Genomic DNA, 54,519 nt, shown 5'->3' on the forward strand with positions numbered 1-54,519 from the left:
GCGATCAAGGTAGCCCTGCCGGGCAACCGCCTCGGCGACATCTCGGCGGCGATCGGCGCGGTGGCGGCGGAGTACGGCTACCCGGTCAACCTGGAGTTCGGCGGCCACGGCATCGGCCGCACGATGCACGAGGACCTGCACATCCCCAACGACGGCCGCCCGGGCCGCGGCTGGAAGCTGCGCCCCGGCCTGACGATCGCCATCGAGCCCTGGTTCGCCCGCGGCACGAACAAGATCATCTACGACGAGGACGGCTGGACGATCCGCTCGGCGGACGGCTCCCGCACGGCCCACTCGGAACACACGGTGGCGATCACCGAGGACGCCCCCCTGGTCCTCACCCACCGCCCCCGCCACCTCGCGAAGACAGAACAGACACCGGCCACGCGCTGAGCTCCCGCGCGGGGTGGCGGCCTGCCACGCACTGAGCCCCCCCCCACCCAGACCGGGAGCCCCACCTCCCGAAATCTCCACCCGCTACACTGTCGGCGGTGGCACGGGCCAGCCCACGCCGCCAATGAACTGCCGGAAGCCCTCAACCAGCTCTCCGACAGCTCCCCGCCTTCGTAGCTCAGGGGATAGAGCACCGCTCTCCTAAAGCGGGTGTCGCAGGTTCGAATCCTGCCGGGGGCACACTGCCTGACCAGGCAAAACAGGGTAAGAAAGCCCCCTCGGAGATCACTCCGAGGGGGCTTTTTTGCGTTCCGGGGGACAGACGGGGGACAAGCCTCCTAGGCGGCTCCGGATGCGCCTTCGCGGGGGACAGAGGACACGAGTCGCAGGTGTCCGCGCTGACGACCAGAGCTGACGGCCGATTCCTCCCGCGTTGGTTCCGAGACGGACACCGGCTGCGGCTGCGGCTGCGGCTGCGGCTGCGGCTGCGCAACTGTCGGGCGTTCCTGAGCGGCTGGGGCCTCCGCCGCGACCCGAGACTCTGCAACGGCCGGGGCTTCCGTGGCGGGTGTGGTGGACGACGCGGGGTCGGCTGGCTTGGGGATGGCGTTGCGGCGGGGCACGAGGTCGACGGGGGCGTTGGCGGCGGCCTGTTCGAACTGCGGCATGAGCGAGGTGTAGGTGTCGGCGGTGAGTTGGTAGCTGCTGTGGCCGAGCAGAGCCTGAATGGCCTTCATGGACAGGCCGGCGGCGAGGCTGAGGGAGGCCGCGCAGTGGCGGAGGTCGTGGAGTCGGATCGGCGGGAGGCCGAGGCGGGCGATGAAGCGGTCGAAGGATTGGGAGACGTTCTTGGGGTGGTGGGGTCGGCCGTCGGGTTGGGTGAAGACCTTGCCGGAGTCGACGTACGGGTGGTCGTACGCCTTTAGTTCGTGTCGGCGCTCCGGAGTGGCCTGCTGCCACTGGCGGTGCTTTGCCTCCCATTCGGCTCGCTGGGCCTTCTGGACGTCGCGCCAGGCGACGAGGAGGGCGAAGGTGGCGTGGTCGAGAGTGACGGCCCGTCTACCGGCGCGGCTCTTGGGGGTGTCTTCCCAGACGGCGTTGGAGGAGTCGGTGACGAGTTGCTCGGAGAGGTTGGCGACGCCCTTGGTCATGTCGAGTTCGGTCCAGGGCAGTCCTGTTGCCTCTCCGCGGCGTGGCGCGCGGAACACCATGAGGTGCCACATGACGTAGTGGATGTGGGTGACGGCTGCGTCGAGGAACTCGCCGGTCTGCTCGGGGGTCCAGACCATGACCGGGCTGGGCTTCTCGCCGGTCTCGCGCCAGCGGGCTACGCGTTCGTCGGTCCACACGAGCGGTTCTGGCTGCTCGTACTTAGGGATGACGACGAGCTTGGCCCAGTTCTGCGTGATCAGCTTTTCGGTGACGGCATCGGAAAGGGCGGCGGAGAGGCAGTCGAGGTACTTCTTCTGGGTACCGGGACCGGTGTCTTGGCGTGGCAGGGTGCGGGCTTCTTTGAGGGCGTCGCGGGCCTGGTGCCATGCCTGGCGGAGCTCTGGCGGTCGCGGGGTGGGAGCTTGGCGCCAAGCTTTGTGGGCGGCGTCGCAGATGGCCTTGGCTTGCTGGGCGGCAAGGCGGTTGGCTTCCTTGACCTTGTTGAACTCCCATATCCGCTTGAACATCTCCTGGATGTGGCGGTCGCGGAGCTCGCGCATAGTCAGGTGCCCGAGGGCAGGTTTGAAGATGCGCTCAATGAAGTCGCGGTAATCGCTGCGGGTTCGGCGCTTGAGGTCGACGCGCTTCTCGTGCCAGCGGTCGAGGTACTGGGCGACGGTCTCCTTGGAGTCGATGTCGATGCCGCCGGTGGCTTCGTCCCAGAGCTTCTGCGCCGCTTCCTCAGCCTTCTTGGAGCTCTCGAAGCCTCCCTTGCGTGGGCGCCTGCGTTCGCCTCCAGGGCCATCGGGAAGATTGATGTAGTAGTACCAGGAGCCGTGGTCCCATCGCTTCAGCTTCGGGCAGTCGGCGCCGAGTTCGCGGACCTTGGGGGTGCCGTTCCTGTCGAGGACGGGCTGCCCCTGGTCGTCGAGTTTGGGTTCGGTGCACTTGCATCGGCGGTAGGTGCTGCCCTTGAACACGCGTGGTCCCCTGGTTTGTGCCGGGTTGTCCTTACGCGTCCTGATCTTGCTGTAGCCAAGGAGACGTTTCCTTGGACGCCGTATGCTTCCGGTCAGGTGGCGCGGGGTTGAGGGATGTGACCACCTTTGTCCTCTTCTTTGGCTGCTCCTGGTGTGCCGGTGCGCGCGCAAGGCGGGATGTCTGTCACGGAGTTGCGGTCGCTGCCGGCCGCGGTGAGCGTGGCGACGGCTGCGCGCGCGTTGGGTATCGGCGCGGACAAGGCGTACGAGTTGATCAAGGCGGATGCTTTCCCAGCGAAGCTGATTCCCTTGGGGCGCACACAGAAGGTCGCGACGGTCTCGTTGTGGGAGACGCTGGGGCTGCCGTAGGGCGTTGCGGAGCGGGCCCGTGATGCCCGAGCCGGATGCCCCGGGTGCGCTTCGGTCTCTCCGTGCGGGGCACTTGGGAGTGCGGGCCAGCCAGCGGAGGTTCCACTTCTGGGCGCCCGGTTTGGGTGATGTGTCTCACGACTGGCCGGTGACGCGTGGCTTTGACGTGCGCAAACGACTTTGTCACCTTCTATCCGGGAGCCAATTGTCTACACCTCTTACACGGTGAAGCTATCGTGACCTATTACCGGGCTAAGGGGTCGCTATTGGGCAGGCGATCGGCTCGTAATCGGATGGAGACGCATGGCACGGCTGACTGGCTACCTGAGCCGCCACGGGGGGCTTCACCCCCAGGAGGCGGCAGGTCTGCGCAAAGCCGCCTCGATGCTGCTCGACCTGCAGAGCAGAGCCGAGGCATGCCGGTTCATCAACGCGCAGGGGCATCGCACCACGCACGGCAACGAGTGGGCGCCTGAGGTCTTGGTGCGCGTGTTGAGCAACCCGCGCATGGCGGGACTGGATGATGACAGCGAGCACATCGAGGGCTTCGGCGAGACGGTTCTGACGCCGGACGAATATCGGCGCCTGCTCTCTCTGTTCGCCGAGCAGGCGGAACAACAGCCTCCAGCACGCGAGGCGTTCGACTACCTGCTCACCGAGGGGCTGTCGGAGTGCGGCCTGTGCGACTGGAACATGGTGGGCACGCGGGTGACGAGCGGAGGCGACCCGGCCTACCGCTGTCCTCCGCCTCGCGCCGGCCAAGCATCGTGCGGCCGAGTCCGGATCAATGCCGACCGGCTCGAAGACCCGGTGGCTGAGGAAGTACTCGCCGAGCTGCTCCGGCCCGGCACCCAGGAACGGGTGGCGCGCCTGCTGGCCGATCTGCGTGAGGAAGCTGAGCGACTGAAGGTACACGTCGAGGGGGCAGAGCAGCGTTTCGCAGAGTTGCGCGAGATGCGCGACGTGCTGGTGCCCTCGGCGTACGAGGCCGCGGAGAAGGCGACCCGGCAGGACATGCGTGATGCGCGGAGTCGTCTGCGCTATCTGGAACAACTGATTGACGTTCCGATCGCGGATGTTTCGGACTTGGCCGCGTGGTGGACGTCGGCGCCTCGAAACTGGCAGCGGGCCTTGGTCGGCGTGCTGATCGTCAAGGTGCGCGTCCTCGCATCGGGACGCGGCAGGCACCGCGACCCCAAGGCCCGGCTGCGGATCGAGTGGCGCTAGGCCCCTCAGCCCGGTAAGACCTCTGCACCTGCACACGCCCAGGCGAGCTCCTGACGTTTCGCCAGAGCACGGTGGAGTGGCCCGCAGGGTCACCGAAGCCCTCCTTCGGCGCGTCTCGGCCCCGCGCCCAAGCCTTGTGGAGCAGCCCGGCACCAGCTTGTTCCGGCTCACCTCGGCGGGACCTCCACTTCCAATGCGCCGCCGATTTATCATGCTCTGTCATTCTTTCTAGTTTTAATGGATCTTTTCAGTGCCTTCCTCTGCCCTCCAGCAGCTGTCCGCCACGACATGGGCGTGGATCAACGACCGGTCGGGCTGGGGGTTCAGTAACTCCGGTGTGATCGCAAGCGACGGCCAAGTCCTCTTGGTCGACACGCAGTACACGCTTGAGGCGACGCGCAGTCTGCTGAGTGCCGTCACCGCGGCCCTGCCGGGCTCGGAGATTTCCACAGTCGTGAACACACACGCCAACGGGGATCACACCTGGGGCAATCAGCTCGTTGAGGGCGCGCAGATCATCACGTCGGAGCGTTCGGCCCGCCATGCTTGCAGCGAGCTGAGGCCCGAGCATCTGACTGCCCTGTGCGCCATCGGGGATACGACAGCATTGGGCGCATACGTCGCCGCCCACTTCGGGCACTTCGACTTCAGCGGCATTCACGTCACTGAGCCCACCCGCACCTTCACAGGGCGGGAGGAACTCAAGGTCGGAACGGCTCTGGTGGAGCTGCTGGACCTTGGGGCCGGGCACAGCGCAGGCGACGTTGCGGTGTACGTGCCGCAAGAGCGCGTGGTCTTCGCCGGGGATGCGCTGTTCTCGCAGGCACACATGGTCGTGTGGTCGATGTCGTTGAGAGGCTGCATCCGCGCCTGCCAGGCGCTGCTAGACACCGGCGCCGATGTGTTCGTACCTGGACACGGGCCACTGCTGGGCCGTGCCGGAGTCGTGGAGATCCGCGACCAGTTGGAGCAAGTGGAGACTTCGGCAACGCAGTACGCGGAGCAGGGCGTGCCCCTGGCCGACGCGGCCCGCCTGGTCTACGCGGGCCACGTCGGCAACTGGACGCATCCGGAGCGCCTGTTCACCCAAGTCGCGGCCGCCTACGCCGCGTCCGGCGCGGCCGAAATGCCTTCGAGCATGCTTGAGTTGGCGGGCGGAATGGCCTCTCTGGCGAGGTAGTCGTCACTGGTCGGCCGGATGACCATGACACGGATGGTGTCGCGCATCCGCCCCAACATGACGAACTCGACCTCGATCTCTTCGTCACGCAAGGGCAGGTACAACCGCCGCCTGTCGCCGTCCGGGTGCGTGATGGCGGTGACGTCCTCTTCCAGAATGCGGCGCGCGTCCTTGCTGCCAGATTTGATGCGCTCGATCACCTGAGCCAGGCGTTGGTTCTCAGGGTCGGCCCGCGCGGCAATGCGCAGCTGCGACGCCATGGGCTTGGCCCAGTCCTCTTCCCAGTTGATCAACTGGATACGCGCCTCGGGGAAAGCGAGGCACCACTCCATGATGTTCAACCCGGGGTAGAGGAAAGGGAATTCACGGCCTGCCGCCTCGTTGAAGACGCGGACATCCCAGTTGTTGCTGTCGAAGGTGTACGCCGGCACGGACAGACTCATAACGATGTCCCTCAGAGCCGGGTCGACGCTACTGGCGTCAGGCCGAGGACGGGGCGTGGGCGCACGGCTGGTCACCTCAAGGAAGAGGTGGGTGCGCTGATGCTCATTCAAGCCGAGGACGCGCACCAGGCATTCGAGGAACTCCTCGCTGTACGCCTCTGGTACGCCTCGTTCAAGTTTGGAGTACCAGCCCTCCGAAACCTGAGCAAGGATTGCCACCTGTGCCTGCGTGAGGCCCTTTCGGCGAGGAGTTCCGAACGCCGCCGTGAACCCGGCCACAGCCCTCGGATCGCGCGCTTTGCGCCACGCGCGCAGCATGCGCGCACTTTGCGGCAGATGCGCCATGAAAGTACAGCCCCCAAAGGTAAAGATGCAGAAAAGATTTACGAGACCTTAACGCCTCTTCAGGGACAACGAGACATCACTCAAGGTGTCCCGCATGCCACCCATGGCAGACAAATCCGGACAAGAGATTGCCCGAGGATACCAAAACCCGTCGTGCCGCTACCGGTTCCCCTACTCCCAGTACCCGCAGAATCGTTATGAACGTTCTCATTTTCGGGCAAGGTTGATCTTCATGCCGCTCGGGAGCCCCGCTCCCCGCCCTCACTCAACGTGGACGTCACCCCCGGAGCGCGCGCCGCGGCACGATTCGCACGACCTTGAACCGAGAGGTGTTTCCCTCATGAGCCGAAGCGTCTTCGTCACCGGCGGCAACCGAGGTATCGGCCTGGCCGTGGCCCAGTCGCTGGCGAAGCGCGGCGATCGGGTCGCCGTCACCTACCGGTCGGGACAGCCCCCCGCCGGCCTGCTGGGAGTGCCGTGCGATATCACCGACCCTGAACAGGTAGAGACAGCGTTCGAGAAGATAGAAGCCGAACACGGGCCGGTGGAGGTGCTCGTGGCGAACGCAGGCATCACGCGCGACAAGCTGCTGATACGCATGACCGAGGACGACTTCACCAGCGTCCTGGACACCAACCTGACGGCCGCCTACCGGGTGGCCAAGCGCGCCAGCCGGAGCATGCTGCGCGCCCGTTGGGGCCGGATGGTATTCATCTCCTCCACAGTCGCTCTGCACGGCGAGGCAGGCCAGTCCAACTACGCGGCGGCCAAGGCAGGACTGATCGGCTTCGCACGCAGCATCGCCCGCGAGTACGGCTCGCGCGGCATCACTTCCAACGTGGTGACACCGGGGCTCACCGAGACCGACATGAGTGCTGCGCTGCCCGCGGAGCGAATCGCAGCGATGCACGAGCAGATCCCGCTCGGCCGCTCAGCGCGACCGGAGGAGATCGCAGCCGCGGTGAGCTTCCTCGCCAGCGAGGAAGCCTCCTACATCACCGGCGCAGTCGTACCGGTGGACGGCGGCGGGGGAATGGGGCACTGACCCCAAACGGCGCCAGGTACAAGGGGGACGCGCCTAATACGCCGAGGGCCTGGCCTCGGAGCGGCGGCTGTCCGCAGAGACAGCCACTGCGCAGGAACCGGGCACTCCCCGGTCCTGGCGTTCCAAGGGGGCCAAGTGATTGACGAAGAGCGCATCAAGGCGCTCGCCAACCTGCCCAGCCCACGACGGGCGGGCTCCGAGACCGATACCACAGGGATCGTGCGCGTCCTCAGCGGCCTTCACGGCGAAGCCGCCGCGATCACGCAGCCGATCGCATGGACCAACGGCCTGTGTGCGGAGCATCCGTTGAAAGACGGTAACTCGCACACTCCCGTCGCGCCCGAACTGGCCGACCGGGTGTGCCGCATCTGCCCGATCCGCGCTGCCTGCCAGAGCGCCATCAGCGCAGCCATGCCCATGTCGGCACGCCGGTGGCGCAGTTGGGCGAACCGTAAAGACGGTTCAACCGAGCAGTAGACCGAGAACGCCTGTGGGTGCCGGAGACAGTCCGGCACCCACAGGGGTCATAGGGCTGAAGGGGCCAATACAGCCCAGAACATCGGCCACCGCATCCAGCCGCCTCTCGAAACGCTCGCGGACAGTGGTGACAACGCCTCGGCACCGCGCGGATGGGCGGCTGCCCGCTGTCTCACCGCGGCTCAAAGCATGCCGGGTCCCACCAGTAGTGCCGCCAATACCGGACGGGCCAGTCGCCCTCCACGAAGGTGACGCGCGCCTGAGCTATCTCGCCGCTCCGATGCTTCAGGCGCGTGTGGATCTCCGCCTCATCGCGCCGAGCCGTCCCGAGTAACATCCTCACCTTCTGTTTCTTGGCGGGCGCGGTGCAGGTTTGACCGTCACCGATAGGTGGCCACTGTCTATCAGTGAGGGTCCAGGAGGGGCCGAGCGGCCAACCATCGCATCGGGTCAGGCCCACCTGTCAGGGGTACAGGCTGGGCCGCCGGAGTCACGGAGGGCCGCTGGACCATGTGTTGCCCTAGCGGCAGCGGATGACGTCCTGCATGGTGTGCCCCTGGGTGCCGTTGGCCCACTGCACCTGCCAGCGGATGGCGCACTCTCTGGACCGCATTTCGTCTTCGGTCAGCTGGCGGGCGGTCAGCTCGACCGTCTTCTTCTCGCCCTTGGCGATCTGGCACCTGACCCTTGCTGGGCGGCCCCTGCCCGGCTCGGCCGTTCCACAGCCCGGGGTCGTCGATGAGATTCCATGGCCATCGAATGTGAGGCGCCCCTTGGCCTCGCCGTTGCTGGTCACGGTGACGGTGAAGGGAGTCTCGGCGTAGACGTCGCGACGCTTCGGTGTCGTCTCGACGGTGAAGGGCAGGTCCTTCCTCGGGCTGGTCAGGGTGAAGGTGCTTGTCACCGTGCCCTCGATGTGGGTTCCGCTGAGCGGTTCGTTGTTGTGGGCGTGCGCCGAAACGTCGGCGACCACCGTGTAGGTGCCGGGGCCGACATACGGAAGGGAGCGGTTCACCGTCCCGTCGGCGACCTGCTCACCGTTGCGGAGCATCTTCCACGTGCCGGACATGTCGCAGTGCTTCCATTTGCCGGTGAGGTTCCAGCAGTTGGATCCCGTGGCGATGGTCATGAACTGGCCTGCCTCGTCGACCTTCGCGCACAGTTTGACGTTGGCCTTGTTGGTGCGACCGCCGTCGAGCGTATGGATTCTGCCGCAGTGCTCTTCGGGTCCGGCCTGCGCTGCCGCCCGCTGAGAGACGGCCGGGGAGGCGGTGGCGGTCTGTGTGGTGGGCAGGCCACAGAGCGCGGTGGCCACGGTCAGGGCAGTCAGGAAGGTCCGTCGCATGCCTGGGATACCTCGCATCGCAAAGCAGAAGGGGTGAACGGATCCGCAGTCTGGACCGTGCGGCGCCCCCCGACGCCGAGTTCTCCGTCCGCGCCGCTCCACTTCACCTGATCAGCCCGGGTGAAAACGGACTGTCCCAGAGCTGCTGGAATCGTTGGCCAACTCATGTTGAGCGTCACAGCTGTTGCGACCGACATCGAGTGACAACCGTGGCCAGGTATCACTGACGGGCACCCATGACCTGAGGCTTAGCGGCAAAAGCTGGCCACCCACCGGTGACGGTCACAGCAGGAACCCGAAGCCGTCGGGCTCGCACTGCCGCGGAGCTATGGTCGTGCCGAACTCATGGACGAAGCCCTGGGCGTGAGCCGACCGGAGGGCCCCTCGTCCCCGCAGGTCAGAGCCCTGATGCTGCGTGACTGAGGTCACTCCTGGGTGCGTTGCCGGGAGTGGACACCCCCCTCATAAAGAGTAGAATTTAGGTACACGGTGAGGGCAAGAAACCTCACCACCTACTCCAAGGAGCATCCCGTGCAGCGCGTCCTCAAGATGAGCCAGGTCCACCGCAACCCGCGTCAGCCGCGCGAGTACTTCAACGAGGACGCGCTGAACGAGCTGGCCACGTCGATCGACAAGTACGGCCTCATGCAGGCCATCGAGGTCCGCCCCGACAACGAGAAGGGCGGCTACGAGATCGTCGCCGGAGAGCGCCGCTGGCGCGCACACCAGATCCTGGGCCGCACCAAGATCCGCGCCACGATCATCTCGGAGAAGGACGAGCTTCGGCGGTTCAAGCGGTCGATGTCGGAGAACGTGACCCGTGAGGACATGACGCCGTTCGAGGAGGCCCACGGCTACCAGCGGATCTTGGATGAAGAAGAGGGCGCGACCATCGAGTCCGTGGCCGCTGACTTCGCCAAGACCACCACGTACGTGAAGCTGCGCCTGGCACTGCTGGACCTGCGTATCGAGATTCAGGAACTGGTGCAGGACGGGAAGATCGGCACGCAGGCAGGCGTGCAGATCGCCGCGCTCAACCTCGCCAACCAGGGCTCGGTCCTTTCGAAGTTCGTACGCGGCGAGTTCGCCTCCGACAACGAGATCGTGCACTTCGCCTATGCAATGAAGCAGCAGCAGGACCAGGCGGTTCTGCTGGTCGTCGAGGAGATGACCGAGGAGCAGCGCACCGAGCGCGCCGCCGCGCAGAAGAAGACCCGGAGCACGCTCGACAAGATCGAGCAGGTTCGTGAGCTGCTGGACGAGATCGCCCGTACGAAGCCGATGAAGCTCGCGGAGACGCTGGAGACGCAGGTCGGCGCTCGCCTGGACCAGCTTGACCGGGTCGCGGAGTCGCTGACCAAGGCGCGGTTCCAGCTCAAGCAGGCCAAGGCGCACGCCGAGGCCCGCGAGCTGGTCACCGTCAATCCGGAGGCCGAGGCGGACGGCACCGCTGAGGACGTCAGTGCCGAGCGCGAGCTGGCTGCCGCCTGACCGTCACTCCACCCCGGGGGCGGGCGACAGCGCCCGCCCCCGGCTCTCACCACCAACAGCACTGCACCGGAAGGCCATTTCGTCATGCGCTTCAGCGCGCCCCTCACTCCCGCGCAGGCCGAGCTGCTCGGCAAGGACATCGGCACGATCGCCGCGATTGCCGCCCAAGCCCTCAACCATGCACACGGTGTGGATCCCGAACGCCTGCTGGCCACCTTCACCTCGTCCACCGCGTTGGACGTCACCGCGGGCCGTTACTTGAAGCACCTCGAGGACGGATTGCCGCGCGGAGAGGCCGCGAGCCGCGCAGCCACCGCCCTCGTACACGACTGGGCGGACGCGGCCCTCGAAGCCTCCTCGGACAGGAAGTTCCCCGCGTGAGTGCCGGACCGGAGTGGAGCGGCATGCAGCCCGCCGACTTCGACCTTGCCGCCGCACATCAGCTGCCCGTTCGCGCGCCGGTACGCGTGCCCGCACAGCCCGACAGATACGGCACCGAAGCCCTCTTCGGTGCCCCCGTCCACGAAAGCCGCCCCTCCCCCAGGCCCGCCATCCGGCCCGGCGACATCGAGGGCCAAGACGAGCTGTTCTGACCCTCCGGAAGGAACCCCACTCTGATGAAACTGTCCCTGGACACGCTGCTCAACGACGTCCGCAGCGCCCTGCACCGGCAGCACTTCTTGCCGTATGCGCCGCAGGCGAACCGGCAGGGCTGGCGCACGCAACCCACTCTGGTGGAGGGCATGGCCGCCGTGCTCCTGACCTGGCACACCCCGGAAGCTCATGAGCCTGATGAAGACCTGCGTCGGCTCGGGGAGGCATCCGAGTGCCTCCAGGTCCTGGAGCGCCTCCTCGAAGAGGACTTCATCATCGGGCGGCTCTACGCGGAGCCGGACGATCCCGGAGCCGGCCGGGTCTTGGTCGCGCTCCTCGTCTTCCCCGGCCGCGGTCGCGGAGAACTCTGACCTCTCCCCTTCGGAAAGGCACCTTCATGCCCATCTACCTGCCTGCCCCCGATCCTGAACGCCCCCGTGACGGCAAGGGATACAACCGGCTCAGCCTGAACGCGCACATCGGCTCAGGCGCCCCACAGTGCGCGCTGCTGCCCACCTCCTACCCGGCTCTTCTGGACAGCTACGACACGCGGCGCGCCCGGTGGGGAGGCTTCGGTTCCTGCACAAGGGCAGGGGCCTGCGAGAGCTGCCCCATCATGCGCCAGCCCCTGACGCCGTCGCTGGCGCCTGTGGTGCCGTTCAACGCGGAGAAGGTCCTCGCGCGCGTCGACACCACCTATCTCGACGGGCCCTCGTCCACCGCGACCCCGGTCACCCGCCTGTGGATGACTGATGACCCCGACGATCCGCACTACCGCGACAACAACGGGCAGATATGGGACTGGTTCAGACTGCGTCACGCCCGGGGCTGGGATCTGGGGCGCGCTCACCGTGACGGCATCGGGGAAGGCTTTTGGATGCACCGCACTCCCTACGCTCCGGCGCCGCACGTCGTGGTCCGCAGCAGGCAGCGCACTTCGTTCACCCGGCATGTCTTCGTGGTGGTGACGACGATCATGGCGTCTTTGACCTGTTACGGGCATTGCCGCCACAGTGACGACCTGCTGCTCAACACGATCGGCCATCAGGTCCCTGACGCCGCCGATGACGGGGCCCTGCGGGTGCGTCCTTGGACCCTGCGCTTGCCCAACTCCGATGTTGCCGGGCAGTATGTGGCGCTCGATTCTCATCGGGGTGCGTGCACGCTCGTTTTGCGTGAGGGGCAGGATGCCGTCTGTCGGCTGTCGTTCAGCGGATGCACCTGGACGGCGGCCCAGATCCAAGGTGCGGCGGCGGCGCTCCTGCGTCATGCGGTGGGTTGAGCCGTGGTCGCATACGTTCCCCCGCGCCCCTTCTACCTACCGGGCGAGCATCTTCCCAACACGAGGTCTGAGCCGTGGGGTTGCCGTGCCTGCCACACGGAGTGGCCCTGTGCTACGGCGAGCGCCTACCTGACGATGGGCAGGTGCCAGTGTGGGTCCCCGACCTACTGGGAGATTCGGTGTCCGCGCAGCTGGCACACCGGGCCGCTCTGCTACAGCCCAGCCGACAAGTTGCGAGCGCAGGCTGAGGAGATCCACCAGTACCACCAGGCGCATCCGCACTATCCGCCGTCGGGGCCGGCGAAGGTGCGGCGCAAGCGGCGTCAGCGGCCGCCGTTCCGGCATGTTCCCCGCGGCCCGGGCGATATCGGGCCGGGGACATGGCTGTGGGTGAAGCCGGGTGGCCTACACCCGGGGTGGGGGGACATCCACCGCCTGGCGATGCTGATCCGCCCGGACCGCGAGGTCTGTGACGTGTGGGTGCATGACGACGGCACCGTGCATCAGGTCAAGCCTCACTTGCTGCTTCTCGATCCGAGCCCGATGCGGGCTGCTGCCAACGCTGCGGACCGGGCTGCTGGAACGCCCCGACGGTGGCTTCGGTGGACTGTCGCCGAGCACCTGGCACACGGTGATCTTGCTGTCGGTGCAGCCTCGCAGGATCGGTCTGTTCAGCCGAGCCTGTTCGACTGCGATACAACTCGGCAGACCTGAGGGCCAGTTGTGGTGGTCGAGGTCACGTCGGGGAGCTGGACACCCTCATGGAAAAGAGTAGAATTTATACAAGACGGAAGGGTTCACCACGCCCAGGCGGACCCGGAGAGGGGAATCACGCTGACCGCCACGACCATCGTCGACGCCTACGAGGTGCTCGGCACCCTGGCGCCCGAGTGCGACCTGTGCGAGGGCTCCGGGACGATCACCTTCCTCCTCGGCCCCTACGAGCACTCCCGAGAGTGCGACCAGTGCCACGGCGCGGGCCGCTACCTCGCATGCCCGCACTGCACCGACGGCGTCGACCCTTCCGGCGACACCTGCCAGACCTGCGAGGGCTTCGCCGCGCTCGCTTGACCTCATATAGGTCACAACCCAACGGAGGAATCGCATCATGAATCTCGGAGATGGCCTCGTCTGTGAAGCCCTGACCAAGGGCCTGCACGCCAACCGGTGGTCCACAGCGCAACTGATCCACCTCGCCATCGTCCTGCCCGACGAGGCGGTCCAGCACTTCGAGCGCCCCACAGATGGCGGCCCGGACTCCTGGCGCGCCACGACGTTTGAGGACAGAGCGTCGGGCTTCACCTTCGACGAACCCATCACAGCCGAATGGGGCGTCACTCTCGACACCCTGGCCACCACGAACGAACGGACCACGTCATGACCTTCGACCAGCACACAGTCGTCACGCCTGCCAAGCCCACCCCCAGCGACAAGCTCAGGCCGTTCGGCCGCATCGTCAGCCACGCCGAGGCCCCGCTCGCCGGGGAGCGGATCAACATGGTCCTGTGGGACGGCGCGGCCAAACCGCTCGCGTACTACGACGACGAGCTCGCCATCGTCGACTGACCTTAAATAGGTCGCGATCGAAAGTCGTGTTAGGTTCGTTCACGTGATCGAGCCCAGGCACGGCCCGACCACCAACCCACTTCTGGACGGGCAGCGACCCCCCGCGCCCCGCCCGCCCAGAACGGCTCGTCCGATACGAGCCACCCCTCCGGCCGGGACCCGCCCCCAGCGGGTCCCGGCCCACCCATGGAGAACCAGAGATGCCTGCCACCCGCCACACCGAAACGCCCCCAGTCGCGCACGACGACCTGTACCTGGCTCACATCGCCGAACGGTATGGGCGCCCGCTGCACGAGATCCTCTGGGAGGAAACCCGGCGTCCCCTGCCCGAACTCCTCAAGGAACGCCACCGCCGCCCCCGGCTCTCGCCCACAGCCACGCCCCAGCGGAGCACGCCGCAGCCCGACCCGGACGCCGCTGCCCACCGCGCAGTCCTCCTTGAGGCCGACGCCCCTCGTCGCCGCCGGAGCACTCCGTGACCGAGGAACAGTTCCGTCGGCACGTCCGCAAGATTGCCGCCCTGCGCGGCTGGACCCTCACCTACCACACCCACAACTCGCAGCGCAGCGACGCCGGATGGCCCGACGAGGTCTACGGCCACCCCAAGGCCAAGCGCGTCATCTTCGCCGAGTTCAAGTCGGACACCGGGCGCATACGCCCCGCCCAACGCGACTGGCTCCACCACCTCCAGGCGTGCGGATTCGAAACCGCGCTGTGGCGACCCAAGGACCTCGACCGCATCGTCACTGTCCTGGCCCCCGACGGCCCCCGAGCCCAACTTCCCGACTCCTTCTGACCAAGGACCCGCATCGTGCACTACAGCTCCAAGCAGGACACCGCCATCCCGCCCATGCCCGGGGCGACTTGGTGTAGCTCCTGCGACAGCTGGTTCAACCCGATCACCAACACCTGTCGCTGCAACAACCGCTGACCACCAGCGAGAAGCCATGAATCCCGCTACCGACCATCAGGGCCACGCCCTCACACCGGGCCCGCTCCCCGGGCAGGCGCTCACCGAGATCGCCCGCCTGGCCAACGCGCTGTGCGAGCACCTCACCGACGATCAGTGGCGCCTTTCGGCCCGCATCCGGCAGCTCGCCGAATCCACCCTGCACCACGCCGGAGAACGCTAAATGCACGCCCGATTCCAGCCCCTCCCCGACAAGCGCCACCCGCACGAGGCATACGAGACGGCTGCGGCGCTGCGCGACCGGCCCCGCGAGTGGGCCCACGTCGACACGCACCCGAACAGCAACCGGGCCTCCAACCAGGCCCATCGCATCCGAACCGGCAAGCTCGCCGCGTTCCGCCCGGCCGGCGCATTCGAAGCCACGATCAGAAGCGACAGCGAGGACACCACCGACGTCTACGCCCGCTACATCGGAGCGCCCGCCGCACCGTGAACCTCAGCAGCCGCACAATGGCAGTCGACACGTACAAGAGCTTCGCGCAACTCGCCGCTCACGAAACTGAAGGAGTCGACTGGTCGCGCGAAGTGCGCCGCGTACCCGGCTCCGACCTGGCGCATCTGGCTGTACACGGGGGCGGTATCGAGGTCGGCACCACCGAGGTCGCGCACGCAGCGGCCGGTGACAGCCACAACTACTACTCGTTTCACGGGAAGAAGAAGGACTCGACGAATCGAGTCCTGCACATCACGTCATCCCGCTTCGATGAACCCCTGTGTGAGGCTCTTCAGGCTGACATGGCGCGCACCGTGTCGTGGCACGGCTTCCACAGCAGCGACAAGCTCACCGAAGTTGGCGGCCTGGACGAGCAGTTGGGGCTCTGGGTCACACGGTCGCTGCGGCGTGCGGGGTTCAGCGTGCAGGCGGCCTCACCGGACCGGGCCGGGCGCAATCCCCGCAACATCTGCAACCGTAACCTCGCAGGCCAAGGGCTCCAGTTGGAGCTGTCGACGGCGCAGCGGGCAGCATTCTTCCGAAACGGCGACACCAGCGCCGTCAACCGGAAGAACACGACCGTCGAGTTCGCCCAGTACGTCGAGGCGATCCAGCTCGCGTATCGCCGGTTGCATGCCTGACCGCCCTATGAGGGCGGCCGACTACCTCACGCGGGCATACGCCCCGGAATGTGCCCCGTCCATCTGCCCCGCTCGATGATCCCTCCCCACTCACCGCGCGGCGTCGCAACGGGCGGAGGCGCATCTGTGAACCCATTCGCCCACAGGGCGCCAGCTTGCACCTTCAAGCTCGGCTCGAAGGGCACCTGAAGTCCGTTCGACTCGGCGGGCGGGATTGAACGCCACCCCCAGAGCTCAGCGAAGAGGCTCCCCCCGAAGCGGACCTCGTTCCCTCGCCAGGCCACACACGCGCCCATCGTCTCGAAGTCCACCCACGGCGCCACCCAGCACGGCCACCGCTCATCCGCCGTGCCCTCGCCCCACACCTCGACAGCCGCGATGCTCGTACGGGTCGCGGCTGTGACCAGATCGCTGAGCGTCTGCGCATCCAGAGCTCCTGGCCCCAGGCCACTGATCTCCACATCCAGCGCAGTCCACTCCTGCGGATGCTCGTCATCTTCCATGTCGGCTTCCCCTTCGTGGGTAAGCCACTCCTGCTCCGTCTCCAGGCTGATCCTCACGTCCGTGAAGACCACGGGGCCACGGTCGATCAGGTGCAGGGACGAGTCCAACGGGGTCAGGCGGATCGTCGTACCGTGAAAGGTCACGCGTGCAGCTCCTTCATGAAGGCGGGGCTCCTCGTGCATACGCCCACGCCGGGAGCCCCGCAAGGGCGCCAGTCCAACTCGTCCGAATCCGCTGGCACTCCGGGTGGTCAGCAGGACCAGGGCCATCGCCTGATCACCTAGGCTCGATAACGGGCGTGGGGCTGGAGCCTCATGCCCACCGCCACCCGCATCCCGGCTTCGCTCGCGGATCTCGCCGTCACCATCGCCGAGTTGGCGCCGTACCACCGTAATCCGCGTACCGGTGACCTCGACTCGATCACCGAGTCCCTGTCCACACACGGGCAGTACAAGCCGATCGTCGTCAACCGCGGCACTCTGACGGGCCGCCCCAACGAGATCCTCGCCGGCAATCACACCTTCAAGGCGGCCAAGCAGCTTGGCTGGACCGAGATTGCGGTCACCTGGCTCGACGTCGACGACGACACGGCCGCGAAGATCGTCGTCGTCGACAACCGCACCTCCGACCTCGCCGGGTACGACACCCTGCTGCTGGCGGACATCCTCCAGGACCTCCCCGACCTGAAGGGCACCGGTTACGACCAGGACCAGCTGGATCAGCTCCTGGACGAGACCGCGCTGCCCGAGCCGATCGAGCTGCCCAGCGACGGCGCTGGCACCGGCGCGGCGGCCACCGTCGACTACCTCCAGTGGGGCTACCTCCAGTGGTCTTCCACGCGGGTGCGCATCACCCAGGCCGAGGTCGAACTCCTCGACGCCCTGTACAAGGCGTTCGTGGACCATCACGACTCCGACATGGGCTTCGGCTGGCACGTCCTCAACGACGAACACCGCGCCGAAGAAGGGGCTGCGGCGTGAAGAGCCTCGACGTCCGTTTCGATCCCGCCTATCCGCTGTCGAAGCTGCGGCCCGCGGACTACAACCCGCGGCGCCTGTCCGAGGACGCCTTCGTTCGGCTGCAGGCGTCGCTGCGCAGGCACGGTGTGGTCAAGCCTGTGATCCTCAACGCCGACGGGACCCTGGTCGCGGGCCACCAGCGAACCAAGGGGCTGAAGGCGGTCGGCCTGGACACGACCCCGGCGATGATCCTGCCGCAGAAGGTGCGGCTGCAGGACGAGATCAAGTTCAATCTCCTCCACAACCGGGTCGAGACCGAGTCGTCCGTCGTCTACGCAGAGCCGGGACCGATCGGACAGTGGTGCTGGATTCCGTGGCAGACCATCGAGGTCGAGGAGTCGAAGAACCTCCCCTTCCAGCAGGCGATCGGCTTCATGACCGCCGCCCACGGCCCGTGGGGCTCGGTCGTCATCGATGACCAGGGCCGCATCGTCCTCAACGCCGAGTACGCGGCCGTCGCCAAGTCCCAACGCTTCGACGTGCTCGCCTGGACGGTCGCCTCTTTCGATGCCGGGCATCTGGTTCAGGATCTGACGGGCGAGTACGGCGTGTACGACTGGTCCGGCCTGGAGGACCAGGCCCCGGTGTGGAACCAGCACATCGTGCAGCCCAACCGGCTGCGCGAGCACTCCTCCAAGGCAAAGGCCGACAAGGTCCGCTACAAGTCCGAGGTGTGGGAACGGCTCGTACTTCCGTGGCTCACCACCTCGGACCGCGTCGTGGACTTCGGCGCCGGCCACGGCGACTACGCCCGCCACCTGCGTACCAAGGGCTACCGCGTGCAGGACTACGAGCCGTACCGCACCCTCAAGGGCAAGTACTCCATCGACATCCGCACCATCGTCGGCCAACTCCGCGGCATCGAACGCGAACTCCGCGAGAACGGCCTGTACGAGGTCGTCGTCCTCGACTCGGTCATCAACGCCACCACGAGCCTGGACTACCAGCACTGGGTCCTCACCACTGTGAATGCCCTGTGCGCCGCCGACGGACAAGTCTGCATCGGGACCAGGAACTTGGACCGTGAGGTGGCGTACGAGAACTCCGACCACTCGATCAGCCGCGACTCCACCCGGCTCGCATTTCTGGACTCCGAGAACGTCGACATGCGGTTCGTGCGCGGCAAGTGGCAGCGCATCCGCTACCACACCCCCGAGTCGCTACGCGGACTCCTGTCCCGCTACTTCGAGGACGTGCAGATCAGCGACACCACCCGAGCCACCGTGAAGGCGACTTGCCGCAAGCCGCACCCCCTCCCCGACGCGGACTACGAGAAGGCATTTTCCGAGGAATTCAACATGCCCTACCCCAATGAATTCCGACACAACAAGCACGACGGAATATCGTCAATTTTGATAGAATTGACCAAGGAAAGGAATTCCGAACTAGAGGAGTGAGCAAGTGGAAATGGGGGCGGAATCAGGCCGCGTTCGCGTAGACATCGAAGCCCGCGACAGATACAGCATCATGTGGCTGGCCGGCATACGCGACATCGACCTGACCCAACACTGCCTGAAGACGTTCGCCGAATGCGACCGTCCCCACGTCAGCACCAAACTGCGATACCAAACGCTGCACCTACCACCCGAGAACCCGCCCGCAGCCTGGTACTTGTGCGCACTGCCGATCCCCTGGGACTGGTCCCGCAACGCACATCTCGCCTTCGAGTACGCACCCGGCGAGACCTGGGACGGCGAGGCACTCGTCCGCGGCCTCGGCGTACGGCTCAGCAACGCCCGCCCCATCACTGGCTGGGGCGAGCACTCCATCCCGCACGACGCTCCCAAGAGGAGCGCAAGACTTCATCGCACGTGCAGGAACTGGCAGTTCGCGTGGTGGCTGAGAATCAACCGGAGCCTCCCCGATGCCACATCCATCCCGCCACACAGCTCGATCGAGAGTGGGCCGGAACAGCTGACACTGCCCTGAGCCAGCTGGCTAAGGGCTGTCCCTCAGCGTGATCAGCCATGCCCCGCATAGCAGGGCACTGCGGCCTGGCAGATGTGATTGTGCGTGAGGACGGATACAGGCCGGTGTCCTCACGCACTCGCATCACTGGAGTTCCGGCTACACCAGTACGCACACAACTTCTGCCAATGCCAACGGGCCTTGGTGAAGGCAGACCAACGCGGATCGGGCAGGTCCCCGTCTAGATCCTCCAAGGCGATACGCACGGCGAGGTCAACCCACCGCGGGGAGTATGCCTCACCGATCACGGTACGGAGCTCCTCAGCGTCGGCCGGTTCGTCAGTCACCCAGCCCGTTGCCCGCAGTTCCGACAATGTCAGTGAGCGACTCAGCAGGATGGGCACCACGTAACGCACGAAGGCATGGCGCTTCCCTTCGTAACCGGATGGCTGCACGCTCGACGTGTCGCCGGCTCGCCGTAACTCGACGAGATACTCCAGCGCCCCCGGAGTGTGATGCGCGAACGTCAGACCCCGAGGCCCCGGAGAGTTCACCCCATCGTCCGCCTCAAAGGCAACCGAGATCCTCAGGTGCGGTGGCACTCGCCTGGGATCCTTCAGGCGTGCCAGAACCTTCTCGACCTCTTCATCGTCGATGAGAGGGCCTGTCTTGGTCCACACCGTGTCACGGTCAAGCGGCTCAAGCACGATCTCAGCCCAATACACATACCGTTGAGTCAGTTGCGACTGTACGGCGGCCAGTCGCTTGAGGTATTCCTTCTCAGAAATTCCCATATAAGGAAAGTCATTGGAAAACCGACTCAGGTCCACGGAGCCGGTGAGTGCGTAGGCTCGATGTAGGTCGCCGGCAAGGGACTGAAACTTTCGTGGCGGGATACGAAGGGCCGCCTCCAACGACCCGAGACGGCTGTTGCATCTCTGACAGAGCGCACCACGCACAAGATCAGTAGCGTGATCGTGGTCGACAGAACGCGCGACATGCCCGCAGATCACACAGTTCGGGTGTGCCGCGAGATAGGAGGCCCTGCCCCTCTCGGTCATTTCGCTATAGCGCAACTCACTTGCCTCTCATCGAAGTTGGGTTCCCCATCTACTGCTTCCTCCTCATGAGACGGAAGCGGCCCTGCGGATCCGCGTCAGCCCCTTCGACGCCCAGGAAGTTGTAGCAGGAGCCTCAGACAGCCAGGGCAGGGTGAGCATCCTGCCTGCCGATTCCGGGTCACGCTCTGCCACACCGCGCTATGCCCAGCGATGAAGCTCAGCACTAGGAATTCCCGGACCGGCGCTCCGGTGCGGGATCATGGAGAGCGGGCGCGGGGCCAGGGAGTTGTGTCATGGGCCGCCCCAACCGGGCCACACGGGCTGCCATCACCCAGCGCCGCGCCGACGCCATAGATCTGAAGCTCGCCGGGGTGGACTGGCTCACCATCGGCCGCAAGCTCGCCGCTGACCCGGCCATCAACTCCGACGGCATTGCCTACCCCCAGGGGTACGGCATCGACAAGTGCAAACGCGGCCAGGAACCCCCCACAGATAAGCGGCTGATCGAGCTCGCCTGCAAGGACGTCTCCAAAGCACTCGCCGAGCGCACTACGGCCCTCGATGAGAGCGCCGACGAGCTGCGCCAGCTCATGGTGGAGCGACTCGAGCGACTCTTCTTCGGCGTCTACCGGGCCGCGATCCGCAACGGCGACTACCAGGCCGTCGACCGCGCAGTACGCATCATCGAGCGCAGCAGCCGTCTCCTGGGTCTGGACCGGCCCGTGCGCACGGAGTTGTCCGGCCCGGACGGTGGCGCCGTCCAGGTCGAGACCGCGGGCTTGGAGGAGCTGGAGCGCCTGATCCACCTGGCTGGCGGCGAGGGTGGGGAGGGCTGAGGAAGCGGCGGTCCTCGACCTCTATCGGACGCTGCCCGCCCAGCGTCGCCGTGAGATAGCCGCCGCCTCCAGCCCTCAGCTCCGCGCTCGACTTCTCCGTATCGAGCGGGAATTGGCGATGGACCGTTCACCGGGCGCGATGGCCGCCGTGCTCACCGACGGGCGGGAGATGCAGGCCCCGCACCTGGGGCTGATCGACGCCGCCTTCGAGCAGGTCGCCGCAGGCAAGCCGACACGGCTGCTGCTGACCATGCCGCCCCGGCACGGCAAGAGCCGCCGCGCCGCCCGGTGGGCGCCGCTCTGGTACTTGCGGCGCCGTCCCGAGCACCGGGTGATGATCGCCTCCTACTCGTCCGACCTGGCTGACGATCACGGCCGATGGATTCGGGACGCGATCCTCAACTACCACCAGCAGCTCGGCATCAGCCTGCGGCCCGGCTCGTCCGCCGCCAACCGCTTCGACCTCACCGGCACCGAGGGCGGCGCGGTCATGGCCGGTGTCGGCGGCGGCCTCACCGGCAAGGGCGCGCACCTGGCGGTGGTCGATGACCCGATCAAGGACGCGGCCGAAGCGTCCTCCCCCACGATGCGGAAGCGGCTGTGGGAGTGGTGGCAGGCCGTTCTGCTGACCCGCATCGAACCCGGCGGCTCGGTCATCCTGATCCAGACCCGCTGGGACGAGGACGACCTCGCCGGCCGTGTTCTGGCCGATGAGGGCGACCGATGGACCGTCATCGACTTGCCCGCCCTCGCCCTGTCGGACGACGACGCCCTCGGCCGTTCGGTCGGCGCACCGCTGTGGCCCGAGCGGTATGACACCAACGCGCTCGCAGAGATCCGCCGCTCGGTGGGCGAACGGGTGTGGTGGTCGCTGTACATGCAGCAGCCGCGCCCGCAGGACGGCGGCGTGTGGCAGTGGCCCTGGATCACCAACAACCGTGTCACCGCTGCACAGTTCCGCGGCATCGACCTGACGCGGATCGTTGTCGCCATCGACCCCGCGGGCGGCGAGTCCGCCGTCGGCGACGAGACCGGGATCGTGGCTGCGGCACGCGACCGCGACGGCCACCTCTACGTCCTGGACGACCGCTCCGGCAATCGTGGCGCCGACGCGTGGGGCCGTGAAGCGTGTCTACTCGCCATCGAGCTGCGCGCTGACGCCATCGTGGTCGAATCGAACTTCGGCGGCGACATGAGCAGCCAGATCCTCCACCAGGCGTGGCAGGAGCTCGCCCGCGAGCAGCGCACCGAGAACATGCTTATGCCCGCCGTGCTGCCCGTGACCGCCAAGAGCGGCAAGCGGCTGCGGGCCGAGCCGATCGCCCAGCTCTACGAGCAGGGGCGGGTGCACCACGTCGGCGAGTGGCCCACGCTTGAGCAGCAGATGGTGACCTGGGTGGCCGGGATGGATTCGCCAGACCGTATGGACGCAGCCGTGCACGCACTGACACAGCTTGCCGACCCCCTGCAGGGCGGAGAGCTAAAAACGGCACCGTATGCGGACGGACGGCTTCACGGACGCCGTTAGTGGTCGAACTGCCCGTCAACCAGCTGATCTGCGTCAATAAGCGCCGCATGCTGCAAGCCTTGCTGCTAGCGAGTCGGCGCATCCTGTTCAGAGATCTAGCGATCCCCTTATGTAGCGAGAGAGGCGGCAAGACGCTTGGGCCCGATCCACCTGTCCAGACGCCATGGATCGTGTTGCTCACAAAAGACGGCCAGGTTGACCGGCGTTAGCGCACCGTTGATGTTCCGCGGTCCTGCGAAGAGTTCACTGTCCTCGATCTTCGCTGTGCATCCGTCCACGAATTCACATCGTCTGCGCGTGGCTACGGTACGCAGAACCCAAAGGGGCTGAGGCTGCGTCACTGGGCCAAGGGCTTGGTGATCGAATATCCCGGCAGACCACGGAATCGTGTCGTAGATGTTTGTGTATCTATTCTTGACAGAGTTGCACCACCCACAGGCGAGGCGCAGGTTTCCGATCGCCGTCCTTCCGCCTTCCACGACGGGAATGACGTGATCCACTTCGATGCAAAGCTGGCTGGCGCGCATGCCGCGAGGACGCGTGAAATCGACCAGGGGCGGCATGGGTGGCTCGTCAGGAGCGACTCCGAGGAACTTATCTCGCGCGTGATTCTCGAATAGGTACCCGCACAGGTAACACCGAGGTTCTGGTTGGCCCATAGCCCACAAGTCTTCACGCATGGCGACTCCGATCGCGGATCGCTTGCGCCTCCTCCTGGCGGCGACGAGCTGCCAGGCGAACTTCGTCAGCACGCGCGCGTACTTCTTCCGCTCGTCCGCGGGGACCTGCGGGCTGACGGCATTGAAGTACTCGAGTATGGGTGCGTGGAGGTGCCCGATGCTGAGTTCGCTGTCGAGCTCATACGGCGCAAGGTCCACCAAGCTCTCGATGAACCATCGTCCCCAGACCGTTGACAGGTCCCCGCGCAGGAGCCAGCCGTGGTTTCCGGACACGACCTCTGGAACCGTGTACTTCGAGAGAGTCTTGAGCGCCTCGTCGGACCAGTTACTGTCCAAGGCGTTTTTGATCTCGGCGAAAAACTCACCGACCTCTTGAGGCTGCATCACGCCCCAGCGGCGGGGTTGTACTCGCCCTCCTTGGGCAGCGACTCGGGATTCCTCCGGTAGTCGTACCAGAGTCGGCTCCAGGTCCTACGGATAAGGGGCGTGTCCTTCTTCTCGACGTTCCAAAGACGGTTGAAGTAACCGTCCTGGACCCCTTCGAGCCAGTCCGCCATGGTGGAGTCAACGTCCTCAATGCTGTTCAGTGTCCGCTTGTGCATGCGAAGAAACTCGAAGTAGTCAGCTGCGAGGATCGTGAGGCTGATCTTGTTGTACAGGTTGCTTTGCGTAGTGCCCCAGGCGTTCTTGGCCTGCGGGTCGTCAGCACCGAACCTGTCCCTGATGTTCGAGTAAAACCTGATGAAGACATCCCTCCAGGGCCCATCCGGCCTTGCCCACTCCTCGGCCTTCTCCTCGTGGGTATCGAAATCGGCGACAAGGGCGCTGTCGTCGAGGTGGTGCTTGCCCCAGACGCGTGCCCAGTCGGTCTTCTGTCCGTAGATCTTGCCGCCCGACAACTCACGGAAGATGCCCACGAGGCCCTTGAGGACTGGCCACTGCAGGAGGGCCCTGTTATCCCCTGCAATGCCCGTTTGTACGAAATTCTTGAACGGGCTCTCATCAGCACGGGTCAGATAGGCGATGGCCTGAGAATCATCGAGCTTGATACCGGCGTCCTTGAGCCGCTGCGCTACCGGGTCCAGCTCTTCCTTGCTCAAGCTCGTCGACACGATGGTTCCAAGCAAGGCCTTACCCATCGGCGTGGCCTTCTGATTCACGACGACAAACTGGAACACGTGCTCGCTCGGGCTGGGATCGAGCAAGAGGGAGACCGGAAGACGCCTCGCATGTTCCGCGATGAACGCCGCCTTCGCCTGCGCCGGGTCCTGGCCGTTCTCGGCAGCCTCAAGAAGAAATGCCTCTCCGTCCTGGCTCTCGGCGAGACTCGCCGCAGCAAGTACAGCGCCCTTCAGCCGGTGCTGACCGTCCACGAGCATGACCGGCTTGAGATAGCTGATCATCGCTTCCCGGTCGAACCCGAGGATCTTCTTGGGCTTCGCGTCTGCGTCTAGGGCTTCGAGGACTCTGATACGTCCCTTGAGTTCAGTGTAGAAGTCGATCAGGTGGGTTTCATCGGTCAACAGCACGCTCGCCGCGTCTGCGTCGTCACCGTTCCCACCCTCCTCCGCTGATGCCTCGGCGTCTTCGTCGTCCTCTTCTCCAACGGCGTCGAGGCCGTGCTCTTTGCGCGCCCTGTCTATGATCGAGGAGAGGCGTTCCTGGTCGAGCGTGGCTTCCTTGAGCTCCGGCATGCGGGACTCTAGGCGTACGACCACTCGGGACATGAGTTCCAGCAAGGACGTCTCGCTGAAGTCCTCACTCTCGATCATCAAAGTGCCGAACTCGGGCGTGTCAGGGAGTGGAGTGAACGTGACAGAGGTGTCGCTTTGGGGTGCGGCCAGGAGCGGGTTCTGCACGATGTTGCGCTCGTCGTGGTAGAAGCTCGACAGCTCCCGAATCCTTGTTGGGCTCTCCTGCCGCTGGAAACCGATGGTCTCTTCGTTGTCGAGACGGCTGCGCTGAGGCACCCCGACCCACTGGTCAATCTGCGTGGCCGGAGCGGCAAAGAAGACCAGAGGCTTGCCTGACGGAGTCTGCTGCGTGATGTGAGCGGGGTACTTATAGGTGATCGTCTTCGCGTTCACGCAGGGGCCTCCAGAGCACCGATCCAAGATGCCCCAACGCTACCTGGTGGGGGTAGTCGCCCGCCGCAGGTCTGCGATCTTCCGCTGGCACCAGGCCCTGACCTGCGGCGAAGCCGATCACGCACGTAATGTTGCAACTCGTGTGAGGGGATGGGCTGTTGAGCTGTCCCCTATGAGATGTAGGCGTTCCGCCAGCGGCTGTCGGTGGCACGTTCTACAGTCTTAAGAACCTGCTCATGCCGAAGTCGACCGTACGGCGACGCCGGCCAAAGGGAGAGCGGGTCACAACTGAGTGGGTCCGGCCCATAGCAGCCGGGCACCCGGGGAGGGGCTTCAATGCTCCAGCTCAGCGGCGTGCGCATCGACGTGATGTGCCGTCTGTACCAGAAGCACAAGCAGAGGGCCTGGGACGGCGAGTACCTCGACGTTCTCGACACCGCCCTTAACCTCACACTCGGCCACAAGCGTGCGGCTGAAGATCCCGATCTCCTGTGCCGCAACGTCATCAGCGACGCACGCCGCACGATCCGCCGGTCACAGGCAAACGCCCGCAAGGCTGCCGCATGCCGGCCGCTCGCTGACGCAGCCCGCCGCCGCGTATGCACCACGGCCACCGACGGCGCACGCAAGGCCGAGATGATCACGTACGACACCCCTGAAGCCCAGGCAGTCGTAGCCGAGACTCTGCAGGAACTCTCCGCCTTCGCATCAACCCTCGGCCCACACGGTCCGGGATGCCTTCAAGGGATGCTCGACATGGCGACCGTATCTGCGTCCGCGCAGCAGACAAGGGTCTCTGTCGCGACAGTCGAGCGAACCCGACGCGCCCTGCGCGCACAGGCCGAGAGACTGCTCTCGGACACAGTGTGAGCGCCCCCACCATCCAGATCGGCGAACCGTACAAAGGCAGCGCGAGCATTGCCTTCCGGTTCACCCGGGCCATTGTGCGCATGCAGATCCCGGTCGGCACCATCGGTGCATACCTGCTGCTGCGCCATGATGAGCAGCAGACGAACGCTCTGTACGTCGGACGTTCGGACACCTGCCTCCGGCGCCGCCTGACACGCCATCCGCTGATCGGTCGCGCCACCCACTACGTGTGCGCACCGGCCCGAGACCGCCACCAGGCTTACGCGATCGAATCCTTCTGGTACCACCGGTACGCCTCCGCGGAGGGCTCGGTCACGAACCAGATCCACCCTGCCAGCCCTGCGGGCACAGGCCGCCGCTGCCCCTTCTGCCCCGAGCAGGCCACTAAGCGGGCGCTGTTCCGCGCCCTGCCCCGTCCCCGCAATCCGTAGATCAGGAGCAAGCCATGACCAACAGCAACAGGGGCGCCATCCCCGTAGTCCTCTCCGGGCAGGCCCTGCTGAGCCTCCGCGAGTCCGGACACAACTTTCCCTCTGCCGTGGGTGAGGTGATCGACAACAGCATCGAAGCCCGCGCCAACAACATCAAGATCCTCACTGAAGAAGTGATGAAGGGGCGCAGGAAGGCCATCGACCAGATCGCCTTCATCGATGATGGCGAAGGTATGGATGACGACACCCTGCATCACTACCTACAGTTGGGCTTTTCGAAGCGGTTCATGTCCGAGAAGACCATCGGCAAGTTCGGTGTGGGGGCGAAACTCGCCAGCCTCAGTGTGGGAACGCGTATCCAAGCCTGGTCACGTACGGCCGGAAGTGATGCCATCAGGCACGTGTCCTTCGACCTCCTTGAGAGTGTCGATGCGGAGAAGCGCGGTGAGGCTGTCGGCATCGACCCGCCGGATGACGAACCCCTCCCCCCTCACCTCGAGGAGCACTTCCCTGAGGGCTCGGGAACGTTGGTTCTGTGGTCGAAGATCGACCGGGTCTCTGACGGCCACGGCCGCAGTACGCCAGACCATGTTCGAAACGAACTGAATAAGGAACTGTCGCGGATCTTCCGCGAGTTCCTCTGTGGCGGGATCAGCATCAGCGTCGACCAGCTGAGCCTCAAGCCGCACGATCCGACATACCTGCGGAAGGGCACGTGGGTGGACCACGTTCTCACCGAGGAGCTCTCCCGTGCCGGCGAGGTCACCCGCACGAATGGCGAGGACGTGCACTTCCACGGCCAGGTGTTCTTCAACGAGGAGGTGAAGGTCCAGGGGTCGGATCACAAGATCCGGGTCGTCATCACCCTGGCGCCGGTGGAGGTCTTGCGGCACAAGGGGGCCGGTGGAGATGCACTCGCCAAGAAGCTTCGGGTGCCTGGCAACAATGAAGAGGCTCAGATCAGCTTTATGCGACTTGATCGGGAGATCAGCTATGGCCGCGTGGCCAAACTGTTCCCTGGTTCAATCGAGACGCCGGACCGGTACATCGGCTTTGAGGTGCACTTCACGCCCGAGTTGGACCGGATGATGGGCGTCCGCAATGTGAAACGCGGAGCCGTGCCTGCTGACGAGCTCCGTAAGACTCTGGACAACATCGCCAAGAGCATCATCCCGAAGGTCCGCGAGGAGATCAAGCGTGTCTGGGGGGTCGAGGCTCGCAAGGACGCAGTGAAGTCCGGGGAGCACGCACCCATTGCACGCGCCGTCAAGAACGCAGAGCGGACGATGCCCAAGGGCCGTGTCAAGCAGGTTCCCACGCCGGTCCAACGGGACAGGGAGTACGACAACCTGGCGAAGGACGCCGGACGGAGCTCGACTGAAGAGGAGAAGGCTGCCTACGTACAGGAGATCAAGGACCTCCCGTTCGTGATCGAGACAGTCGACGTACCGGGCGATGATCTGTTCCAGCTCACTCATCTCGAAGACCAGACGATCATCCGGCTGAACCAGCGACACTACTTCTACCAGGAAATGTACGAACCGCTGCAGATACTGTCGAAGGACGGAGGCGCCAGCAGTGGCCCGGCGAACGTGTCGGCGACAGCAACCCGTGCGATCGAAGCAATCACACTGCTCCTCGTGGCGTACGCGAAGGCCGAGTCCATGCATGAGACGCCGATCGATCAGTACAAGGAACTGCGGAAGTGGTGGGGCAGCTTCACCGAGCAGTACCTGACCAAGATCAAGGACGTCCTATAAGGATCAGGTGACATCACGCCAGGAGCCCGGTGGAAGAGGAGTAGCCTCCTCTTCCACCGGGCTCCTGGCGTCAGGCGACGGCGAGCGACACAAAGTCGCTAATGCTCCTCAAGTCTGGTCGACCGTGGAGGAACCCGACACCGCGGTGGATGTGAACGAGGAGCGTGCGCGAGACGGCTTCGTCTGTGGGCTCTTCTCCATCAGCGATGCAACGCTGCTTTAGGAGGGCGAGGTAGGTATCGCCGTGCGCTCCCGCGAAGGTCTTCCAGGACATCTCGACGTTCGAGTCGGTGACGATCTCCTTCACCAGCGGAGTCGAGCCATCCCGCAGGGAAAGGGCGAGCGCCCACCGGCACAGCACGTTCCAATGGGTGATCCCTGTATGCCTCTTGAGCCAGACGAGCTGGTCCCGAGCGGTCTGGGAAAGGCGGATTGTCTCAAGCGACATGCTGGGCTCCCTCGGTCCACCAGTATCCGGATTCAACGGTGGTGGTGAGGTTCGTATCGTCGTGAACGAGTGTGTAGGTGTGGGCGAGGTAGGGCTTCAAGCGGTTGAACAGGTGCTCGTCGATCTCTTCGTCTGTGGACAGGAGGAGTACCTGCCGTCCTGCCTTGGGGAAGTAGCGGTCCACGAGGTGCTGGCGGTGCTTGCTGTCCAGTCGCCCGAGCGGGGTGTCGATGATGCTGGGCAAGCGGTTGACCGCGACCTGGGCCAAACCCCATAGCAGCGAGACAGCCAGGAGCTGCCGCTCGCCGGCACTCAGCCTGCCGGGGTCAATGGCTTCACCGTCCGAGTTGGTGAGCAAGAGGGTGAACTTGTCCGTGTCGATCTGAATATCCCGGACAAGTCCCTGCTTGCGCATGAGGGTGTTGAAGCTCCTGAGGACCGCAACTTCCACGTTCTCAGTGTGCTGGTTGAGGAGAGCTGCCCGGAGCTTCTCCAGGGTGCCGCGGCCCTTCTCCGAGTACTTGATGACTCGATCAAGCCAGTCTGAGCGCCACTCTGCTACTGCGCGATCTTTCTGTGCTCGATCCAGCTCCGCGGCGATCCGGTCACGGCGCGCTTCTGCCTCTGCGTGCAGACCTTCGCCACGGTGTACCTGTGCCTGAGCGACGGTGACTTTCTCCAAGGCCGCCTGGCGCTTGGCTACGAGGTCCTTGATGAGCACGTCGTCAGGGACGGCGGCGAACTGTCGATCCGCCGATTCCAAGGCCGCTGCCACGTCTGCGGCTTCCTTCAACAGTTCACGCGCCCGAGCAGTGTCACTGGCCAGAGCCTGGTCCAGAGCAGAGAGCTGCAGCAGCGCATCGTGCGGAAGCCCGAGGCTCTGCTTAAGGTCCGCTGCGGCCGCGCGCTTCTTTCGCTCGCTGGTCAACTTCCTCTTGAGGGCCTTACGTGCCTCTGCGGACAGCGAGTCCGTGAGCTGGTCGAGCAGCCAGTCGTCTCGCTGCTCCAGGACGTCGACGACCCGGGAGGCATCGTCTGCTTCCTTTTCAAGCCGTGCTTGCTCCTTCACCCCCACCAGCTGCTCCTCGAGCAGCAGAAGAGGGAGAGAACCTTCGGCGAGGGTAACGAGAGCCTTGTTTGTTGCCTTGGCCTGCTCTGCGATGCGATCGCGCTCGGCTTCCAGCTCCTTGCTGCGCTCGAACTCCTTACCGCCAGCCCGAGCGAAATCGTTCTCGACCTTGTGGAGATCGTACCTGCGGACGGCCAGCTCCGTCTTGAGTCCAGCAACCTGTTGGCCGACATCTTCGGCAGCCTGAGTGGCTTGCGCCAGCTCCTGCTCCTGCTCCCGGATCCTGTCGATGACCTCTTGGTTCTCCTCGGAAAGGCGCTGCCGGTTCTGGAGTGCCTTGAGGTCATTCCGGGTGCGCTCCATCGCGCTTACCCCGAGCAGGGACTGGATCGCGGATTCGATGACCTTTGCTGCACGCTCAGGGTCCGCGAGGGACTCAACCTTTTCACCATCGAAGAAGAAGAGAGATGCCACATCGATGGGAAGGATCGTCTCGACGTGATCTGCCCATCCGTCAGTAACGGTGCGACTAAACTCTCCATCGACGAGGACTGTGAGGACTTCCTTCACAGCCTTTCCGCTGACGTACCAGTTCCTGCTCACCCTGTATTCACGTTCTTTGTCCTCCACCTTGATGGAGAACTCCAGGGTGACCGAAGCGCCTTCGGCGATGTTGGCTTTCCGGTTGATGCACTGCTGAAGGTAGTCGAGATATGCGCGACTGCCGCGACCGCTGCAGTCTGCCTTGGGCCCGTACAGAACCAGTTGGATGGCGTCGAGCAGTGTCGTCTTGCCGCAACCGTTCAAGCCACCGATCAGGACGATCGGCTGCTCGGGCTCCGTGCGCAGTTCGAGTCGCTGTTCACCTTGGTATGCACCGAAGTCACGCAGGGTGATGTTATGCAGGAGCATTGTCGTTCGTCTTTTCGTCTAGCGGCAGGACCTGGGGCTCGGGCTCAGACTTGGGCTTGGGGACCGTCGCGGTGCCGCCTTGAAGAGCCTCTCGCTTACGTTTGGCGAATTCGGTTGCGTCCTGTTCGTCTTCGTAGAACCCCTTCTCAATCACCTTCTGGAGTGCCTCGAAGAGTCCAGTGCGACGAGTCTTGGTCCGGTACTCCCGCTCAACGGCGAGCAGTTCACGCACCATCGAAAAGTGGATTTCGTCATCGCCGCAGATTTCCCGCAGGAGTTCGATCTCGCCTGCACGGATGACGAGTTGTTCATCCAGTGGCTTACCGGGAAACTTTTCGCCGGTGGCCTCTTCGTAGATCCGAGGAAGAGAGTCCTCAACTTCGTGCTTCTTGAAGACCCAGAGCCGACGGATCTCATGAAGCTCTTCCATCGTGATCAGCTCGATGTTGCTCATGTCGTCCGGAGCCTTTTTCCGTACGATTGCCTGAGCCTCAAGCAATTTGCGGAGCCAATTCTCGCGCGCAGCCTGGGTATAGGGCCCTGGGATGACTCGCTCATTGAAGAGCTGAACACGGCCGTCCATGCGTCGGAAGTCGCGGGTTTCCTTCTCCTTCGACACGTCGTCGAGTTCGTCTCGGAGCTTCAGGAGAGGCTCCATCCACTTCTTCTCCCGGTCGTTCTTGACCATGGCAGACATCGACTTGTCTTGGTCGACGAGGGTGCAGGTCCAGCAGCCGAATCGGCTGTCGCCGCACGACGGGGTGGTGTCATCCACGACTAGGGGGCACTCGGAGTCGCTGGACGCGCCCTGGTACATGGTCAGCAGATCCTTGTTTTTATGGCCCCAAGGGTTGGACTGTTGCATGAGGAACATCCAGACCTCATCATTGGTCCAGTCCTCGATCGGGCTGTAGACAAGGGAGTTGGGAAGGTTGCCGTTAGGAGAGAGACGATCCCGCACTCGGCCCTTCTCATGCTTGGCCATGGCGCGGGCACGAGCCTGACTCTCGGCCTTGCGGATTCCGAGGACGAGGATGGCCTCTCCGTGGCGACGAACCACCTTGCGAATAAAGGTATTTGAAGGCCGGATCTTCATTCGCTCTGTGCACCAGCGGAACTTCGGACGAGGAGCCGGGTAGCCACGGCCGATCAGATTGACCCAGAAGGTGTCCTCAACCTTAGGCGTCAGGCGGTGCGGCTCAATGGGGAGCTGCTGCTCCTGTGCTGCCTTCCCCATAGTTTCCAGCGACCGGGAGACCCAGGCGGCGACCACCGGGTTTTCCACCAGAGTGTCGGTGCTGATCACATGCACCGGCTTGGTCCGCTGCTCGGCCGGCAGGTCCTTCAGTGCGAGCCACACCAGCTGGAGAACAGCCGTGGAGTCCTTACCACCGCTGTAACCGATGACCCAGGGCACCTCGTCCGCTGTATAGAGCTCGCGGACCTCCTCCGTCAGCTCGTTCACGACGTCAGAGATACGCCGCCCCTGGAAGGGGGCGGTCCGTGTCGCGGTGCTCATGCGTCTCCTCGTAGATATGCGTCCTCAACACGCTGCTCTTCGGGGCTCAGCCGGAGCTTCATGTGCTGTCGGAGGTAGTTCACAGTCAAGGTCAGGTTCTGGTGGCTCTTCGACACGCGGCCGCCGATGAGCGCGCGTCCCTCCCAGTCCGAATTGGTTCGAGTCCAGTCCACTGACTTCAATCGAATCAGCTTCGGCCGCCAGACCTTGGGAGCTTCAGAACTCCGTAGAAGGGTGTTGCCGATCCGGCCGATGGCATGGAGGGCGATGCCGTGGGTATGGATGTAGTCCTTGCGTACCTCGGCTGCTGCCAGCTCCCGGCGGCGCACCAGATCCCACTCAGGGATGACCTCGTCGACGGCCTCCCAGAACTGCTCGGCGAGCTCCTGCGCCTTCTCCTTCTTGATCTCCAGCCCTTGCAGCAGCGACTGAGTGGCGGAATAGACAGAGCTGAGGGTGAAGAGCTTGCGAGACCTCTGGGCGAGGGTGCTGCTTTCCATCTCCACATGCCCCTTGAAGACAGGGCACCTCATCGCGAGGAGCCTGGCAATGATCGCCAGGTCGTCTCGGTGGTCGTAGAGCACCCCGATGGACCGGGGCGGTCGCACAGCGTGGCGGTTGAGGTCGGCGAACATCTGCTGGCAGCGGGCTAAACCTGAGTCGCGGAAGAAGACGACAGCGATCGTCTCCTCACCGAGCTCAGGGTTTTCCTTGAGTGCTTGCTCGATCGCTGCCCGTCGGTGCTGACCGTCGTTGATGAGGAAGCGGGCCGCCATCGGGATGCGGATCTGGCCGGCGCGCATGCCGACTCCGCTGTCGGTGATGCCCTCGAAGTGCAACTCCCCGTCGACAGAAGCGGTCAGCGCACTGAAGACGTAGTTGTCCGGATTGTCGATGATGTAGCGAGTGAGAGCCGGGAGGCGCCCCTTGTTCAACACCCGTTGGGCGCGGACTTCAGGCGCGAGCTCATCTTCGTCGAAGAGGAAGATCTTCGGGATGAGTCGAAGCGGACACATGGACACGTAGAACTCGCGCCCCGCCTGGATGCCCCGGATGGCTGGAAAGATGTACTCAAAACCGGAGGACGTGGCGGTGTCAACGAGCTGCGAAGGTGACGGTGATCCCACCTACGCAACGGTATCGTACGTCAGGTATTAGACGTACACAGTGTGCTGGATTAACGCACAGAGGTCTGGTGGGGCTAGTGGTGACGTATCTCGACGCGGCAGCAACCACGCGCGTGGACCCGCGCGTGGCGGAAGTCGTCCTGCACTGGATGACCGAGGATTTCGGCAACGCAGGCAGCCGTACCCATGGATACGGCAGCCGCGCGAAGCGGGCGGTGCAGCAGGCGCGCGAGTTCCTGGCCAGCACGTTCAACGCCGATTCAGACGAGTTGATCTTCACGAGTGGGGCTACCGAGAGCAACAACATCGCGTTGCTCGGCCTCGCCCCCTACGGCGAGCAAAGTGACCGGCGTCACATCATCACATCCGCCATTGAGCACAAGGCAGTCATCGAGCCGCTGGAGCATCTTCAGTCCCGTGGCTTCGAAGTCGACTTTATCGAACCTGGCCCGTCAGGACGCGTATCCGTCGATGCAGTAATGGACCGGCTACGCCCAGACACGCTCCTCGTCTCTCTGATGCACGTCAACAACGAGACGGGTGTCGTCCAGCCCGTGCTCGAGCTCGCTGAGCGGCTGCGTAAGACGCCGACCTTCCTCCATGTGGACGCGGCCCAGGGCTATGGGAAATTGCCGCAGGATCTCACCGCACCCATCGATTTGATCAGTGTCAGTGGCCACAAGATCGGCGCCCCGAAGGGGGTGGGGATGCTGATTGCCCGCGACCGAGGCTTTGACGAGCTGCCTCTCCAGCCGATCATGTTCGGTGGCGGTCAGGAGCGCGGACTGCGTCCTGGAACACTGGCCGTGCCGCTGATCATGGGGCTAGCCGAGGCGGCGAAGCTCTTCCAGAAGGAACACGCACAGTGGAGCAAGGGCGCCACGGAACTCCGCACCCGAATCTTGGACGCGCTGGCAAAGACTCGCTTCCACATCAACGGCGATCAAGAGCACGTTGTCCCGCACATCCTCAACCTGTCGTTTGACGGTGTCGACGCCGAGGCTCTGATCGTCCGGCTGAAGGAGCACGTTGCCGTCGCGACCGGCTCCGCGTGCACGAGCGCGTCGTACACCCCTAGTCACGTGCTCACCGCCATGGGCTTGCCAGAGGAATTGGCATCGAATGGACTCCGCCTGTCCTGGTTCCCGAGCCAAGCTGCCGACCTGGACGCTGAGGAACTGGCAGACATGATCGTGCAGATGCAACCGGACTCCGCCTAGTCCATCAGTCCTCAGCACGCCGGATCAATCGGTGGCCGCGAAGCTCCCGGCCGCAGCGGGCGAGCTCGGCTTCCCACCCGTTCTCCGTGCCGATGAGGTGAGGGTGGTCGTACAGCCCCGCCTTCACCTCCGCTGCCGTGAGCCTCTTGTACCGCTCGACGTCCGGATCATCTGGTGCCAGGAACTCGTGCTTGCGATGCAGTAGAGGTCGGTTCAGGGAGTCCGAGTACGAGGTGAAGGACGCCTCCAGCGTCTTCAAGTCCACGTGGTACGAGGACAGTGTCCGCGGGTGCGGGTCGGTGTCGAATTCTGGGTAATCCAGCCAGCTCACCGCCCGGCCCTGGTGGCGGAGCTTGGCCAGGGCCCATTCCTGCGGGCGGCCGGCGGCGATCGAGGCGCAGTGCTCGTAGAGGCGTAGCACCGTGGGCATCCGGTCGATTGCGCGCTGGTGGACGTACAGGGCAGTCGGGGTCAGCTTTCCGACCACGGAGGCGTTCATAGCTCCGCGGATGTATGTGTCGTCACGCAGCTTGAGCAGCAGCCGGTCAGACCGCTGACAGGCTTCCTTGTAGGAAGAGAAGAAGGCGCGGACGTCGAGTTGGACGCTGAGCGGGAGGCTACTGAAGGGGCCGCGGCCGTTGAAGAGCTCGACAGCAAGGAAGAGCAACGTGTTCAGCGTGGTTCGCTTTCCGCCTTCTTCGACCTTGCCGGAGTCGGCAGAGTCCCGTACGAGCCGACGTACCTCATTAGGGCGTAGGTGGCCGAGGAGCTCAGCCATGGGCTGGGGAACTTCTTCCATCCGAGGCAGCCGCCCGCGGCGTTCGGCGTGATCAACTACCGCTGCGATCGCTGAGGTCGTGTCCTCGGATGCGAGCCACTCCGCATCAGGAACGATCCGTCGAGCAAGGTAACTGAGCCGCGCTCTCTCGTCCTTGAAGGCGTAGGCGATGCCTGGTGCTGCGGAGACTGTCCGTACGCCAGTCACCTCCTCGACGTAGGTGCGGAGCTCGCTTGCTCCGAAGAGGTGTTGAAAGGTCTGTCGGCTGGTGAGCAGGCCGTCGCCGAATGCCTCTCCCCTGACCTTCGACTTTTCCCACGTCAGTCGTGCGGAGGCGATGAGGACTGTTCCGGCGAGGTCCCACGCCTCCTGCAGGGTCTTGCGTCGCTCTTGTGGGTCTTCGATGACGTTGAGTACGTAGGTGAGGAGAACGACGTCCGCTGGCTCCAGCCTGGTGTCGGCTTGGTAGAACGGGTCCCAGCCGGTTACTTGGCAATCCAGCTGCTGGAGCGCACGTACATCGCCACCGCGGCCACAGCCGTAGTCGAGAACGGTGAGTCCGGGGAGTACCTGCTTGTCGATCATGGCCTGCCGTGCAGGAACCGAGAGACTTGCTCTGCTGATCGCAGTCAGTCTGCGATCGCTGCTCCATGTCTGCTGCACCATGCTCGCGCCCTCCCGCAACTGGCCGACAAGCGGAGGGTAGCGGCGGGCCCTCATGAGGGTGGGCGCGATCAGGAGAACCTGCGCAATGCTCGGGCCAGAGCCCCTGGGATCGGGAAGAGGGTGACAGACTCACCTACGCTGTAGGTGGCGCGGGGCCGACGTTACGGACCTGTCCCGTGGGCCTGCGCACTTTCCTGACTGACGCCTGGTCGTGGCTGAACTACAAACCCGTCATGGCCAGCACACACGACGGACGCCCCCATCGTGTTCTCGCCCCCGAACTCAAAGCCAGTTGGCTTCCTGATGATGCGGTGCGCCGCTTGGCCGCGTACAAGCTCCTCGCCGCCTACGACAACAACCAGGCAGGCGAACTCGCCAGCCTCGCCGGCAGCGACACGGCAGGCGAACGACGGGAGTTCGGGGACGCGTCCGCATTCGTGGACACGACGCTCGCCCACCTGCTGGGGAAGTCTCAGCAGATCATCGTGCCTGGCGCCGAGCACGCCACAGACGACGATGCCAGCCTTGAGACGGCCACGGCCGCCGCCATCCAACAACGCCTCCGGGACTGGGCAGAGGCCGAGCTGCTGCCCCTGCGCATGCAGGCCGCGGAACGCAAGGCTGTACTGCTCGGCGACGGCCTGTACCTCCTGGCCTGGGACCCGGACAAGCAGCGGGTGACGCTGCGGACCCTTGATCCCGGCTTCTACTTCCCCGTCCTTGAGGACGATGCCGACCCCGGGGACTACCCGCGACGGGTGCACCTGGCGTGGGAGATCCCGGAGGACCCCAAGCGCGGGCAGAAGGCTCGGCTGCGGCGCATCACCTACGAGCTTGCTCCTATCCAGCCGATGAACTTGGCGCTACGAGAGGGCAGTTCACTGGCGGAGCAGAGTGAACCCGTTCCACAGAGTGGAGACTGGTACAACAAGGCCCTCGACCGCTTCGAGCGCACATACCCGTGGTCCCCCGACCAGCCGTCCGCGACCACCTGCTACTTGAGCGACGCGGAGTGGGAGATTACTGATCTCCGCCACGGTCAGCAGCTCGATGACCTGCCGCTGGACAAGGCCCGGTTCCGCACCCGGGCGGACGGCGCGATACTGGATCGGCTCGATCTGCGCCTGGACTTCATCCCGCTCGTCCATGTCAGCAACACCATCGCGGACGGCGAGCACTTCGGCCAGTCCACCCTGGCCAAGGTAATGCAAGCCCTCGACGAACTGGCCGAAACCGACACCGACTCCGCCCGTGCCTCCTCGACCACCGGCGCCCCGATCATCGGCCTCGCGGGCGCCCGTCCCGAGGTCGACCGGGTGTCCGGCAGGCCCAAGCCCCTCGCCATCGAGCCAGGCACGGTCTTCACGCTCGGCGACGGCGGACGCATGGACGTCCTGGACACCTCTCACCAGCTCGCCGAACTCCGCGCCCGAGTCGAGGAGATACGCGACCGCGCCGCAGTCAACGCCCGCCTGCCTGCCGTCAGTTTGGGAACCGTCGACCCCTCCGACGTACCCAGCGGCTACGCACTCCAGCTGTCCCTGGGCCCGCTGGACTCCCTCGTCGACGCCATGCGCCTAGCCCGCGCGCACAAGTACGCGCTGCTGCTGAAGATGGTCCAGCGCATCCACCAGGCCGGTCATGCCGAAGGCTGGCCCCAAGGAGCCACACTTCCCGCCCGGCTGGTGTTCGGCCCGCACACCCCGACCGACCGGACGGCGATCCTCGAAGAGGTGGTCAAGGGTGTGACAGCCGGGGTGCTGTCACTGGAGACCGGCATCCGCATGCTGCAAGACGCCGGATACCCCATCGAGGACGCCCGCGAAGAAGTCACTCGAATCAACGACCGGCGACACATCCGCGAGGCCAGGCCCGGCAGAGAGCCCGTCAGTCCGTCTTCTTCATCGTCTTGAACCGTTCCCGCTGCTCCTCAACCGACATACGCAGCTCGTCCTCGCCCAGCTCGGTCTTGGTCCCACCGCCCCACTGCCTGACGTACGTGCCTTCGCCGCCGGGAACGCCGTCGATGCGCGTGATGAACATGCAGTCGCCGGCGAAGTCCCCGAACTCCGGCCCCAGCCGCTGGCCTTCCCTCGGGTCACGGCCCGCGGCGAGCTTGTGGCCGTCCTCGTCGTAGATCACCGTCTCCTCCTCGGAGGAAGCCGTCCGGATACAGGAGTCGGCTGCGGAGCCGGGGTCGGTGTACTTCCCGGGTGCCACCGACACGTCGTACGCGGTGAACGGGCTCCGATCCACCCACGGAGCCCACCACCACACCGCTGCTGCCACGGCGCCCACCACCAGGACGCTGATCACGGCCAGAACGCGGCGATTGGATTGCCGGGCCTTGGCCAGCGACGCGTCCTGCTCCACCGCTGTTCTTGCAGGTTCCCCACCCGTATTCATGAAGTCGATCATGCCAGGTCAGGGCATAACCATAGACTCCGGGCCTTCCCGAACTACCGGGGCATATCGCTGGCATCCGTACACTGGGACACGGCGCGGGGCCGACATGGGAGTAGCACTACCCAATGCCCCGTTGTCTGCCCGCTCCACGCACTGTGCTCGGCTACCGCAGTGATGGCCGTCCGATTCGCCCGGTGCTCGGCGCCTCCTCCGACGATCCGTCGAACGACGAGGTCTCTGTCAGTGTCAGCCAGAAGCAGCTGAACACGATGATGGCCCGGGAGAAGGACCAGGGTGGCCGTGCAGCGGTCCGCTCCCTGGTCGAGAAGCTCGGCTTCGCCAGCGCGGCCGCCCTTGAAGAGCACCTCACGAGCCTGCGACAGGCTGAGCAGGATCAGCTGACCGAGACCGAACGCCGCGAGCAAGCCGTCACCGAACGGGAGAAGGCAGCGATCACCCGGGAGGCGGCCGCGCTCGCCAGAGAGCGAGACGTATTCCACCGTTCGGCGCTGGTCACGGCCGGGGTGACCGGTCGCGACCTCGACGACGCCGTTGCGCTGCTCCGTGTCCCCGACGACGCCGACGCCATCGTCCTGGACGAGGCGGTCCAGGAGTTGAGCGGTCGCCGCCCCGAACTGTTCAACGCCTCTGCCCAGCAGCTTCCACCTGCTCCGGGCGGGGCTCCGGCATCGGTGCCGCCGCCGCGACCCGGCAGCGCAGAACGGCAGCCCGGCGCCGCCGGACTGGAGATGGCCCGCCGCCGCGGCCTCCTGCCCGAACCCAACTAGACCGCGGCAGCCGCCCCCTGTGGGCGGCTGCCCGCCCGGGGGACCACGCCCCTTTCTCCTCCGTGGACCGCTCCACCGCCCTGGTGAGTGCGCGACCGCACCCGCACCACCAGGAGAACGCGGCTTGAGTATCCAGCCGTACACCACCACGGTGACGGTCACTGCCGACCGGGACTGGCTCGCCTCCCGCCACGGCACCGACTCCACCGAGACCATCACCCTCGACCTGACCACGCTCACCAAGAACGTCCACTACATCGAGCCGAGCGCAGCGCAGCCGCACGGCTTCGTCCGCTCCGGCGTCCCCGTCGGCCGCATCACCGCCTCCGGCCTGTACGGCGCCTACGACCCTGCGGCCGAGGACGGCCGCGAGGTCTTCGCCGGCCTCGTCTACGCCGAGGCGCCCTTCACCCCCGGTGCCACGAAGGTGCCCGCCGCGCTGTTCTGGCACGGCACCGTGAACACGGCGAAGATCCCCGGAGGCATCGACCCGACCAAGATCGCACCTAGCTCGGCCGGGGCGCAGATCCGCTTCCTCGGGGCGGTGACCGCATGAGCGTCGCCGACCTGCTCAAGAACGTCTCCGTCGCCGACCTCACCGTCTACGCGCGGACCATCCCGAACCCGGATGACTTCCTGCTCACCAAGACGGTGTTCGCCGAGGCCCAGGTGCAGGACGTGAAGTGGCGCGTCCGGCAGAACAAGCGGCGCGTGAACGCCGCCTCCTACCGCGCCTACGACACCAGCGTGCCGTTCGCGAAGCGGCAGGCCCAGTCCACGCAGACCGAGGGCACTCTCCCGGCGCTCGGCCAGAAACTTCTGGTCGGCGAGATGGAGCAGCTGCTCCTGGACGCGGCCCGCGGCGCGGACGAGGACCGGCTCGTCGATCTGCTCTACGACGACGTGGAACGGCACGTCGAAGCGATCCGTTCCCGTCTCGAACTCGCCGCTGGTGACGTGCTGTTGGACGGAAAGTTCAGCCTGGCCGGCGAGAACGGTCTGACCGTCGAGGTCGACTATGGCGTGCCGCAGGCCAACATGCCGACCGCGCCGAAGCCGTGGTCCGCACCGGATGCCGATCCGATCGCGGACGAGTTGCGGTGGATCGACTACCTCGACTCCATCGGCGCCCCGGCACCGGAGATGGTGCTCACCTCCCGTAAGGCGTGGTCGCATCTGGCGTCGAACGGCGCGTACAGGGCGGCCTATTACGGCACTCCTGCTGGCGGGCAGACGCCGACGGCGACGCTGAACCCGCAGCAGGTCAACTCGGTGCGTGGCACGTACGGTCTTCCGCCGGTCACGTTCTACAAGGCGCAGGTGTGGCAGGACGACGTATCGAAGCGGGTGCTTCCGGAGGATCGGTGGATCATGCTGCCCCCGGACCGGGCGAAGTGGGGCCAGACTCAGTACGGCACCACAACCGAGTCCCTGGCGCTGTCGCGCGGTACGAATCCGCAGATCGAGCGCGAGGACGCTCCGGGCATCGTCATCACCCGTGACGTTGAGGACGACCCGGTGCAGATCTGGACCAAGGGCGCCGCAGCCGCGATGCCGGTCCTGTACTCGCCGGACTGCCACATCACCGCGACCGTCCTGTGAGCGCCGCTGTGAAGTCGCTCGGCGTGCTCGCCACCACCGTCCACGTCCTCGACCCCACCGAGCGCACCCCCGTGGTGCTGCTTACCGGCGAGCACGTGACGGACCCGGCAGTTGCCGAGCAGATCACTAATCCGCGCTGCTGGGAGGGCGAACAGCCCCCCACCCAGCCCGGCAAACCGTCCGCCCGGAAGGCGAAGCCCGCCTAGGGCCGGACTCTGCGCGGCGGGGGGAAGCGGATGCCTCGCTTCTCCCCGCCGCCTCTTCGAGGATCTGTATGCACAGCGATGTACTGCGTTGGCTCCAAGCCCAGCTCGGCGCCGATACCGACGCCAACGATCTCACCGCCCGCTACGAACGGCTGCACTCCGCCAAGGCCGTCGCACTCGAAGTGCTCCACGAACGCCTAGCCACGCTCGTCGCAGAGCCGTTGAAGGTCACCGTCAACGGCGTCGCTACCGTCGACAACTCCGCCAACGTCACCGCGCTCGAACGTCGTGCTGCACAGCTTGTCGAAGAGGTGGCCCCTGATGAGCCGCCCACGACGCACCGCGACGTTCTCACCACCGTGCATCTGTCTGCGAGGCAGCGCCGTTGAGCTCATGTGTGGTGAGCCGTTAGTGGTGGGACTGCTCCTTGCGCCAGACCACATCAATTCCTGAACATGCCGACGGAAACGGCGGGGTACCTGGCTGTGTCCGCACTCGGGTGTACCCGCATCGTTGCGGTACCTTCGCGCTCGCGTAGTTCTCGTTGTCGTGGATGATCTCCACGTATTCGACCCCCGGCAGAGCAAAGCCCTGCTCAGTGAGAGCGTTCACGGCCGCTGTGACGAGCCCGAGGCCGGTGAAGTCCGGGTGCAGCCAGTAACCGATCTCAAGCCCGGCAGTTCCGTCGCGACGGACGAGAGCGCAGGCGCCGGCCGCAGAGCCTCCGCTCCAGATGCCGTACTTGTACCCATTCCCGTCCGCCCAGTCGGCTTCGCAGCGCGCCGTGAAGTCCGCGGACTTCTGTCTGCCGTGCTCTGTTACCCAGGGCATCCAGGGGCGCAGGTGCTCCAGCGACTCGTCGACCAGCCGGTACACCGTTTCGGCATCGCGGACTCGCCAGCGCCGCAGCTGCGCCGGGCCATGGACGAGGGTTTCGGGTGGGCTCTTCACCGTTTCAGGATCACAGCCAAGTCGCTGACGGTGAAGCGGTTTTGGGATGCATCGGAAGCCCAGGGCGCGATGAGAGCACCGCCCCATAGGGTGTCCATCGATCGCTGTGCGGCGCCCAAGGAGATCCCAGATGCCTGAGACGAACGACTTACTGCACGAGCGGTTCATCGACTTGGCGAGGCTCCCCGAGCAGGGCTCGATCGTTGACCTCGGCTGCGGCGCAGGCCCAGCCTTGGCCGGATTTGCCAGGTGCTATCCGAAGGCACAACTCATCGGATACGACCGTGCAAGCGAGTCTCTTGCGAAGGCGCGGGCGCGACTGAAGCACCACGGCGGGTTGGTGAAGCTGGCCACCGCGGACCTGAGGGAGAAGCTCCCGCTCGAAGACGCCAGTGTGGACGCGGTCATCTCTTCCAACCTCCTGGAGTGCCTGCCCGAACCGGATCTGCTCCTGCAAGAGGTGCACCGAGTTCTACGGCCCGGCGGTCGGGCGGTGCTCTCCCATTCGGACTTCGACTCACTTGTGGTTTCTGGGCCTCCGGTCGGATTGGACCGGAGGATCCTGCACGCGTTCGCCGACGATGCGCCTCCGTGGATGGACATTTCAGATGGGCGGATGGGTCGTAAGCTGCCTGGCCTTGTGGAGGCTTCGCCGCTCGCGCGGACGCACGTGGAGACGGTGGTGACCCATTCCGCTGAGCTCACCGGTCATGCAGGGCGCCGCATCAGTGATGTCCGGGGTGCGTTGCGGGCGACTGCTCTCCGTGGTTCCGGACGGGTGGACACGGTTGCGGTCGAGGAGTGGTACGAGGCTGTGCAGCAGGCGGCGGCCGAGGGCCGTTTCTTCTTCGCGGAGATAGCAGTGGTCGTAGCCGCTGATCGCCTCTGAGAGCGGGCGAGCTCACCTGCGTGGTGTCCTACCGCCCCTCAGAGCAGAGCGCCGTGAAGCAGTGCACGGCGGGCAACGGTCACAGGAGATTACGGGCAGCTCTACGTCACCCACCCCCTTGCCCACAGGGTGTGGGTATTCTCCGAACGTCACACAACGCGGTGGCCCCGGCAGGCTCAGCTGGTGTCGTCGGACTGAGGAAACCTGGATGCGGGTGTGCAGCGTGATTCTGGATAGTTGCTGCATGAGTCCGCTCGCCGCTGCGTGTGCTGTTGTCGATGAGAAGTTTCCTGCCGCTCGGGCTGCTTTCCTTGGAGGCAGCGCCGCCACGGAGCGGCGCACGCCCATGTCCGACCTGGACGTTGTCGTTCTACTCCCCGGGCCTCCGGCCCCGTACCGGGAGAGTCTTCTGTACGGGGCGTGGCCTGTGGAGCTCTTCGTGCACACCGAGGAGTCCTGGCGGGCCTTCGTCGAGCGAGAGATCGGCAAGGGGCGTTCGCCTCTGCTGTGGATGTGCGCGGAAGGCGTACTGCTCCTCGATCGTGACGGTGTCGGGGAGAAGATCGCCAGTGAGGCCCAGAGGCTTGTGGCGGCAGGGGTTCCGAAGGCGACGGCGGACGAGTTGGAGGACCGGCGTTACGCCATCACTGATCTCTTGGATGACCTGGCGGGATGTGACGACGCCGGGGAGCGGGTGTTCGTCGTGACCGAACTGGCGCGGCGCGCGGCAGAGCTGGTCTTGGTGGTGAACGGCGCGTGGCTCGGCGGCGGAAAGTGGCTGGCTCGTCACGTGGAAGCTGTCGAGCCAGGCTTCAGCAGGCAGCTGAGCGAAGCCGTCCGTGCCGCCCTGGCAGGTCACGAGGAGGATCTGGTGGGCATGGTTGACGCCGTACTGAATCGGTGCGGCGGGCGCTTGTGGGTCGGCTACCGACGTGGCGGCGTCGTATAGCCGCTCGTCCAGCGGGCAGTCTCGGTTCGAACTTGCCGTTATGGAGCTGGAGTTCATGCCAGACTCGACTGCCGTGTGGGTCCGCGGTCAGGTACGCGGACCCACTCTGGCAGGCACACGCCCGCACGTGGGCAGCAAGACGCTCATGCCTGTGCTTCCCGAAGGGTTGTGAGTGCAGCATCGAGGCGGGCCAGAGTGCGGTCACGGCCCAGTACCTCAGTGGACTCGAAGAGGGGCAGCCCCACTGTCCGTCCGGTCACTGCGACACGTACGGGGGCCTGGGCCTTCCCCAGTTTGAGGCCCTGCTCGGCGGCAACCTCCTCCAACCCTGCCTTGAGGGCGTCAGCGGTCCAGTCGGCTGTGCTCCAGCGGTTCCGGGTGGAGACCAGGACGTTCTCTGCGCCGGGCTTCATGGTCTTGGCCCAAGCTGCGTCGTCGGTGGGCGGCTGGTCGAGGAAGATCCAGTCAACGTACTTGGGGATCTCCCCGAGTACGGTCACGCGGCTCTGCGCCAGCGGAGCGACCGTGCGGATGCCAGCCTCGTCGAATGCCTCTGGTCGCCAGGGCGCCTTCGGCGCCGCCAGCCATGGCTGGCACGCATCCAAAAACTCGGTGTCGGTGAGGTTGCGCAGGTACTCGCCGTTGAACGCTGCGAGCTTCTTCACGTCGAAGAACGCGGACGACTTCGTGACGTCCTCAAGCCGGAACAGGGCCTCCAGTTCCTCGTAGGGCCGGACCTCGGTGTTGTCGCCGGGCCCCCAGCCGAGGAGCATCAGGTAGTTGATCATCGCGTCGGGCAGGTAGCCCTCAGCGAGGTAGTCCTCGAGCGCGACCTTGTCACGACGCTTGGACAGCTTCTGTCGCTTCTCGTTCACGATCACCGGCAGGTGTCCCCACACAGGAGGCGCGCCGCCGAGGACCTCCCACAGCAGCTGCTGCTTCGGGGCGTTCGACAGGTGTTCCTCGCCGCGGATGACGTGGGTGATGCGCTCCTGGATGTCATCCACGGTGTTGGCCAGGATGAACACAGGGGTGCCGTCACCGCGGGCGATCACAAAGTCCTCGACGGCGTGGTTGGGGAACTCGGTGCGTCCACGGACCACATCGTTGACGACTGTCGCGCCATCGTCTGGGGTCTGGAAGCGCAGGGCTCGTCCCGGTTCGAAGGCCAAGCGACGGTTGCGGCAGAACCCGTCATACCCCAGGTGCTGCGAGCCTGTGCGGGCAATGACCTGGTCGCGGGTGCAGTCGCAGAAGTATGCGTGGCCGGCATTGTGGAGGCGGCCGGCCGCTTCCCGGTGCGCGTCGGCATTGTGTGATTGGAAGTACGGGCCTTCGAAGGCGGGATCCTTGTCGCTGATGCCGATTGCTGCGAGGGCACTGATGATGCCGTCGACCCATTCGGGCCGATTGCGTTCGGCGTCAGTGTCCTCGATGCGGAGAACGAAGCGGCCCTGCTGCTGTCGTGCCAGTGCCCAGTTGTAGAGAGCGGAGCGGGCTCCACCGACATGGAACATGCCAGTTGGGGACGGGGCGAAGCGGACACGTAGCGAGTTCGGCATGCCGAGACGGTAGTCGAAGCTCTGCCCTATTCGCCCATGATTTGCAGGTACGCCGAGGTGACGCCCAACGGTTGTGTCCACAGAGACCATTCGCGCCTGTTGGCCGCCTCCCACAAGGGATCTATCTGCATCTGGCGCCCATGGGCCCGCTACCTTCCGGATCGCTTCGAAGGTCTCGTCGTACCGCTCGACAGCGTGGCCTGCCTCGTCGACAGCGCAGTCGGCCCGTTAACTCTTGGCGACGGGCCTACTGGAGGTGTCCCATAGTCCGTACTCTGGCCACAATGCTCCGATCAGCGAGGGGAACTCGACGTGGGTGAGAGCTTGATGCTGGGGGGCCGACTCCGGACGGCACGTAAGACGCGGGGGCTGTCCGTCGCGCAGCTTGCCCAGCGGGTCGCGGTTTCTCCCAGCCAGATAGAGAAGTTGGAATCCGGCGCGCGGAAGGCGACGCCGAGTCTGAGACTGGCTCTGGCGCGGGCGCTGCATTTCGGCCCGGAGGTGCTGACCGGCCAGCCGTACTACGGGGAGCCGGAGGCCGAGGACGGGGTGCACGCTGTCATTCCGGAGCTGCGGCGCATCCTGCTGTGCTTCGACACTCCCGACGAACTGGAAGCCCGTCCGCGTACGCTGCCGGTCCTGGCATCGGAGGTGGACCAGATAGCGGCCCTTCGGCGTGACGCCCGATACGCGCCGATGGGGCCGCTGCTGCCCCCAGTGATTACCGAGCTGACCCATGTGGCACTCGGCGCGAGCGGCGACGAGCAGCAGAAGGCATTCTGGCACCTGGCCCGCGCCTACCGCGCGGTCAACAGCCTCGCCCACAAGATGGGGCACCACGACTTGGGCAACACGGCTCTGGAGCGAGTGCGGTGGGCCGCCGACCGTACCGGCGATCCACTCATGCAGGTCACGGCCGGCTTCCTGGTGGCCGGGTCGATGCTCCGCCAGGGCGCGACCGAGTCGGCTCGTCGCAAGCTCACAGGGCTGCGCGGGGAGCTGGAGCGACTCCAGCCGGAGCGGTCATACACCGACGACGCGCTGGCAGTGGACGGGGCGCTGCTGTTGAAGCTCGCGGTGGTGGATTCGCGGGAGAACAACCCCGATGGGGCCGAGGAGCTGCTGCAGGAAGCCCAGCAGGTCGCGGGTATGGCGGGCAACCGAGACAGCCTCGCCTACGAGATGAGCTTCGGGCCGACGAACATCAAGATTCACACGGTGCACGCACTGATCGACACCGGGGACAACGAGCAGGCCCTGGCCCGGCTCGCCGAATGGGGCGAGGGCGGCGCCGATTGGATGCCGCCGGTCTCGACGGTCGGCGAGCGATCCAGCCACCACCACATCGACGTCGCCTCGGCGCGTCTGGCGGAAGGCGACCGCAGTGGCGCGTTCGCCGAGCTGAAGCGGGCGAGGAAGATCGCCCCGAACCACACACGATTCCACCCATCCGTGCGCGAAACACTCGGCTCGCTGGTGCGCATGGACGTGCACCCCTCCGCGGAGCTGTCCGCGTTCGGCGCCTGGGCGGGCGTCGCATAGCACAACTCACCAACAGACAAGTGGAGTTGGCGTGATTCGGGTGCGGACAGTTTGTCCGCGCGCAGACACCTTGAGCGTGGAATGGTCCCCTCACACCCAGTTGTGAGGGGGCTTTTCCTATGTCGGACGCGATCCCGACCGCACGACTGCCGAGATGGATGCCCATCGGCAGTGAGCCGGAGCTGTGTCCTGCCGGTACATGGTGGGACGCGATCCGGGCGCCCGAACAGGTAGGGCGCCGGGCCGTGGCTCTCATGGAAGAGCAGGGACTGCGCACCGGGCCGGTCATCCTCGACGAGGGCGGCCGTGAGCCGCGGATGTACTTCCTGACACCGGTCGGCACTGCGGCACAGTGGGAGGAGCCCGGCACCGTCGCGCTGGGGGAAACCTGCCACGTCGTGGTCCCGCAGGCAGATCGCACCGTCAGCCCCGGACTGCACTGGCACCGGCTACCCGCAGGGCCCCACGCTCTGATCCTGCCTGACGGGCTGCACCGTGCCTTGATCAAGGCACGCAGAGAGCACGAAGGCGCCCTTTAGAACTTGCTCTGCAGCCCACACCCCTCCTTGACCTCGTGGCCAGCGCCGCACCGTTGCCGCTGAGCGGCTAAGCGCCATCCCCATACCCCCCGAGTAGGACGGTACGCCGGACTCCGGCGAATGCACGGGGTTGCTCCAGCACATCCAGCGCAGAGAGAGGAATCCGGCATGCCTGAGTCCAGGCGAGCGAAGCGCGACCACTCAATCCACGCAGACGGCGTGGACTCCAAGTCCACGATGGGCGTATGGATGGGCGAGCGCACCTCCTTCCCGGTGAAGCAGAGCCATATCAGCAAGACGCTCAAGGAACAGACTCCCTGCGGCGAGCTGAAGAACTCGATTGTGGCCATCGGGGTCGACCTGGCTGGCAACACGGTCGCCGCACCGAACCAATGCTCACCCGTCGCTAAGAGGAACGGCCGGATTGGCGGCGTAGAGGGGTCGGCCATGCCCAAGGAGAGCGATGTTGGACCAAGTACGGCTGCTGAGCGGCACCGTCGTTGCTCTCAGTGTGACTGTCGGCTCAGCCGTTACAACAGTGAGTCGCGGTGCAGTGGGTGCATCCGGACCCCGGCGGAGTTAGTCGGGGCATTACCTTGCGTGCAACCGGAGGTGTGGGCGAATGGGGAAGTCCAGGCCGCACTCATCACGAGAGACTTCGGGAGACTCTGCACCCTGGTGCGGACCCTCGGGCGCCTGCGGCAGGATGACATGGTCACGCTGACCGGACTGAGTCAGCCGTTCCTGTCGATGCTGGAGAAGGGCGCTCGGCGCCTCACCAACATCGACAAGATCGTCACGCTCCTCGACGGCTTGGGGGTCCCGGGCGAGCTCACAGGACCGATGCTGCACTGCTCGGCTGAGGCCGCGCCGCTACAACCTGTCGAGGATGTGGCGTCTCGCCTCCAGCCCACGTAGAAGCAGGACCCTTGCCCCGAGTTCATGTTCATCACGCACTACCCGGTCTGCATCCGGCCCTTCTACCACATGCGGCCGGTCGACAACCCGAGCGTGACCTTGAGCTTCGACCTGCTGTGGAAGGGGCTGGAGGTCACCACCGGTGCCCAGCGTGAGCACCAGTACGACGTGTTGCTGAAGCGGGACGCCGAGAAGGGCATGAGCGCCGAGCCGCTGCAGGACTACTTGAACGCGTTCCGCCACGGGTGCCCGCCGCACGGCGGGCTGGGCATGGGCCTCGGGCGGGTGCTGATGGTCATGCTCAGCCTGGGCTCGATCCGCGAAGCCACGTTCCTCTTCCGCGGCCCGAACCGGCTCACTCCGTAAGCAGCCAGGGGCTGCGGCCCACGACACGGGCGAGTGCCTCGTGTCGTGGACCGCAGTCTCAGTAGCGGACGTTGCGCAAGTCATGCGTCCACGAACTCGTCGGCCTTTGTGGCTTGGTCCCACCGCATCGCCCGAGATCGGCATGGGCTCCGTTGCTCCGGTGCTACGGTCGCCCGCATGACGCTCTCGGCACCCTCGGCGCGCGCCGTTGACTTGCGGGTTGAACCGGTCGACAACGTTCTCGATCACGTAGAGCGATCCCTTCAAGTCGAGTTGGATCGGGACACGGTGGTACGCAAACGCCGCTCGGTCGGGGCGCGGACGGACCGGCGGACGTGGATCCGTATTGAGAGGCGCGGGCTCGACAAGATCGGCGTGCAGGGCTGGAACGGCACCGAGTGCGCCGCGCGTCTGGAAGGCATTGCGCAGCCCGTCTGGCGGGGGTGTGTGGTCTGGCGGGACGCGGACGAACCCGTGATGTGGCGGGCTGATGAGACCGAGCTCTTGCCGAGCGCGCCCGTCGGCAACGCGATCCTCAGCAAGGACCCGGAGCTGCAGGACGCGTGGTGGCAGGCGTTCAACGCCTCCCTGGACGCGCTTGCCGCCCAGGACACGAGGCGCGTCGCCACACCCGACACCACCACCATCACGCAGGCTCTCGTCACCGAAGCGGTCCGCAGCGTCTCCCCCACCGACGGCTTCGACACGACCGTCGAGCGGTGGGTGCCTGCCCACGCGGACCTGAACTGGGCCAACATGACCGCGCCTACGTTCTCCCTCTTCGACTGGGAGGACTGGGGCAACGCGCCACGCGGCCTGGATTCCGCCTCGCTGTGGGGCAGCTCCCTTGCCGTCCCCGCCCTGGCCGATCGCGTACGGCACGAACGGCGCCACGACTTCGAGAGCCGGGACGGCAAGCTGATGACGCTCTTCGCGTGCTCGAAGATCCTCGGACCGGACGCGCACCCGCAGGATCCTCGGCTGGAGCCCGCGCGCCGCATGGCAGAGCAGGTCATCGCGGAGCTTCAAGCGGGCTGACCACGCGATCGGGCCCGGATGAGGTCTCGGTACTCGCGGACGGCCTGCTCGTCCACCTGGCCGGCCAGGGCGCCCATCAGTTGGCCCAGGTGGGCGGGCTCGTCCGTGCCCACGGCCATGGTGTTGACCTGCGGAAGGCAGTACGCCGCTCGGAAGGCGGCCTGCACGCGGGAGAGCCGGTCGCCGTCCTCGAGGAAGACACCAGGGTTGATCCTGTCCCACACCGGGGCGCGGGTACTGCCCCCGAAGGGGCTCATCCCCCAGACCCTGTCGCTGCCGAGGCCCCAGGCCGCGGCGACCGCATCCGCAGCATCGAGAGTCCTGGTCCCGACCAGCAGGCCGGCGCGCACCATGAGGACCGACGGCTGCGGCAGGGCCACGCCGACCAGGTCCACCAGGGGTGCGGGATCCCAGGACGCGACGCCCCACGCGCCGCACAACCCCTTCGCCGCTGCGATGTCGAGCGCAGCGCACGCCTGAGCCAGGACGTATCCGTTATGGGACGCGGCTCCTTCGAGGGAGTGTTCCGGGTTGTGCAGGAAGACCAGGTCCGGCTCCCGGCCAAGGTCCTTGACCGCCTGCTCCATGGCTCCCTGCAGCCGCGCCGGGTCGAGGGAGTGCTCCGCTCTGTCCGGCCCTGGGAGATAGCCCACCTTGGTGGAGATCGTGAACTGTGTCAGCAGATCGCCGGCCGCCCGCGCCAGAACCTCGTGCGAGCGAAAGCCGAGATAGTTGGAGCTGGTGTCGAGCGCGGTGACGCCGAGGTCCAGCGCGCCGGTCAGGAGACGGCGTTCGTGACGAGACCGGTGTAACCCGAGGACAACTCGGGGGTCAGCGTCGCGCATATCTCCTCCTTCACCAAGATCTCGGCGACCTCCACCACCTCGGCACCCACGACGGCGGCCGCCCGGTCGAGCGGGACTGGCCTGCCGCTCAGCAGCAGACGCAGCGCGGGCAGGGCCTTGGCCGCGAGGGTGAGCTTCTTGCCCGAGACCAAGACGTCGACGGTGTCGCCGTGCTCCTGGGTCTGGGGGCGGAAGCGGGTGGTGCACACCGCGGCCTCCAGCGGCCCGAGGATGTCCAGGTAGGGCACATGGCGGGGCAGTGTCGTCTGCTGCTCGTAGGCCGCCAGGAAGTCAGCGGGCGCACGTTCGCCGATCAGTTGGACAGCGGCCTCGGCCAGGGCTTGGCTGCTGGCTCCGGGGCCGCGGTCCAGGTCCTGCCGGAAGACCTCCCGCTCTCGGCACCAGTCGGCCAGCCATCCCATCCAGCTCGCCCCCGTGCGCTGGGTGATCCCGAACGTCACGTGCAGGCTCTTCCCCGAGCCGCTGCCGGTGCGGGTGGCCTGGTGCCAGTGACCCCGAGGGATGTGCATGATGTCGCCGGTCCGCATGACGCCGGACCAGACGATCTCCTCGCTCGGGGTGATGTTGGGGTCGGCGTCCCGGTAGAGGGGGACCGCGCGGGAGGTCCCGCGTACCTCCCACTCCTTCTCGCCCGCGAGCTGGACGATCACCACATCGTGGTCATCCCAGTGCAGCGGGAAGCCGGCGGCGTCGTTCGTCGTCAGGTAGGCGTTGACCTGTACCCGCTCGTGGGACCACCACTGGAGTGCCCGGCAGGCGACCTCCATCGTCGGGTCGAAGACGTTGAGCTGGTCGAGGATGAGCGTGGCGCCTTCCTCCAACAGGCTGCCCAGGCTTCGCATGTTGACCGTGGGGATGCTCTGGCCGCGAGGGCTGACGACGTCGGTGTAGTAGATGGCCGGGTGGACCTCCTCGCCCTTCTGGAAGCACCGGAACTGCGGGCGATTCAGGCTCCTGCGCATCGCGGTGTCGAGCAGGCGGTTCGGGGTGAGGATGCGGGCGGCGAGGGCGGGGTCGCCCATGTTTCCCCGCGCGAATCCCTTGCCGAGTTCGCCGGGACCATTCCACCCGAGCGCCCCCTCGATGGCATTGATCAACTGGTGTTCCATTACTGCCTCCTCATGAGTTCGACCATGTGGTGCAGGCGCGACAGGGGCGAGCACAAGACACCGCACTCGCCCCTGCCGCCTGGTGCTATGCGACGTCGGTCAAGTTGCCGTCACCGCCGGGCCACGGGGCGTCTCCAGAGCTCCCCTGGTTGTCGGACCGGAGGCTGTCGTACCGGTCGTGGACGGCGGTCAGCTCTTCCACCGCCACCAGAAGGCCGCTCCGGGTAGGAGGCGGTGCTGTGGTCTCTGCCACCTCGTGCTCCTTCCTGTTCGGTTCCCTCGCCAGGGCTCCGACGAGAGTTCAAGAGCCGCCCCCACGTCCGTGGGAGATATGGATGCCGTGGGGGCGGCGGTCTGAGGGCAGCCAGTAGCTGAGCGGGGCGCGGCGCTCGCAGGCGGGCGCCCGCAGCTCTGCTTCAAGCTGGGTAGGTCGGGCGTACGGGTACGGCGTCGATCAGGCAGCCGCTGCCCGCTGTTCCCTTGATGCGAGTCCGCAGCCGCCAGCAGTCCGCGCTCGGTGCCACTGCAGGGTCGCTTCGAGTCCTTGCCGCGCAGTCAACGGCGCTATGTCCGGGAACAGTTCTCGGAGGCGTCCGCTGTCCGCACTTGAGTGGGAGACATCGCCAGGTCGCGGGGCGGTGTGAGCCACAGAAGCAGTAGCGCCACTTACGGCCTCGATCTCGCCGATCAGCTCCTTGAGTGAGATGTCAGCGCCGAAGGCGAGGTTGACCGGGGACGGATTGGAGATCTTGCGGATGGCCGCGTCCACGAGGACTTCGCAGACAGTGCCGACGAAGGTGAAGTCGCGAGTCTGTGTTCCGTCGCCGTGCACGATGACTGGTTGGCCCGTGAGAATCGCGTGGACCCACTTCGGGATGACCGCAGCATATGGATGGTCAGCACGTTGTCCGGGGCCATACACGTTGAAGAAGCGGAGAGGCAGGACGGGCAAGTCGTAGCTGTAGTGGTATGCGCTCAGGTACGCCTCCGTCGCGAGCTTCGTCACCGCATATGGGCTCATCGGGATGGTCGGCAGCTTCTCGTGCTTGGGCAAATGTGGGGTGGCGCCGTACACCGAGGATGAGGAGGCGGCGATCACGTGCAGGTTGCCAGCACGGCGTGCGGCTTCGAGGACTTGGAGGGTTCCTGTCGCGTTGGCGTGGTGGCTGGCTAAAGGATTTGTCACGGAGCGCGGTACGGATGGCAAGGCAGCGAGGTGGACGATCGTGTCCGCGTCGTGGAAGACCTGGTCCAGAAGAGCGGCGTCTTGAACATCGCCCTCAACGAAGGAGACGTCGAGGCCGGCGAGGTTCTCCTTAGCGCCAGTTGAGAGGTTGTCGATCACTCGGATCCGGTTGACCTTAGGGTGCTCAGTGAGGGTCCGGGCGAGATTGCTGCCGATGAATCCGGCGCCACCTGTGATCACGATATCCACGGAGGTCTTCCCTTCAGAGTGAGTCGACGTGTGTGCCGACGAGTCGGTGGCGGCAGTCGAGGATGTACGTGGCGTGCTCTGTGATCGCGTGATAGTCGAAGGTGTCGTGGTCGGCGAGCAGAACGACGGCGTCCGCTGCCGCAAGTCGTTCCGGGGTCACGTCGACTCGCTCAACGGTTGTGAGATGGGCGGCGCGAGGGTGCGCGTCATCGATGACATGCGGGTCGGCCGCCTGGGCCTCGGCGCCCATGCTGGTGAGGAGTTCAGCGATCCGTGCTGCCGGGGTTTCGCGGGCGTCGCCGGTGTTGGCCTTGTAGGCCAGGCCAAGAAGCAGGATTCGGGATCCGTTGAGGGACTTCTTGCGAGCATTGAGACCGTCGACGAGGCGGCGAACCACGTAGTCAGGCATGTGGTTGTTGATGTCGTTCGCCAGCTCGACGAAGCGGAAGCTGCGCCCGAGAGTGCGCTGAACGCGCCAGGACAGATACGACGGGTCGATGGGCAGGCAGTGGCCTCCCACGCCTGGGCCCGGGGTGAAGCGCATGAACCCGAACGGCTTGGTGGACGCGGCGTCGATGGCAGACCAGATGTCGATGTCGAGTTCGTGGGCAAAGATCGCTAGCTCGTTGGCGAGCGCGATGTTCACGTGCCGGAAGGTGTTCTCCAGGAGCTTCGTCAGCTCGGCCTCCTTGCAACTCGAGACCGGCACGACGGTCTCGACGACAGATGCGTAGAAGCGGTGGATGGCCTCGGCAGACCGGGCGTCGATACCGGAGATGATCTTTGGTGTGTTCTCCAGCCTCCAGTTCGGATTGCCGGGGTCGATGCGCTCAGGGCTGTAGCCGAGGTGGAAGTCGATCCCGGCAGTCAGGCCGGAGGCGTCTTCGAGGAGCGGGCCAAAGAGCTCCTCGGTCGTCCCCGGGTAGGTGGTGGACTCCAGGATCACCGTCGCTCCCCGTCCAAGATGGCGGCCGAGCATCCGGGCTGCGTCCTCCAC

Annotated in this window: 60 protein-coding genes, 1 tRNA gene and 2 pseudogenes (2 of these 63 running past the window's edge); 42 read left to right on the forward strand and 21 right to left on the reverse strand. The window is 65.6% G+C overall.

Annotated elements, in window-relative coordinates:
- Both map and ACZ69I_RS06405 read left to right on the forward strand, forming a co-directional pair.
- Window positions 1–393, forward strand: the 3' end of a protein-coding gene (gene map / locus ACZ69I_RS06400; protein ID WP_470830709.1) for a type I methionyl aminopeptidase. 414 nt of this gene lie to the left of the window's left edge; only the last 393 of its 807 coding nucleotides appear in the window; the start codon falls outside the window, past its left edge; the stop codon is at window positions 391–393.
- A 167-nt stretch (window positions 394–560) separates the two neighbouring features.
- A tRNA-Arg gene (locus ACZ69I_RS06405) sits at window positions 561–633 on the forward strand.
- Between the two features lie 98 nt (window positions 634–731).
- Here the strand turns inward: ACZ69I_RS06405 and ACZ69I_RS06410 are convergent.
- Window positions 732–2,525: a tyrosine-type recombinase/integrase gene (locus ACZ69I_RS06410; protein WP_470830710.1), complete on the reverse strand. Its 1,794-nt coding sequence runs from the start codon at window positions 2,523–2,525 to the stop codon at window positions 732–734.
- Window positions 2,526–2,702: 177 nt separating this feature from the next.
- Between ACZ69I_RS06410 and ACZ69I_RS06415 the strand changes: the two genes are divergently transcribed.
- From ACZ69I_RS06415 to ACZ69I_RS06425, 3 genes are all read left to right on the forward strand, one after another.
- On the forward strand, window positions 2,703–2,894 hold the full coding sequence (locus ACZ69I_RS06415; protein WP_470830711.1) for a DNA-binding protein: 192 nt from the start codon (window positions 2,703–2,705) through the stop codon (window positions 2,892–2,894).
- A 303-nt stretch (window positions 2,895–3,197) separates the two neighbouring features.
- A complete protein-coding gene (locus ACZ69I_RS06420; RefSeq protein WP_470830712.1) occupies window positions 3,198–4,121 on the forward strand; it encodes a recombinase zinc beta ribbon domain-containing protein in 924 nt (307 codons plus the stop codon).
- Between the two features lie 250 nt (window positions 4,122–4,371).
- On the forward strand, window positions 4,372–5,301 hold the full coding sequence (locus ACZ69I_RS06425; RefSeq protein ID WP_470830713.1) for an MBL fold metallo-hydrolase: 930 nt from the start codon (window positions 4,372–4,374) through the stop codon (window positions 5,299–5,301).
- Here ACZ69I_RS06425 and ACZ69I_RS06430 read toward each other — a convergent pair.
- Window positions 5,223–6,089, reverse strand: a complete 867-nt coding sequence (locus tag ACZ69I_RS06430) for a helix-turn-helix domain-containing protein (RefSeq protein ID WP_470830714.1) — start codon at window positions 6,087–6,089, stop codon at window positions 5,223–5,225. The two genes, ACZ69I_RS06425 and ACZ69I_RS06430, sit on opposite strands and share 79 nt — an antisense overlap.
- A gap of 340 nt (window positions 6,090–6,429) precedes the next feature.
- On the opposite strand from ACZ69I_RS06430, the gene fabG reads away from it, so the two are divergent.
- Entirely contained in the window at window positions 6,430–7,134 is a 705-nt protein-coding gene (gene fabG, locus ACZ69I_RS06435) for a 3-oxoacyl-ACP reductase FabG (protein WP_470830715.1), read from the forward strand.
- Window positions 7,135–7,269: 135 nt separating this feature from the next.
- Window positions 7,270–7,611: a hypothetical protein gene (locus ACZ69I_RS06440; protein WP_470830716.1), complete on the forward strand. Its 342-nt coding sequence runs from the start codon at window positions 7,270–7,272 to the stop codon at window positions 7,609–7,611.
- A gap of 520 nt (window positions 7,612–8,131) precedes the next feature.
- Here the strand turns inward: ACZ69I_RS06440 and ACZ69I_RS06445 are convergent.
- Complete coding sequence (locus ACZ69I_RS06445) at window positions 8,132–8,926, reverse strand: hypothetical protein (RefSeq protein WP_470830717.1); 795 nt, start codon at window positions 8,924–8,926, stop codon at window positions 8,132–8,134.
- A gap of 561 nt (window positions 8,927–9,487) precedes the next feature.
- Between ACZ69I_RS06445 and ACZ69I_RS06450 the strand changes: the two genes are divergently transcribed.
- The 13 genes from ACZ69I_RS06450 to ACZ69I_RS06510 all read left to right on the forward strand — a co-directional run bounded on the left by ACZ69I_RS06450 (window position 9,488) and on the right by ACZ69I_RS06510 (window position 15,933).
- Window positions 9,488–10,447 (forward strand): ParB/RepB/Spo0J family partition protein, encoded by a 960-nt coding sequence (locus tag ACZ69I_RS06450; protein ID WP_470830718.1) that lies wholly within the window; start codon window positions 9,488–9,490, stop codon window positions 10,445–10,447.
- Between the two features lie 84 nt (window positions 10,448–10,531).
- Window positions 10,532–10,828 (forward strand): hypothetical protein, encoded by a 297-nt coding sequence (locus ACZ69I_RS06455; protein WP_470830719.1) that lies wholly within the window; start codon window positions 10,532–10,534, stop codon window positions 10,826–10,828.
- Window positions 10,825–11,040, forward strand: a complete 216-nt coding sequence (locus ACZ69I_RS06460) for a hypothetical protein (protein WP_470830720.1) — start codon at window positions 10,825–10,827, stop codon at window positions 11,038–11,040. The genes ACZ69I_RS06455 and ACZ69I_RS06460 overlap by 4 nt, the downstream gene beginning before the upstream one ends.
- A 24-nt stretch (window positions 11,041–11,064) precedes the next feature.
- Entirely contained in the window at window positions 11,065–11,412 is a 348-nt protein-coding gene (locus ACZ69I_RS06465; RefSeq protein WP_470830721.1) for a hypothetical protein, read from the forward strand.
- Between the two features lie 26 nt (window positions 11,413–11,438).
- On the forward strand, window positions 11,439–12,323 hold the full coding sequence (locus ACZ69I_RS06470; RefSeq protein ID WP_470830722.1) for a hypothetical protein: 885 nt from the start codon (window positions 11,439–11,441) through the stop codon (window positions 12,321–12,323).
- Between the two features lie 726 nt (window positions 12,324–13,049).
- Window positions 13,050–13,394: a hypothetical protein gene (locus ACZ69I_RS06475; protein ID WP_470830723.1), complete on the forward strand. Its 345-nt coding sequence runs from the start codon at window positions 13,050–13,052 to the stop codon at window positions 13,392–13,394.
- A gap of 37 nt (window positions 13,395–13,431) precedes the next feature.
- Window positions 13,432–13,704 carry a hypothetical protein gene (locus ACZ69I_RS06480; RefSeq protein ID WP_470830724.1) on the forward strand — a complete coding sequence of 91 codons (273 nt, stop codon included), beginning with the start codon at window positions 13,432–13,434 and terminating at the stop codon, window positions 13,702–13,704.
- Window positions 13,701–13,889: a hypothetical protein gene (locus ACZ69I_RS06485; protein ID WP_470830725.1), complete on the forward strand. Its 189-nt coding sequence runs from the start codon at window positions 13,701–13,703 to the stop codon at window positions 13,887–13,889. The genes ACZ69I_RS06480 and ACZ69I_RS06485 overlap by 4 nt, the downstream gene beginning before the upstream one ends.
- 200 nt (window positions 13,890–14,089) lie before the next feature.
- Window positions 14,090–14,368, forward strand: a complete 279-nt coding sequence (locus tag ACZ69I_RS06490) for a hypothetical protein (protein WP_470830726.1) — start codon at window positions 14,090–14,092, stop codon at window positions 14,366–14,368.
- Window positions 14,365–14,685: a VRR-NUC domain-containing protein gene (locus ACZ69I_RS06495; RefSeq protein WP_470830727.1), complete on the forward strand. Its 321-nt coding sequence runs from the start codon at window positions 14,365–14,367 to the stop codon at window positions 14,683–14,685. Before ACZ69I_RS06490 ends, ACZ69I_RS06495 begins: the two co-directional genes overlap by 4 nt.
- A gap of 151 nt (window positions 14,686–14,836) precedes the next feature.
- The gene (locus tag ACZ69I_RS06500) at window positions 14,837–15,022 is read left to right on the forward strand and encodes a hypothetical protein (RefSeq protein ID WP_470830728.1); all 186 of its coding nucleotides are present in this window, start codon (window positions 14,837–14,839) and stop codon (window positions 15,020–15,022) included.
- Entirely contained in the window at window positions 15,023–15,292 is a 270-nt protein-coding gene (locus ACZ69I_RS06505; protein WP_470830729.1) for a hypothetical protein, read from the forward strand.
- A gap of 17 nt (window positions 15,293–15,309) precedes the next feature.
- Window positions 15,310–15,933, forward strand: coding sequence for a poly-gamma-glutamate hydrolase family protein (locus ACZ69I_RS06510; RefSeq protein ID WP_470830730.1), 624 nt, complete (start codon window positions 15,310–15,312; stop codon window positions 15,931–15,933).
- 26 nt (window positions 15,934–15,959) lie between these two features.
- Here ACZ69I_RS06510 and ACZ69I_RS06515 read toward each other — a convergent pair whose 3' ends face one another.
- Window positions 15,960–16,580: a hypothetical protein gene (locus ACZ69I_RS06515; protein WP_470830731.1), complete on the reverse strand. Its 621-nt coding sequence runs from the start codon at window positions 16,578–16,580 to the stop codon at window positions 15,960–15,962.
- A 171-nt stretch (window positions 16,581–16,751) separates the two neighbouring features.
- On the opposite strand from ACZ69I_RS06515, the gene ACZ69I_RS06520 reads away from it, so the two are divergent.
- The 3 genes from ACZ69I_RS06520 to ACZ69I_RS06530 are packed head-to-tail and all read left to right on the forward strand — an operon-like array spanning window position 16,752 to window position 19,385.
- Complete coding sequence (locus tag ACZ69I_RS06520; RefSeq protein ID WP_470830732.1) at window positions 16,752–17,417, forward strand: ParB/RepB/Spo0J family partition protein; 666 nt, start codon at window positions 16,752–16,754, stop codon at window positions 17,415–17,417.
- Window positions 17,414–18,853, forward strand: a complete 1,440-nt coding sequence (locus ACZ69I_RS06525) for a methyltransferase domain-containing protein (protein ID WP_470830733.1) — start codon at window positions 17,414–17,416, stop codon at window positions 18,851–18,853. The genes ACZ69I_RS06520 and ACZ69I_RS06525 overlap by 4 nt, the downstream gene beginning before the upstream one ends.
- Window positions 18,854–18,857: 4 nt before the next feature.
- The gene (locus ACZ69I_RS06530; RefSeq protein WP_470830734.1) at window positions 18,858–19,385 is read left to right on the forward strand and encodes a hypothetical protein; all 528 of its coding nucleotides are present in this window, start codon (window positions 18,858–18,860) and stop codon (window positions 19,383–19,385) included.
- 110 nt (window positions 19,386–19,495) lie between these two features.
- Here the strand turns inward: ACZ69I_RS06530 and ACZ69I_RS06535 are convergent, their stop codons facing one another.
- Both ACZ69I_RS06535 and ACZ69I_RS06540 read right to left on the reverse strand, forming a co-directional pair.
- Window positions 19,496–20,158 (reverse strand): hypothetical protein, encoded by a 663-nt coding sequence (locus ACZ69I_RS06535; RefSeq protein WP_470831082.1) that lies wholly within the window; start codon window positions 20,156–20,158, stop codon window positions 19,496–19,498.
- Between the two features lie 126 nt (window positions 20,159–20,284).
- A pseudogene (locus ACZ69I_RS06540) lies at window positions 20,285–20,425 on the reverse strand (endonuclease domain-containing protein); the annotation flags it as partial.
- A 293-nt stretch (window positions 20,426–20,718) separates the two neighbouring features.
- Here ACZ69I_RS06540 and ACZ69I_RS06545 point away from each other — a divergent pair.
- Window positions 20,719–21,261: a hypothetical protein gene (locus tag ACZ69I_RS06545; protein WP_470830735.1), complete on the forward strand. Its 543-nt coding sequence runs from the start codon at window positions 20,719–20,721 to the stop codon at window positions 21,259–21,261.
- A gap of 118 nt (window positions 21,262–21,379) precedes the next feature.
- Window positions 21,380–22,789 (forward strand): terminase large subunit domain-containing protein, encoded by a 1,410-nt coding sequence (locus tag ACZ69I_RS06550; protein ID WP_470830736.1) that lies wholly within the window; start codon window positions 21,380–21,382, stop codon window positions 22,787–22,789.
- A 107-nt stretch (window positions 22,790–22,896) separates the two neighbouring features.
- On the opposite strand, the gene ACZ69I_RS06555 is transcribed toward ACZ69I_RS06550, so the two are convergent.
- Together ACZ69I_RS06555 and ACZ69I_RS06560 are read right to left on the reverse strand one after the other, a co-directional pair.
- Window positions 22,897–23,853, reverse strand: coding sequence for an HNH endonuclease (locus ACZ69I_RS06555; protein WP_470831063.1), 957 nt, complete (start codon window positions 23,851–23,853; stop codon window positions 22,897–22,899).
- On the reverse strand, window positions 23,853–25,556 hold the full coding sequence (locus ACZ69I_RS06560; RefSeq protein WP_470830737.1) for a ParB N-terminal domain-containing protein: 1,704 nt from the start codon (window positions 25,554–25,556) through the stop codon (window positions 23,853–23,855). The genes ACZ69I_RS06555 and ACZ69I_RS06560 overlap by 1 nt, the downstream gene beginning before the upstream one ends.
- 336 nt (window positions 25,557–25,892) lie before the next feature.
- Here ACZ69I_RS06560 and ACZ69I_RS06565 point away from each other — a divergent pair, with 336 nt between their 5' ends.
- The 3 genes from ACZ69I_RS06565 to ACZ69I_RS06575 are packed head-to-tail and all read left to right on the forward strand — an operon-like array spanning window position 25,893 to window position 28,617.
- Window positions 25,893–26,426 (forward strand): hypothetical protein, encoded by a 534-nt coding sequence (locus ACZ69I_RS06565; protein WP_470830738.1) that lies wholly within the window; start codon window positions 25,893–25,895, stop codon window positions 26,424–26,426.
- Window positions 26,423–26,857: a hypothetical protein gene (locus ACZ69I_RS06570; protein WP_470830739.1), complete on the forward strand. Its 435-nt coding sequence runs from the start codon at window positions 26,423–26,425 to the stop codon at window positions 26,855–26,857. The genes ACZ69I_RS06565 and ACZ69I_RS06570 overlap by 4 nt, the downstream gene beginning before the upstream one ends.
- Before the next feature lie 14 nt (window positions 26,858–26,871).
- Complete coding sequence (locus ACZ69I_RS06575; RefSeq protein ID WP_470830740.1) at window positions 26,872–28,617, forward strand: ATP-binding protein; 1,746 nt, start codon at window positions 26,872–26,874, stop codon at window positions 28,615–28,617.
- Window positions 28,618–28,687: 70 nt separating this feature from the next.
- On the opposite strand, the gene dndE is transcribed toward ACZ69I_RS06575, so the two are convergent.
- The 4 genes from dndE to dndB are packed head-to-tail and all read right to left on the reverse strand — an operon-like array spanning window position 28,688 to window position 33,692.
- The gene (gene dndE, locus ACZ69I_RS06580; protein ID WP_470830741.1) at window positions 28,688–29,065 is read right to left on the reverse strand and encodes a DNA sulfur modification protein DndE; all 378 of its coding nucleotides are present in this window, start codon (window positions 29,063–29,065) and stop codon (window positions 28,688–28,690) included.
- Entirely contained in the window at window positions 29,055–31,046 is a 1,992-nt protein-coding gene (dndD, locus tag ACZ69I_RS06585; protein ID WP_470830742.1) for a DNA sulfur modification protein DndD, read from the reverse strand. Before dndD ends, dndE begins: the two co-directional genes overlap by 11 nt.
- Entirely contained in the window at window positions 31,033–32,565 is a 1,533-nt protein-coding gene (gene dndC / locus ACZ69I_RS06590; protein ID WP_470830743.1) for a DNA phosphorothioation system sulfurtransferase DndC, read from the reverse strand. The genes dndD and dndC overlap by 14 nt, the downstream gene beginning before the upstream one ends.
- A complete protein-coding gene (dndB, locus tag ACZ69I_RS06595) occupies window positions 32,562–33,692 on the reverse strand; it encodes a DNA sulfur modification protein DndB (protein ID WP_470830744.1) in 1,131 nt (376 codons plus the stop codon). The genes dndC and dndB overlap by 4 nt, the downstream gene beginning before the upstream one ends.
- A 77-nt stretch (window positions 33,693–33,769) precedes the next feature.
- On the opposite strand from dndB, the gene dndA reads away from it, so the two are divergent.
- Entirely contained in the window at window positions 33,770–34,912 is a 1,143-nt protein-coding gene (gene dndA, locus ACZ69I_RS06600; protein WP_470830745.1) for a cysteine desulfurase DndA, read from the forward strand.
- Between the two features lie 4 nt (window positions 34,913–34,916).
- On the opposite strand, the gene ACZ69I_RS06605 is transcribed toward dndA, so the two are convergent.
- A complete protein-coding gene (locus ACZ69I_RS06605; protein WP_470830746.1) occupies window positions 34,917–36,356 on the reverse strand; it encodes a DNA phosphorothioation-associated putative methyltransferase in 1,440 nt (479 codons plus the stop codon).
- A 233-nt stretch (window positions 36,357–36,589) separates the two neighbouring features.
- Between ACZ69I_RS06605 and ACZ69I_RS06610 the strand changes: the two genes are divergently transcribed.
- Window positions 36,590–38,269, forward strand: coding sequence for a hypothetical protein (locus tag ACZ69I_RS06610; protein WP_470830747.1), 1,680 nt, complete (start codon window positions 36,590–36,592; stop codon window positions 38,267–38,269).
- On the opposite strand, the gene ACZ69I_RS06615 is transcribed toward ACZ69I_RS06610, so the two are convergent.
- Complete coding sequence (locus ACZ69I_RS06615) at window positions 38,244–38,762, reverse strand: hypothetical protein (RefSeq protein WP_470830748.1); 519 nt, start codon at window positions 38,760–38,762, stop codon at window positions 38,244–38,246. The two genes, ACZ69I_RS06610 and ACZ69I_RS06615, sit on opposite strands and share 26 nt — an antisense overlap.
- A 194-nt stretch (window positions 38,763–38,956) precedes the next feature.
- On the opposite strand from ACZ69I_RS06615, the gene ACZ69I_RS06620 reads away from it, so the two are divergent.
- From ACZ69I_RS06620 to ACZ69I_RS06640, 5 genes are all read left to right on the forward strand, one after another.
- On the forward strand, window positions 38,957–39,550 hold the full coding sequence (locus ACZ69I_RS06620) for a hypothetical protein (RefSeq protein WP_470830749.1): 594 nt from the start codon (window positions 38,957–38,959) through the stop codon (window positions 39,548–39,550).
- Between the two features lie 124 nt (window positions 39,551–39,674).
- Window positions 39,675–40,106 carry a head decoration protein gene (locus ACZ69I_RS06625; protein WP_470830750.1) on the forward strand — a complete coding sequence of 144 codons (432 nt, stop codon included), beginning with the start codon at window positions 39,675–39,677 and terminating at the stop codon, window positions 40,104–40,106.
- Window positions 40,103–41,152, forward strand: a complete 1,050-nt coding sequence (locus tag ACZ69I_RS06630) for a major capsid protein (protein WP_470830751.1) — start codon at window positions 40,103–40,105, stop codon at window positions 41,150–41,152. Before ACZ69I_RS06625 ends, ACZ69I_RS06630 begins: the two co-directional genes overlap by 4 nt.
- Window positions 41,153–41,160: 8 nt before the next feature.
- Complete coding sequence (locus tag ACZ69I_RS06635; protein WP_470830752.1) at window positions 41,161–41,358, forward strand: hypothetical protein; 198 nt, start codon at window positions 41,161–41,163, stop codon at window positions 41,356–41,358.
- 68 nt (window positions 41,359–41,426) lie between these two features.
- Window positions 41,427–41,747 (forward strand): hypothetical protein, encoded by a 321-nt coding sequence (locus tag ACZ69I_RS06640; RefSeq protein WP_470830753.1) that lies wholly within the window; start codon window positions 41,427–41,429, stop codon window positions 41,745–41,747.
- Window positions 41,748–41,766: 19 nt separating this feature from the next.
- Here the strand turns inward: ACZ69I_RS06640 and ACZ69I_RS06645 are convergent, their stop codons facing one another.
- On the reverse strand, window positions 41,767–42,309 hold the full coding sequence (locus ACZ69I_RS06645) for a GNAT family N-acetyltransferase (RefSeq protein WP_470830754.1): 543 nt from the start codon (window positions 42,307–42,309) through the stop codon (window positions 41,767–41,769).
- A gap of 130 nt (window positions 42,310–42,439) precedes the next feature.
- Between ACZ69I_RS06645 and ACZ69I_RS06650 the strand changes: the two genes are divergently transcribed.
- Both ACZ69I_RS06650 and ACZ69I_RS06655 read left to right on the forward strand, forming a co-directional pair.
- Entirely contained in the window at window positions 42,440–43,198 is a 759-nt protein-coding gene (locus tag ACZ69I_RS06650; RefSeq protein WP_470830755.1) for a methyltransferase domain-containing protein, read from the forward strand.
- 244 nt (window positions 43,199–43,442) lie between these two features.
- A complete protein-coding gene (locus tag ACZ69I_RS06655) occupies window positions 43,443–44,147 on the forward strand; it encodes a nucleotidyltransferase domain-containing protein (protein WP_470830756.1) in 705 nt (234 codons plus the stop codon).
- A 143-nt stretch (window positions 44,148–44,290) separates the two neighbouring features.
- On the opposite strand, the gene gltX is transcribed toward ACZ69I_RS06655, so the two are convergent.
- Entirely contained in the window at window positions 44,291–45,664 is a 1,374-nt protein-coding gene (gene gltX / locus ACZ69I_RS06660) for a glutamate--tRNA ligase (RefSeq protein WP_470831064.1), read from the reverse strand.
- A gap of 357 nt (window positions 45,665–46,021) precedes the next feature.
- Between gltX and ACZ69I_RS06665 the strand changes: the two genes are divergently transcribed.
- The 5 genes and pseudogenes from ACZ69I_RS06665 (at window position 46,022) to ACZ69I_RS06685 (ending at window position 50,112) form a co-directional block, all read left to right on the forward strand.
- Window positions 46,022–47,251, forward strand: coding sequence for a helix-turn-helix domain-containing protein (locus ACZ69I_RS06665; protein ID WP_470830757.1), 1,230 nt, complete (start codon window positions 46,022–46,024; stop codon window positions 47,249–47,251).
- Window positions 47,252–47,370: 119 nt separating this feature from the next.
- Complete coding sequence (locus tag ACZ69I_RS06670) at window positions 47,371–47,790, forward strand: hypothetical protein (protein ID WP_470830758.1); 420 nt, start codon at window positions 47,371–47,373, stop codon at window positions 47,788–47,790.
- Window positions 47,791–48,501: 711 nt separating this feature from the next.
- A complete protein-coding gene (locus ACZ69I_RS06675; protein ID WP_470830759.1) occupies window positions 48,502–48,708 on the forward strand; it encodes a helix-turn-helix domain-containing protein in 207 nt (68 codons plus the stop codon).
- A gap of 18 nt (window positions 48,709–48,726) precedes the next feature.
- Window positions 48,727–49,074: pseudogene (locus ACZ69I_RS06680) on the forward strand (amino acid--tRNA ligase-related protein); the annotation flags it as partial.
- 177 nt (window positions 49,075–49,251) lie between these two features.
- Window positions 49,252–50,112, forward strand: coding sequence for a hypothetical protein (locus ACZ69I_RS06685; protein ID WP_470830760.1), 861 nt, complete (start codon window positions 49,252–49,254; stop codon window positions 50,110–50,112).
- Here the strand turns inward: ACZ69I_RS06685 and ACZ69I_RS06690 are convergent.
- The 5 genes from ACZ69I_RS06690 to ACZ69I_RS06710 all read right to left on the reverse strand — a co-directional run.
- Window positions 50,100–50,957, reverse strand: coding sequence for an aldo/keto reductase (locus tag ACZ69I_RS06690; protein ID WP_470830761.1), 858 nt, complete (start codon window positions 50,955–50,957; stop codon window positions 50,100–50,102). The genes ACZ69I_RS06685 and ACZ69I_RS06690 overlap by 13 nt on opposite strands.
- Window positions 50,891–52,087 carry a JmjC domain-containing protein gene (locus ACZ69I_RS06695; RefSeq protein ID WP_470830762.1) on the reverse strand — a complete coding sequence of 399 codons (1,197 nt, stop codon included), beginning with the start codon at window positions 52,085–52,087 and terminating at the stop codon, window positions 50,891–50,893. The genes ACZ69I_RS06690 and ACZ69I_RS06695 overlap by 67 nt, the downstream gene beginning before the upstream one ends.
- An 85-nt stretch (window positions 52,088–52,172) precedes the next feature.
- Window positions 52,173–52,340 carry a hypothetical protein gene (locus tag ACZ69I_RS06700; protein WP_382800963.1) on the reverse strand — a complete coding sequence of 56 codons (168 nt, stop codon included), beginning with the start codon at window positions 52,338–52,340 and terminating at the stop codon, window positions 52,173–52,175.
- 201 nt (window positions 52,341–52,541) lie between these two features.
- Window positions 52,542–53,522 (reverse strand): NAD-dependent epimerase/dehydratase family protein, encoded by a 981-nt coding sequence (locus ACZ69I_RS06705; protein WP_470830763.1) that lies wholly within the window; start codon window positions 53,520–53,522, stop codon window positions 52,542–52,544.
- A 13-nt stretch (window positions 53,523–53,535) separates the two neighbouring features.
- A protein-coding gene (locus tag ACZ69I_RS06710) for a nucleotide sugar dehydrogenase (RefSeq protein WP_470830764.1) crosses the window boundary here: on the reverse strand, window positions 53,536–54,519 show its 3' portion. 312 nt of this gene lie beyond the right edge of the window; only the last 984 of its 1,296 coding nucleotides appear in the window; the start codon falls outside the window, past its right edge; it ends in the stop codon at window positions 53,536–53,538.

This window comes from Streptomyces sp. NPDC036815, assembly GCF_055609205.1.

What these genes read in the sequence shown, in the direction of transcription:
- ACZ69I_RS06415 (WP_470830711.1), top strand. Translation starts at nt 2,703, where the DNA reads ATGTCTGTCACGGAGTTGCGGTCGCTGCCGGCCGCGGTGAGCGTGGCG.
- ACZ69I_RS06420 (WP_470830712.1), top strand. Translation starts at nt 3,198, where the DNA reads ATGGCACGGCTGACTGGCTACCTGAGCCGCCACGGGGGGCTTCACCCC.
- ACZ69I_RS06430 (WP_470830714.1), bottom strand. Translation starts at nt 6,089, where the DNA reads ATGGCGCATCTGCCGCAAAGTGCGCGCATGCTGCGCGCGTGGCGCAAA.
- fabG (WP_470830715.1), top strand. Translation starts at nt 6,430, where the DNA reads ATGAGCCGAAGCGTCTTCGTCACCGGCGGCAACCGAGGTATCGGCCTG.
- ACZ69I_RS06455 (WP_470830719.1), top strand. Translation starts at nt 10,532, where the DNA reads ATGCGCTTCAGCGCGCCCCTCACTCCCGCGCAGGCCGAGCTGCTCGGC.
- ACZ69I_RS06465 (WP_470830721.1), top strand. Translation starts at nt 11,065, where the DNA reads ATGAAACTGTCCCTGGACACGCTGCTCAACGACGTCCGCAGCGCCCTG.
- ACZ69I_RS06470 (WP_470830722.1), top strand. Translation starts at nt 11,439, where the DNA reads ATGCCCATCTACCTGCCTGCCCCCGATCCTGAACGCCCCCGTGACGGC.
- ACZ69I_RS06480 (WP_470830724.1), top strand. Translation starts at nt 13,432, where the DNA reads ATGAATCTCGGAGATGGCCTCGTCTGTGAAGCCCTGACCAAGGGCCTG.
- ACZ69I_RS06485 (WP_470830725.1), top strand. Translation starts at nt 13,701, where the DNA reads ATGACCTTCGACCAGCACACAGTCGTCACGCCTGCCAAGCCCACCCCC.
- ACZ69I_RS06490 (WP_470830726.1), top strand. Translation starts at nt 14,090, where the DNA reads ATGCCTGCCACCCGCCACACCGAAACGCCCCCAGTCGCGCACGACGAC.
- ACZ69I_RS06500 (WP_470830728.1), top strand. Translation starts at nt 14,837, where the DNA reads ATGAATCCCGCTACCGACCATCAGGGCCACGCCCTCACACCGGGCCCG.
- ACZ69I_RS06505 (WP_470830729.1), top strand. Translation starts at nt 15,023, where the DNA reads ATGCACGCCCGATTCCAGCCCCTCCCCGACAAGCGCCACCCGCACGAG.
- ACZ69I_RS06510 (WP_470830730.1), top strand. Translation starts at nt 15,310, where the DNA reads ATGGCAGTCGACACGTACAAGAGCTTCGCGCAACTCGCCGCTCACGAA.
- ACZ69I_RS06520 (WP_470830732.1), top strand. Translation starts at nt 16,752, where the DNA reads ATGCCCACCGCCACCCGCATCCCGGCTTCGCTCGCGGATCTCGCCGTC.
- ACZ69I_RS06535 (WP_470831082.1), bottom strand. Translation starts at nt 20,158, where the DNA reads ATGGGAATTTCTGAGAAGGAATACCTCAAGCGACTGGCCGCCGTACAG.
- ACZ69I_RS06545 (WP_470830735.1), top strand. Translation starts at nt 20,719, where the DNA reads ATGGGCCGCCCCAACCGGGCCACACGGGCTGCCATCACCCAGCGCCGC.
- ACZ69I_RS06550 (WP_470830736.1), top strand. Translation starts at nt 21,380, where the DNA reads ATGGACCGTTCACCGGGCGCGATGGCCGCCGTGCTCACCGACGGGCGG.
- ACZ69I_RS06555 (WP_470831063.1), bottom strand. Translation starts at nt 23,853, where the DNA reads ATGCAGCCTCAAGAGGTCGGTGAGTTTTTCGCCGAGATCAAAAACGCC.
- ACZ69I_RS06565 (WP_470830738.1), top strand. Translation starts at nt 25,893, where the DNA reads ATGCTCCAGCTCAGCGGCGTGCGCATCGACGTGATGTGCCGTCTGTAC.
- ACZ69I_RS06575 (WP_470830740.1), top strand. Translation starts at nt 26,872, where the DNA reads ATGACCAACAGCAACAGGGGCGCCATCCCCGTAGTCCTCTCCGGGCAG.
- dndE (WP_470830741.1), bottom strand. Translation starts at nt 29,065, where the DNA reads ATGTCGCTTGAGACAATCCGCCTTTCCCAGACCGCTCGGGACCAGCTC.
- dndD (WP_470830742.1), bottom strand. Translation starts at nt 31,046, where the DNA reads ATGCTCCTGCATAACATCACCCTGCGTGACTTCGGTGCATACCAAGGT.
- dndC (WP_470830743.1), bottom strand. Translation starts at nt 32,565, where the DNA reads ATGAGCACCGCGACACGGACCGCCCCCTTCCAGGGGCGGCGTATCTCT.
- ACZ69I_RS06605 (WP_470830746.1), bottom strand. Translation starts at nt 36,356, where the DNA reads ATGGTGCAGCAGACATGGAGCAGCGATCGCAGACTGACTGCGATCAGC.
- ACZ69I_RS06610 (WP_470830747.1), top strand. Translation starts at nt 36,590, where the DNA reads ATGGCCAGCACACACGACGGACGCCCCCATCGTGTTCTCGCCCCCGAA.
- ACZ69I_RS06615 (WP_470830748.1), bottom strand. Translation starts at nt 38,762, where the DNA reads ATGAATACGGGTGGGGAACCTGCAAGAACAGCGGTGGAGCAGGACGCG.
- ACZ69I_RS06630 (WP_470830751.1), top strand. Translation starts at nt 40,103, where the DNA reads ATGAGCGTCGCCGACCTGCTCAAGAACGTCTCCGTCGCCGACCTCACC.
- ACZ69I_RS06640 (WP_470830753.1), top strand. Translation starts at nt 41,427, where the DNA reads ATGCACAGCGATGTACTGCGTTGGCTCCAAGCCCAGCTCGGCGCCGAT.
- ACZ69I_RS06650 (WP_470830755.1), top strand. Translation starts at nt 42,440, where the DNA reads ATGCCTGAGACGAACGACTTACTGCACGAGCGGTTCATCGACTTGGCG.
- ACZ69I_RS06655 (WP_470830756.1), top strand. Translation starts at nt 43,443, where the DNA reads ATGAGTCCGCTCGCCGCTGCGTGTGCTGTTGTCGATGAGAAGTTTCCT.
- gltX (WP_470831064.1), bottom strand. Translation starts at nt 45,664, where the DNA reads ATGTTCCATGTCGGTGGAGCCCGCTCCGCTCTCTACAACTGGGCACTG.
- ACZ69I_RS06670 (WP_470830758.1), top strand. Translation starts at nt 47,371, where the DNA reads ATGTCGGACGCGATCCCGACCGCACGACTGCCGAGATGGATGCCCATC.
- ACZ69I_RS06675 (WP_470830759.1), top strand. Translation starts at nt 48,502, where the DNA reads ATGGTCACGCTGACCGGACTGAGTCAGCCGTTCCTGTCGATGCTGGAG.
- ACZ69I_RS06685 (WP_470830760.1), top strand. Translation starts at nt 49,252, where the DNA reads ATGACGCTCTCGGCACCCTCGGCGCGCGCCGTTGACTTGCGGGTTGAA.
- ACZ69I_RS06690 (WP_470830761.1), bottom strand. Translation starts at nt 50,957, where the DNA reads ATGCGCGACGCTGACCCCCGAGTTGTCCTCGGGTTACACCGGTCTCGT.
- ACZ69I_RS06695 (WP_470830762.1), bottom strand. Translation starts at nt 52,087, where the DNA reads ATGGAACACCAGTTGATCAATGCCATCGAGGGGGCGCTCGGGTGGAAT.